Below are 57,671 nucleotides of genomic sequence, written 5' to 3' on the forward strand. Positions count from 1 at the left end.
CTGGTTGTTTTTTGTACTTTGAAGAACCCTTCTTCACTGGTTGTTTTTTGTACTTTGAAGAACCCTTCTTCACTGACTATTTTTTGTACTTTGAAGAACCCTTCTTCACTGCTTATTTTTTGTACTTTGGAGGGTCCCCCTCCAGTGATTATTTTTTGTACTTTGTAAAATCCCTTTACAGTGGCTATTTTTTGTGCTTTGTGCAACCCTTGCACAGTGCTTGCTTTTTGTACTTAATTCAACAACTGTGCTTTAAATTTCCGTATCATTGCCGCTCTCGCTTGACGTTGTTCAAGTGTTGGCACAGACGATAGCGTTTGCTCTCGCTCTGGCACAATCGCTTGTGGTTGTGATTGATTCACCACTGGCGTATGACATTGGCTTAAATGTTGTTCAAGTAAGTAGGGATTAAATTGCCCTAAATGGGCTTTTCTCACTAGGCTTAGCAAATATCCCTGTGGTTTCTTGATGGTTCCTTTTGCAAGGCGTTCACCCGCTTCAAACAAAATAGCTTGGCACAGTCCCAAATCAAGCCCTTCCATTGCTTTAGCTACAGTACGTTTCTCAAAAGGGGTTAAGTTGAGCGTCCAATCAATTTCCTCTGCCGTACCTGTACAGTATTTATTTATAAATACCGTACTGTACTTGTACGAGGTATTCGCTGAGTTCCCTAATGGAACTGAGCCTAAAATCAATGAGTTAACCTGTTTTTCTTGGCTAAGTTCCCTATTGGAACTTGGGGAATTTTGACTGAGTTCCCTAATGGAACTCGGTAAATTAATTGTTTTTTCACTGAGTTCCTCACTTGACTGACCAAGTTCCCTATTGGAACTCAGCAAATTCTGCTGCACAGTATCTAAATTTAAATGAGAAAAATCAGCCTCTTTTTCATTTCCAAGACGAGAACAATAATCTTGATAACGAGCTTGCATCCAATCAATATGCGAAACATAATGCCACTGGGTTTTATCTGACAGAATATTATCGACAATATGCGTTGCAACCCCTCTCACTACAACGTCTTTATGTTTTGTGGATGAATGGAGCAAATGCAAGTAATCTTCGTTAAGTTGAATCGCATCTAATATGGGAATAGGCTCATCGTGCAGTAAATAGACATTCCCTTTTACTTGCCCTAATTCATTACGCACGGTTTCACAAAGGGTCAACCACCTTGTCAGGCGTAGCAGTAATAAGGTTTGGCTGACGGTTTTACGCGATAGGCTCGCATTCAAGTAAGGCTTATCTGAAAGCAGTTTTCCCAATACCTCGTAAGACGGAAATAATCCCCCTTGAAACTCTCTCGCTTTATGCTTGATAAGCTGCCAAGCAAATTTGGCTCGCGGGGTTAAATAAGGATCATAAAGTAGCCGTGTTGGCACGGTTTCGTGCTGATTTCCAAAAAAGAGTAATCCCTGCTCTGTTTTGGGCGATGTGGTGATTTGCTCAAAAATTGTCATGTTTAATTCTCCAAAACCTGTAGTGAATTATTCCGATTGTTTTGGGTCTATATTTCGTTATAATGCTTCTGCATTTTATACAAGAAGAATGCCAAGGCGATTTTTCGCCAATCCCCAAACGTGCACTCACACATTTGGGGATTTTTTATTTTATTTTTTATTACGATACCAAGGCTCAACCGCACGCCAAATCGCCGTCAAATTAATTTGCGTTTCTTCCGCAAACAACATTAATAATTCCAGACCTTCCATTGATTCTAAACTCTGGATACTGCCTTTATGTTGACACCATAATTCCCATAACAGCGTCTTTTGCTCATCAGTGGCTGTCGCTTTTCGTCCAGGCTCTTCACGAATCCCCAATAAACTGCGTCTTGCTGAGACTTTCGTCGTACTCAAACCAAAGTAGGCATTCAACATCTGGATAGACGCACCAAGGAGCAAGGCTCTATCAATAATCATTCGTTCCTGCGAATTGACTTGTGCCATTTTGACCATTTTCCAAAAGGCACTGTGATCGATACTAATCGCTGCAATCGGCACTTTAGATTGAGCAATATCGTACATTTCATCAATGCTTAACTGTTGGATTTCACTGAGTTCTGCCGTTGAAAAGCCAAGGTGATGGCAGGTATTCACGTTACCTTCGCGGATATTATTGACAATGTGGTCTAAAATCACTTTATTTAAATTATCAAGCATAACGCCTCCATTAAGCTGAAGCCCGCAAATAGCGAACAAGACGAATGAGTCGAAATAATTTCACCAAGGTGACATCATCAATTTTAGGTTCTCGATCTGCCGAGCCTAACAATAATGCCGTATCAAGAAAACAGGCTTCCGAATAGGCTAGATTCTGTGTTTGCAACATACTGAGCAACTCATAAATGGTACGTTGGGTATCATCTTTTAAGGAATCTTCGACGTCTTTCATCTGAAAGCTGTAATCGACGGGCTCGTTTACAACGTGTTCAACGAGTTCATCAAGCCCAAACTGCTCGGCAATATCTAAAGCAAGCGAATAGGCTTCAGCCTTATGTTGGCGACTTGGGTACACCTGCCAAATATCCGCAACAGGTTGACGACCAACACAAGCAAATTCCAACCCATTTGCAATGGCTTGTTGCTCACGTTGAGCCTGAATGCTCATTCCTGGCGTAATGCCGTAATTTTGGGCAAATTGCTGGGCGAGATCTTGGGTTAGTTCAGAACGAGAAACCTCATCAACTGTTTCAGTATTCACCATGTCATTGACTGCTTCCGTTTCTAAACTATCGTGGCTGACATCTTCTACAAAAGTGCGGTCATTTTTTTCTGCGTTTTCGGTACGTTCATCAAAGATTGGTGTAATGGCACTTGTACTTTCTGATTCGGTCATCTCAACAGGTTGAACAGGTTCAGAAAGGGATTTTTCCAATTGTTGTTGCTGAAATCTCGCTACATCTTCTTCACTATGCTGAATTTGGGCATCAATTTCTTGCTGCTTTTTCGCCAATTTTTGGAATTTACGCTCATCGAGATCCACTTCCATATAGAGCATTTCATAGCTGACTTTACCCTCAAGGGCATCGGTCATCTCGTTAATTAAGGCATCTTGAAAGGTTTTCACATTGAACGGGTGATCATCATTACAACGAGAAAGGCTATTTTGCCAAATCGCTTCAAATGTGATTTCTGTATCAAATTGATATTGCTGCCAAACTTCAAGGGCGTTATTGCGAATGGCTAAGAGTTTATCAATCGGGCTATTGCCTAATCCATTAAATAGCACATCGGGAATGTATGGATAAAGGTAATCAATACATCTAGCCATTTTTAAAATAGTTGTATAGTGGATAATATATCCATCTTTTTCTAATTCATTAGATAATTCTCTAGAAGATAACTCTTCCCCTAACTTCTTCTCGTAATACTCCTTTGCTTGCTGAATTCCTAACGCTTTCTCTATAAAGGTTAAATCTGCACGGGTATCATTTTCAATTAAATGACCGATCAGCAAATCGAGTTCGGCTTCCACACTGTCCGCTGTCTCCCCTTTCCAAGGTTTATATAGGCATTCAATCGCCCAAAAACGCTGATCTTGGGTTTCACTAAATAGCTCTTTTAAGGCTTGAATCCGCGTATTCCCCCCGTCTGCGATGATATAAAACGGCTCACCTGGACGTTGGGTAATATTAGGCTTATGATCGAGTCCGCGACGTCGAATAGATTCTTTGATCATCTCAAAGTTAGGATTACGGGTTTTGCGTGGATTATGCTCATAAGGGCGTAATTTATCCAAAGTTACTGTAATGTACTGAGAGGTTGTAGGGTAATGCGTCGCAGCCGCCCCTACATAAGAAGGCGAGGTATTCACCATTGGTGCGACATTTAAATTCCGTGCCACAGCATCTGATAATTTTTTGTTTTTAATATTCATTGCGATATCCACCTAAATTCATTTCATTTTCAAATAAACTAAACTCACCATAAAAACGGCATTTCACGCTCCCTAATGGTCCATTACGTTGTTTTCCGATAATGATTTCAGCTAGCCCCCGATCGACACTTTCTGGGTGATAGACTTCATCACGATAGATAAATAGGATCACATCAGCATCTTGCTCTAACGAGCCAGATTCGCGTAAATCTGCATTGACAGGGCGTTTATTGGTGCGTTGTTCTAAACTACGATTGAGTTGTGAAAGGGCATAAACAGGACGCCCTAATTCTTTGGCTAAGGCTTTCAATGCCCCTGAAATTTGAGTGATTTCAAGGTGTCGGTTTTCTACTCTGCCTGTACCTCGCATTAATTGGAGATAATCAATGAAAACCGCTGCAGGCAAGCCATATTGTCGGCTATATTGACGTACTTTACTGCGTAATCGAGGGATCGTTAATGCCCCCTCATCATCAATAATTAATCGCTTGTCCCAGTTTTGTTTAATATCGCCCGCAGAATCCGTAATTTTGCTCCAATCTTCTTCCTCAAGCTCTGTTGCTCGACGAATTTTTTGCAAACTCACTCGTGATTTCATTGCCATAAAACGTTGTAATAACTGGTCAGCTGGCATTTCCTGACTGAAATAAAACACGGGCTGATCCGTCAGCTTATCCAGAATACTTGCAGTGGCCGTGAGAGAAAGTGCCGTTTTTCCCATCGCAGGGCGAGCAGCGATGATAATCAGTTCCCCCGCTTGCCCGCCAGTGGTCAATTCATCAATTTGTTGAATACCTAATGGTGTACCTGTTAACAGGATCCGCACTTAAGGTAGATTGCTCCATCTTATCGAACATTTGCGAAAAAATGTCCGCTAATTGCACCGCACTTTTATCTGTTTGATTTAACGAAATTTTCGTATATCGCTGTTCAATCTGCTCGGCAAGTGCTGCCAAATTTTCCGCATTCTTAGGCTCCTTCATTTCACTTAAAATAAACTGCCCCAAGGCTAAAAATTGGCGTTGCCGACTATATTGTTTGACCAGCTCTGCATAAGCTACAATGTTGGCAACTGATGGCGTGTTATTGGCTATTTCAGCTAAATAGGCAATCCCCCCGACATCTTCCAGCCTGCCTTTTTCTTTGCAAGCTTCCGATACTGTGAGTATATCAATGGCTTTATTTTGGTTAACCAGTGACGCAATAGTTTCAAAAATATAGCGATGCTCGACAATATAGAAATCTTCAGGGGTGAGAATGATCGCCACATCATCAAAGCAATCCGCATTAATCAATAACCCGCCAATGACGGAATATTCTGCCTCAAGCGAATAAAGCTCAGCGGGGGATTTTTTCGTTTTACGCATTATGTCCTCCTAAACCTTGCTCAAATTGATGGGCAAATTGAGGCAACAAATGCATACACAGTGCCTGAATTACGGCATACTCTGCTTTGCTATGTCGATAGACGGGCAATGAATAGGTTGCCGCCTCACGGTAAGCGACTTTGTCAGGAATATGAAAATCAAGGAGGGTTTTATCAGCACTTAAGTTTTGCTCAAAAAGCTGTTTTAGCTGACTAAGCACAAATTTCACATCATTGGTATGATCGACACAGTTAGGCACCGCTTTGAGCGGCGGGAGCGAAAACCCAAATGCCTCAAAGGTCTGCAATTCTTGGTACATACCTATCGTGCCGCGAAGAAATTCTTTTGCGGATAAAATATGTGGCAAGATAGGACAAAATAATAAATCGGCAGCAAGTACAGACATATCTACCGTAATATCTCGCGTTCCGCGTGTATCCACAACAATCACATCATAGCCTTTGAGCTTTTTCAGCAGAAAGCTAAACCGTATTGCACCATCAGGGGCATTGCGTAGCATCTGGCTAACATTATTTGTGGGATCGTTGGATTGAATTAAATCTAAATTTGGCAGGGTTGTTTTTGAAATAATATGGGCGGGATCGACATCTTGATAGGTCAAAAACTCATGGATACCACCTGGTGCGACATAATCTAAAGCAAAATACGCACTAAGTGTCGGTTGCGTATCGGTATCAATTAATAAGGTCTTTAACCCGTGATCTGCACAAAATGCACCAATATTCGCCGCATTTGTACTTTTTGCTGAACCGCCTTTGGTTGAGGCTATGGTAATGATGAATGGTTTTTTGGTAAAAAATTGATTAGTGTTCATAATCATACTCACTTATACAAGAAAAATGGATAAGAAAGTATTGACTGAAATTAATTACATAGAAGAGAGTATCTAGAATTGATCAAATCTTACTTTAAACTCTACTTAAGAGTTGATTTCAAATGGTGCCCGAGGGCGGACTTGAACCGCCACGACTCGAAAGTCGAGGGATTTTAAATCCCTTGTGTCTACCGATTTCACCACTCGGGCGTTGGAGCGGGAAACGAGGCTCGAACTCGCGACCCCGACCTTGGCAAGGTCGTGCTCTACCAACTGAGCTATTCCCGCATTTAGCTAACTTTCTGTTTCGCTAAACAACGAGGTGCATTTTACGGATTTCAATTTATTAGTCAAATAGAAATTTGCTTGATTTAGTTTAATCGACTAAAAAAAGATCAATCCTTATCTATCCGTTTATTGTTCAAGCAATATAAGAAGATTTAAAGTACAAGATGAAAAATTTAGGGATAAAAAACTATCTTCCCTATTTCGCCTTGAAATGGCTATCTCAATAACGCAATAATATTGATCATTATAAAAATACTCTTGGCTATCATTCTTCGATGACTGAGTTATTATAAAAAATAAGTAAAAAAATACCGCACTTTATTATTTGATGAAGTGCGGTATAAAATAGTGAAATTTTTTTAACTGTCTAATAAATTATCTTTTGCTGCTTTTAAATATTGTAGCATTGACCAGACGGTTAAAATTGCTGCAATATATAAAAATACGATTCCTGCGATTTCCATTAATACATTATAGCGCCATAATAATCCGCCTAAAGCAAGCATTTGGGAAGCGGTTTTTATTTTACCGAGCCAAGATACCGCCACTTTACTGCGGCTACCGATTTCAGCCATCCATTCGCGTAGGGCAGAAACGATAATTTCCCTTGAGATCATCACAATCGCTGGTAAGGTTACCCAAAAACTATGTTGATACTCCACGACTAACACCAATGCGGCCGCAACCATAACTTTATCAGCCACGGGATCTAAAAACGCCCCAAAAGGTGTGCTTTGATTCCATTTTCTGGCTAAATATCCATCAAACCAATCTGTAATCGCGGCGACAAAAAAAATGGCTGTTGTCAAGAAAGGCGCCCAAGAGAATGGTAAATAAAATGCCATAATAAAAAATGGAATTAAAATGACGCGGAATAAGGTTAGAATTGTAGGGAAATTTAATTTCATAGGGCGTAACAGTCACAGAAAATAGATAATCGTCAATTATTTTAAAGCATATTTTTCTAATTAGAAAATACTATTTAAAAAAATATCCCTCTAAAAAGAGGGATATGATGTAATGAATTAAAGTGCTTCAATCGCCTGATATTGCGCTTGAACTTTTGCAATGGCCTCTTGATAGCCTTGCATTTTTTCACGTTCTTTCGCAATGACTTGCTCTGGCGCTTTTGCCACAAAGGCTTCATTGCTCAATTTGTTTTCAATACGAGCAATTTCACCGTTGAGTTTTTCTAGCTCTTTAGTTAAGCGTGCTAACTCGGTAGCTTTGTCAATAAAGCCTGCCATTGGAATAAGAAGCTCTGTGTTGCCAACCAATTTGGTTACCGAGAATGGCGCTTCTCCCCCATCCTTTAACAGTTCAACGCTGTCCAATTTTGCTATACTTGCTAATAATGCACTGTTATTGGCAAGAATTTGTTGCTGTTCTGGCGTTAAATGACGTAATAATGCGTCTAAGCCTTTACTTGGCGCAATATTGCATTCCGCACGGATATTACGCACTGCGACGATGATCTCTTTCAACCAACTCATTTGTAGCTCTGCTTGCTCATCAATTTGGCTTGCTTCATACTGTGGATAAGGTTGTAGCATAATGGTGTCACCACTCACGCCCGCAAAACCTTTCACTTTTTGCCAAATCTCTTCAGTAATAAATGGAATAATTGGATGAGCTAAGCGTAGCAATTTTTCTAATACATTTACTAGTGTACGACTTGCCGCGCGTTTTTGTGCCACATTACCCTGTGCAAATATTGGTTTTGTGAGTTCTAAATACCAATCACAGAACTGATCCCAAGTAAACTCATAAATGGCATTCGCTGCTAAATCAAAACGATATTGTGCAAATGCAGAACGCACGGTTTCTACTGTGCGGTTAAACTGCGAATTGATCCAGCGATCCGCAAGACCATACTCCAGCTCTCCCTCAGATAAATCTAATTTATCATTGGTCAGCACGAAACGGCTTGCATTCCACAGTTTATTACAGAAATTACGATATCCCTCTAAGCGTTTCATATCCCAGTTAATATCACGCCCATTACTTGCAAGGGCGGTCAAGGTAAAACGCAATGCATCTGTACCGTGCGCTGCGATGCCATTAGCGAACTCTTTACGGGTCGCTTTCGCAATTTTTTCCGCTAATTGCGGTTGCATCATATTGCCCGTACGTTTCTTGAGTAAATCTTCAAGGCTAATACCGTCAATCATATCGATCGGGTCAAGGACATTCCCTTTTGATTTTGACATTTTTTGCCCTTGTTCATCACGAATCAATCCTGTTACATAGACTGTTTTGAATGGAACTTGCGGTTTACCATTTTCATCTTTGATGAAGTGCATCGTAAACATAATCATACGTGCAACCCAGAAGAAAATGATATCAAACCCCGTGATCAAGACATCTGTTGGGTGGAACATTTTCAGTTCTTTGGTCTGCTGTGGCCAACCGAGGGTAGAGAATGTCCATAAAGCCGAAGAGAACCACGTATCTAGCACATCTTCATCTTGTTTGAGTACAATATCAGAATTTAGCTGATATTTTGACCGCACTTCTGCTTCACTGCGAGCCACATAAATATTACCTTGTTCATCATACCAAGCAGGAATACGATGTCCCCACCAAAGTTGGCGAGAAATACACCAATCCTGAATATCACGCATCCACGAGAAATAGAGATTTTCATATTGCTTCGGTACGAATTGGATTTCGCCCTCTTCTACCGCTTTGATTGCCACTTCCGCCAATGGTTTTACGCTCACATACCATTGATCGGTGAGCATCGGTTCAATTGGTACGCCACCACGATCGCCATAAGGCACTTTTAGATCGTGTGGTTTAATTTCTTCCAATAAGCCTAAGGCATCAAAGTCCGCCACAATTTGCTTACGCGCTGCAAAACGTTCCATTCCACGATATTTTTCTGGAATGTCTGCCACATAATTTACGAGAGGTTTATTATCTATGCCAATAATTTCCGCCTCATCACGAATATCCGCATTTAACGTCATCACATTTACCATTGGTAACTGATGGCGTTTACCTACTTCATAGTCATTAAAATCGTGAGCTGGGGTGATTTTTACCACACCTGTTCCAAATTCACGATCCACATAATCATCAGCAATAATTGGAATTTCACGATCTGCTAAAGGCAAGATCACGGTTTTGCCAATAAGAGATTGATAGCGTTCATCTTCAGGGTGAACTGCCACCGCGGTATCGCCCAACATTGTTTCAGGACGTGTGGTAGCAACTACGAGATAATCTTTGCCATCAGCCGTTTTTTCGCCATTAGCTAATGGGTAGCGGAAATGCCAAAGCGAGCCTTTGCTTTCTTTATTTTCCACTTCAAGATCCGAAATTGCGGTGTGCAATTTTGGATCCCAGTTCACAAGGCGTTTGCCACGATAGATCAACCCTTCCTCGTGCAAGCGTACAAACACTTCTTTCACCGCATCAGAAAGCCCATCGTCCATCGTGAAACGCTCACGATCCCAGTCGATTGAATTCCCCAAACGACGCATTTGCTGGCTGATTGTGCCTCCGGAATAGGCTTTCCAATCCCAGATTTTTTCAATAAAGGCTTCACGACCGTAATCGTGGCGAGTTTTGCCTTCTTCTGCCGCGATTTTACGTTCCACCACCATTTGCGTGGCAATCCCTGCGTGGTCTGTCCCCGCTTGCCAAAGGGTGTTATCCCCTTCCATACGATGAAAACGAATCAGCGTATCCATTAAAGTTTGCTGGAAAGCGTGTCCCATATGCAATGATCCCGTTACATTCGGCGGTGGAATCGCAATGCAATAACTCGGTGCATTCGGGTTTTCATTCGGCTTAAAATAGCCCGCTTCTTCCCAGTGTTTATAAAGTGCTTGTTCTACGGCAGAGGGATTAAAACGATCTGCCATTTCAAATTTTTGTGTCATTGTTTTTTCTCTATTTGTAACTAAACTAAATTAAAATCTAACCGTAATAATTCTGCTAATAAATTTTCACACCAATCAGGTAATACTTGTTCAAACTGCGTAATTATTTTCGCTTTAGAAAGATGAAAAATAAGCATTGGCATTTCCGCCGAATTATCATAAATAAATATTTCATCGCACAGCGGTAAGGCTAAAATTAAATTTTGCCGACTAATTTCGTAGCGTTTACGAATTGTGGCTTCATCAATAAAATGGCCGCCTTTTCGTACTCTAGCCTGCACCCTTTTCACATTAATATCAGGATCATTGACACCGATATAATTTAGCCTTACATAAAAGCCTTTTGATTTAGCTTGCTGCATACGGTGCAAAATAGACTTTCCTGCAAGAGTCGATTCCATTGAAAATGAAACCTGATTTTTTACCGCATACTTAAATAATTCAACGGCTTTTCTTCCTGCTTCAATATCGGCCAATCGTGGATTTTGTGGATTGAGTTCCATTGCAATATGATCGGAATCAATCACCACTTGCACCTGATCTTGATTAAAAGAACGCAAAGTACTTTTACCTGCCCCATTCGTACCACAATAAAAAATGGCTAAATTATTTCGCATATTTAATCACTTCTTCTCGTCCATCAGGATAATGATCGACAATATCACCATTAGGACGCTGGAAGGTGAGAATTTCACGCTTTTTCTTATCTTCCATCCAAGGTTTGAAGCGAATAGCTAATTGCCGTTGCTGTTCGATAATTTCTTCTTTTGTCATTGGTTTCATTATTTATTCTTCTCCAACTTCATATCCAAATGCGGTATGCCGTCTTCTAAATATTCTGCTGAAGTGGGCTGAAAACCCAAAGTGCGGTAGAAATTTTGCAAATAAGTTTGCGCTTGGATTAGCACAGGTTCTGTTTCCCAATGTTGTTGGCAATAAGCCAATGCGTGTTGCACCAATTCTTTGGCTAAGCCTTTGCCCCGTGCGTGCTGCGCCACTAGCACTCTGCCAATATGAATGCCGTCATCTTGTGGAATAATGCGGCAATAAGCACAGATTTTGCCGTTAAATTCTTGCCAAAAATGCACCGCACTTTGATCCCAATGATCCACTTCTTGATAAGCACATTGTTGCTCCACCACAAATACGGCGGTGCGAACTTGGTAAATCGCAAATAATTCTTGTGTGCTGAGTTCAGCAAAGGTTTTTGCATTCCACCTCATCAGGCTTGCTCCGTGCTGAGCTGCCAACCTAATTGACGGTATTGTTTATAACGCTCCCGTGCGATGGCTTTTTGCGTTTCGTCAGCGGGAACAAAATCAATAATCTGATTAAAACTCGCAATAAAATCGGGAATTTGGGCTTGCAAGTTTATTAATAGATCACGGCGTTGTGCGTTGCGTTTTTCCGCCCAGCTAATTTCAATGGGGGGGGCATATTGAGTGATTTCGCCCGATAAATTATGTGGCACAAACTCTTCTGGCTCTCTCGCCCATAGGGCTTCATCAAGGCGAAAAGCCTGTTCTTCACTTTCGCAGCTAATTAACACTTTTTTACCTAATCGCCAAGCCTGCGCAGCCAAATCACAAGCCAAGGTTTCCATTGCAGACAATGGGGATTTTGCTTGTGTTTTGTCTAAAATGTAAAACTGTGCGTGCTTTGCCATAAAAATGCGTCTTTTACCCGTATGAAATCAGATTTTTAAACGCCTAATTTTAACGAAAAATCCGATAAATAGAAAACATTAATTTTTCCGCTGCCAAAAAATTCAAAAAAATCTTACCGCACTTTATGATCTACATCACAAAACCCAACTTTGCCAACTTTCCCCAGATTCCATTCATACTTCTAAAGTGGTAAACTCAAAACGTTTTCTTATTATTAATTCAATCATTTGAGGTAACTAGAATGGAATTTCGTATTGAAAAAGACACGATGGGCGAAGTGAAAGTGCCAGCAGATAAATACTGGGCGGCACAAACAGAACGTTCCCGCAATAACTTCAAAATTGGGCCATCGGCATCAATGCCACAGGAAATTATTGAGGCGTTTGGTTATTTGAAAAAAGCTGCTGCTTACGCAAATAATGAGCTAGGCGTTTTGCCCGTTGAAAAACGTGATTTAATCGCCCAAGCTTGCGATGAAATTTTAGCCCATAAACTTGACGATCAATTCCCATTAGTCATTTGGCAAACCGGTTCAGGTACGCAATCCAATATGAATTTAAATGAAGTGATTGCAAACCGTGCGCACGTTATCAATGGTGGAAAATTAGGTGAAAAATCAATTATTCATCCAAATGATGATGTCAATAAATCACAATCATCGAATGATACTTATCCAACCGCAATGCACATTGCTGCCTATAAAAAAGTGGTGGAAGTCACTATTCCTTGCATTGAACGTTTACAAAAAACCTTTGCTGCAAAAGCAGAAGCCTTTAAAGATGTGGTGAAAATTGGGCGTACTCACTTAATGGATGCAACACCACTGACATTAGGACAAGAATTTTCTGCCTATGCTGCGCAATTAGATTTTGGCTTGCGTGCGTTGAGAAATACCTTACCTCATCTTGCCCAGCTTGCTTTAGGCGGTACGGCGGTAGGTACTGGCTTAAACACACCGAAAGGCTATGATGTGAAAGTAGCGGAATATATTGCGAAATTTACCGGCTTACCATTTATCACCGCGGAAAACAAATTTGAAGCCCTTGCCACCCACGATGCCATTGTTGAAACACACGGTGCGTTAAAGCAACTTGCAATGTCTTTATTCAAAATTGCAAACGACATTCGATTATTGGCTTCAGGTCCGCGTTCTGGTATTGGTGAAATCTTAATTCCAGAAAATGAACCCGGTTCTTCTATTATGCCCGGTAAAGTAAATCCAACGCAGTGTGAAGCCTTGACAATGGTATGCGCACAAGTGTTAGGTAACGATACCACCATTTCTTTTGCAGGTTCACAAGGGCATTTCCAACTTAATGTGTTTAAACCTGTAATGGCGTACAACTTCTTGCAATCTGCCCAGTTATTGGCTGATGCTTGTGTTTCTTTTGATGAACACTGTGCAAGTGGCATTGAACCCAATTACCCACGCATTAAACAGCAACTTGAAAATTCATTAATGTTGGTAACGGCATTAAATACCCATATTGGTTATGAAAATGCGGCTAAAATCGCCAAAACGGCGCATAAAAATGGTACGACATTAAGAGAAGAAGCCATAAATCTAGGCTTAGTCACGCCTGAACAATTTGATGAATGGGTACGCCCTGAAGATATGGTTGGCAGCTTGAAATAATGCCAATTTAACCTTCATCTTATTTGAAATGTTGGTAAGGAATATTCTTTACCAACATTTCTTTTCTCTTTTATAGCGAAAGCGCTCAAATAAGCCAATTAGCTAAATTTCCTTCTTGATGAAAACAGTCCTTGACAAAACCCTTTTGTACTAGTTTAATAGTGCATTATTATTTTATGCAAAAAAGGAATTCCAATGACAATGCCTTTTCTCCACGTATTTTCACAAAATGTGGCTTATCACAGCGATCCAACCGCTGTTTTTGCGACATTATGCCAAGATAAAACCAATACACTCTTACTTGAATCCGCCGAAATCAGCAGTAAAAATAGCTTAAAAAGTCTTTTATTAATTAATTCTGCGTTAAAAATTAGCTGTTTAGGTCAATGCGTAACCTTTAACGCATTAAATGAAAATGGTGTGGCATTATTACCTTTGCTACAAGAAAAATTACAACATATGGCACAACGCCTTTTACAGCAAGACAATCAACTCATCGCAGAATTTGCGCCACTCAATCCTGATCTTGATGAAGACAGTAAATTACAAGCGCCCACAATTTTTGATGGTTTACGTTGCTTAACCGCGCTTTACAAAACAAGCGAAACACCCATTTTTCTTGGTGGCCTATTTGCTTATGATTTAGTGGCAAATTTTATTCCAATGGAAAATATTGTACTACACAATGATGGCTTAAGCTGTCCTGACTACGTTTTCTATTTAGCAGAAAATTTATTGATTCTCGATCATCAACGCCAACAAGCTCAACTCCAAACCTTCTGTTTTAATCAAAATGCGCTTTCTGCCACAGAACAAAGTGCGGTACAAATTACGCAAAAATTACAGAAAATTGAACCGCACTTACCTCTCCTATCGGCTTCAACGGAAGTTAGCGTGAACATTGAAGATGAACCCTTTAAAGAGATTATTCGCCGTTTAAAACACCACATCAACATTGGTGATGTATTTCAAATTGTGCCTTCACGCCGTTTTTCTTTAGCTTGTCCGAACAGTCTTGCTACTTACCGCCAATTGAAAGTGAATAATCCAAGCCCTTATATGTTTTATATGCAAGATGACGATTTCACGCTATTTGGTGCGTCCCCTGAAAGTGCATTAAAATACAGCCAAGATTCTCGCCAATTAGAAATTTACCCTATTGCAGGATCACGCCCAAGAGGATTTGATGCTCAAGGGAATATCGATCCCGAACTGGATGCGCGTTTAGAATTAGAATTACGTTTAGATAAAAAAGAGTTAGCAGAACATTTAATGCTAGTGGATTTAGCACGGAATGATATCGCACGGGTTTGTCAAAGTGGTACACGTCAAGTGAAAGATTTAATGCAAGTGGATCGTTATTCACACATTATGCATTTGGTCTCTCGCGTGGTGGGTAAACTTCGCCCTGAATTAGATGCCTTGCACGCTTATCAAGCCTGTATGAATATGGGAACACTCACAGGCGCACCGAAAATCAAAGCAATGCAATTAATCTATCAAGTGGAACAACAAAAACGCCATAGCTATGGCGGTGCGGTGGGCTATCTCTCATCAGATGGAAATTTCGATACCTGTATTGTGATCCGCTCTGCTTTCGTGCAAAACGACATTGCTTATATCCAAGCTGGCTGCGGTGAAGTGCTAGATTCTGATCCCCAAATGGAAGCAGATGAAACTCGCCACAAAGCCAGAGCGGTAATTAATGCCATTATGCAAACCAACCAACTTGCACAATAAGGAAACTCTATGGCAAATATTATATTTTTAGATAATTTTGATTCCTTTACTTATAACCTTGTGGATCAATTTAGAACGCTTGGACACCAAGTGCAAATTTATCGTAATGACTGCAATATTGCGCTGGTAGAAAAAATGGCACTAAAGCCAAATAGTATCCTTGCTCTTTCTCCCGGGCCGGGTAACCCGCAAGAAGCGGGCATTTTACTGCCACTTATTAAACGTCTTAAAGGCAACGTGCCAATGATTGGCATTTGTTTAGGTCATCAAGCGTTAATCGAAGCATTTGGCGGTGATGTGGTTCATTCTGGCGAAGTGCTGCACGGCAAAGTTTCCAATATTCAACACGATGGACAAGCAATGTTTGCGGGGTTAAATAACCCAATGCCAGTGGCACGCTATCATTCCCTAATGGGAGAAAATTTGCCCGATGAATTTATTGTAAACGCTGAGTATAACGGCATTGTTATGGCAATCCGTCACAAAACGCTACCCATTTGCGGTTTCCAATTCCACCCAGAAAGCATTCTTACCGTGCAAGGAGGAAAATTGCTAGAAAACGCAATAAATTGGTTGCTTAATCGTCATTAAGGATAACACGATGATTATTGTTTATGGATTAAAAGATCGCCTAAATTCACGCAAGGCACAGCTTGCAGAAATTATTTATGCTTGCTTGAATCTTGAAATGGATATTCCAACGGGTAAACATTTTATTTATTTCCAAGGGACAGAAGCAGAAAATTTGTATCTACCTAGCGGACGTAGTCAAGATTTCACCGCCATTGAAATTAATCTTATGCAAGGCAGGACTGAATTTACTAAAAAACGATTAATTAAAATGCTTTTTTGTGAATTAGAAAATAAACTCAACCTTTCTCCCATAGATGTTGAGATCACCATAAAAGAGCAGCCAGCTCACTGCTGGGGATTTCGTGGAATGACAGGTGATGAGGCAAAAGATCTCAGTTACAGCATTTATCGTTAGCCAAACTTTGTATTTTAGTTATTATGAAATATTAAACAAAGTACCTTCGGGTTCCCTTCAGTCTTGTCCGAATGGAAGCTAAATTTTTAGGCGAAAAAAATTGTAATTTTGTGTAGTGAAACGGAACAAAATCTCTTTTTTCGCCGCCCGAAAAATTTAGTTGGAATGAGGAAAAACAAGACTGCAGGGTGTGCTTTCTTTTGCCTACTTTGCTTTGCACAAGCAAAGACAAAAAGTGAAACTTTTTGAACGTTGCTTCAGCAACGACCTAATAAGGTGAGATAGTTCGTATTACGAACTATCGAATAAAAGTAGGTCGCCTTTAGGGCGAAAAACCCAAAATAGATATACACGATTAAAATTTAAAAATAAAATTAACAGAATTGAAAGGAATACCCTATGCAAACCGAACAACTTCTTAACCAACTTTTTGATAAACAATCTTTATCCCAAGCGCAAGCAGAACAGCTATTTAATGCCATTTTGCAAGGCGAATTAAATAACGAACAGCTAGCAGCCGCACTCATTGCGCTAAAATTGCGTGGAGAAAGTGCAGAAGAAATCAGCGGTGCGGTCAATGCCGTCCTCGCTAATGCCAACCATTTCCCAACGCCTGATTATGTGTTTGCCGATATTGTTGGTACTGGTGGCGATGGCGCAAACACCATTAATATCTCCACAGCGTCTGCCATTGTGGGGGCAGCTTGTGGTTTGAAAGTGGCCAAGCACGGCAATCGTAGCGTATCCAGTAAAACTGGAGCAAGTGATGTTCTCAGTGCATTAGGGGTCAATATTAATATTAGTGCGGAACAAGCACGCCAAGCCCTTGATGAAATTGGCATTTGCTTTTTGTTCGCACAACAATATCACCCAGGGTTCAAACACGCGGTGCCTGTTCGCCAAGCATTAAAAACACGCACTATTTTCAATATTTTAGGCCCATTATGTAACCCTGCTCGCCCAAAACATCAATTATTAGGTGTATATTCCCCCGAATTGATTGCACCTTATGCAGAAACGGCTGTACGTTTAGGGCATAAACACAGCATTGTGGTACACGGTGCGGGTTTAGATGAAGTCGCCATCCACGGCAAAACAGAAGTGGCAGAAATTCGTGATGGAAAAATTGAACGTTATAGCCTAAGCCCTTACGATTTTGGTTTTGAGCCGCAACCATTAGAAAGTCTGCGTGGCGGTGAGCCAGAAGAAAATGCAAAATTTTTGACCGCACTTTTACAAGGCAAAGGCAAAGCAGAACACGCCCAAGCAGTGGCAATGAATACCGCCTTATTAATGAAATTATTCGGCTATGAAGATTTGAAACAAAATGCTGAAAAAGTGCTTGCTGTGCTTGCCTCAGGAAAAGCGTTTGAAACCTTAATCGCATTGCGTGCAGTAGAATAATCAAGAGAAAACACAATGATCATTAACAACCAAACTCCAACGATTTTACAAAAAATTGTGCAAGATAAAGCGCAATGGGTGGAGGCAAAATCGCACGCCTTCCCTTTGCAAGCGTTTGAAAAAAAACTTGAAAAATCTGACCGCTCTTTTTATCAAGCATTAGCACAAGGTACGCATCAACGTCCGGCTTATATTTTAGAATGCAAAAAGGCCTCACCTTCTAAGGGCTTAATTCGTGCAGACTTTAACCTTGATGAAATTGCTCAAGTATATAAGCATTATGCCGCAGCCATTTCCGTGCTTACGGATGAAAAATATTTTCAAGGGGATTTTGCTTATATTCAGCAAGTTCGTCAGCAGGTTACCCAACCTGTGCTGTGCAAAGATTTTATGATTAGCCCATATCAAGTTTATCTTGCGCGCTATCACCAAGCTGACGCGATTTTACTGATGCTTTCCGTGTTAGATGATGAAACCTATGCACAACTGGCAGAATTAGCCCACGAATTAGGTATGGGGGTGCTAACAGAAACCTCTAATCAGCAAGAATTAGAACGTGCTATTGCATTAGGGGCGAAAGTTATCGGAATAAACAACCGTGATTTACACGATCTTTCTGTCGATCTTGACCGCACGCCGCCTCTTGCACGCCAGATCCCAGCGGATCGCATCATCATTAGCGAATCAGGCATTTATTCTCATCAACAAGTTCAACAATTAAAACCTTATGTTAATGGCTTTTTAATTGGCAGCAGCCTAATGGGAAGTGATGATTTGAACAATGCGGTAAGGGCGGTGATATTTGGTGAAAATAAAGTCTGTGGTCTAACACGCCCTCAAGATGTTCAAGCCGTGTATCAACAAGGTGGCTTATATGGTGGATTGATTTTTGCTGAAACCTCAAAACGAAAACTATCTTTACGTCAAGCGCAAGAGCTTGTGACGCAAGCCCCATTGCGCTTTGTCGGTGTATTCCAAAATCAACAAATTGATTTTATTGTAAAAATTGCTTCTCAGCTAACACTTTTTGCCGTCCAGTTACACGGTAGTGAAAAGGCAGAATTTATTGCACAATTACGTCAGCAATTGCCTACTGAATGCCAAATTTGGCAAGCCATTTCTATTCCAGTAGAAAAACAAAGTGCGGTACAAATTGAACCCATTTCACATATTGATCGCTATGTCCTCGATAGCCAACTTGCCAAGCAACAAGGTGGTACAGGACAATCCTTTGATTGGTCGCTTATTCCTACTGAAATAAAAAATAAAGCAATGCTCGCAGGGGGCATTAATCAGGAAAATGTCTCACTTGCCCTATCACAACATTGCTTAGGTTTAGATATTAATTCAGGCGCTGAAAGCAGTGCGGGTGTGAAAGACGCCCATAAGCTCGCGCAATTATTTCAACAAATTTTAGATTATTAAGCATAAGGAAAAATTATGTCAGAAACCCAGCTTAACCCGTATTTTGGTGAATTTGGCGGAATGTATGTGCCAGAAATTTTAGTCCCTGTGCTAAAACAACTGGAACACGCCTTTGTAACGGCGCAAGCCGATCCTGAATTTCAAGCGGAATTTCAAGATTTACTGAAAAACTATGCCGGTCGTCCTACCGCATTGACCCTGTGTCGTAATCTCACCAAAGGTACGAAAACGAAACTTTACCTAAAACGGGAAGATTTATTGCACGGTGGTGCGCACAAAACTAACCAAGTTTTAGGGCAAATTTTACTTGCTAAACGAATGGGAAAAACACGCATCATTGCTGAAACAGGTGCTGGTCAGCACGGGGTTGCCACGGCCCTTGCTTGTGCAATGCTGGATATGCCTTGCCGTATTTATATGGGGGCAAAAGATGTGGAGCGTCAATCACCAAATGTGTTTCGTATGCGTTTGATGGGGGCGGAAGTTATCCCCGTCGAAAAAGGCTCTTGCTCGTTAAAAGATGCCTGTTGTGAAGCGATGCGCGATTGGTCTGCTAACTATGAAACCACACATTATTTACTTGGTACCGCAGCAGGGCCTCACCCTTTCCCAACTATCGTGCGTGAATTTCAAAAAATGATCGGCGAAGAAACCAAACGCCAAATTTTAGAAAAAGAAGGGCGTTTACCCGATGTGATTATCGCTGCCGTAGGCGGGGGGTCTAACGCCATTGGAATGTTTGCTGATTTCATTGATCAACCACAAGTGCGTTTGATCGGCATTGAACCTGCCGGTAAAGGCATTACCACTGGGCAACACGGCGCGCCACTTCGCCACGGTAAAGTGGGGATTTATTTCGGAATGAAATCGCCAATTATGCAAACCGATGATGGACAAATCGAAGAATCTTACAGTATTTCTGCGGGCTTAGACTTCCCTTCTGTGGGGCCACAACACGCCCATTTACACGCTATCGGACGTGCAGAATATGAAAGTATTACGGACGATGAAGCCCTAGATGCCTTCCAAGCGCTCGCCAAACACGAAGGTATTATCCCAGCGTTGGAAAGCTCGCACGCGTTGGCTTATGCGTTAAAATTAATCCAACAAAATCCAAACAAAGAACAATTAATCGTCGTAAATTTATCAGGGCGTGGGGATAAAGATATTTTCACGGTGGATAAAATCTTAACTGAAAAGGGGAAAATGTAATGAGCCGTTTTGAAACCTTATTCACCCAACTTAATACTAAAAATGAAGGCGCATTCGTGCCGTTTGTCACGCTATGCGATCCCGATTTAGCACGCTCTTTTGAGATTATTTGTACCCTTGTGGATAACGGTGCAGATGCGTTAGAACTGGGTTTTCCTTTTTCTGATCCCTTATTAGACGGCCCCGTCATTCAAGCGGCTAACAATCGTGCCTTAAATGCAGGTTGTAGTACGGCAGAAAGTTTTGAGCTGCTGGCAAAAGTGCGGACGAAATATCCTGAAATTCCGATCAGTTTATTATTATGTGCGAATTTAATTTATGCACAGGGCTTAGATCATTTCTATCAACGTTGTGCCGAAGTGGGCGTGGATGCCGTGCTTGTGGCAGATATTCCTTTACTTGCAGCTGAACCTTATATCCGTGCTGCAAAAAAACACGGCATACAACCTGTGTTTATCTGCCCACCAAATGCGGATGAAGCAACCATTAAAGGCGTAGCACAACATAGCGAAGGCTACACCTATTTAGTTTCTCGCGCTGGTGTAACCAGTGCAGAAAACCAAAGCCACGCAGCAAATTTAGATACCCTTGTAGAACAACTTAAAGCCCACCAAGCGCCGCCAATTCTACAAGGTTTTGGTATTGCTCAGCCTCAACAGGTAAAAGAAGCCTTACAGCTCGGTGCAGCCGGAGCTATTTCAGGCTCTGCAACAGTCAAAATTATCGAACGTAATCTAGATAATCATCAAAAATGCTTGAGCGAATTGGCTCAGTTTGTGAAAGCGATGAAAGACGCCACGTTGTAAGCTAAATTTCAATTCAAAACATAAAAGTGCGGTGAAATTTTTGTTAATTTTTCACCGCTCTTTCCCCAGCAACTCATACCTGTTGTTTATCTCGTATAGTTTAATTTACCCTTGTCTTATTATTCGTTATACTGTGCATCCATTAATTTTGGAGTATTTCAATGAAAAAAATCGAGCAACTTTTCGCCAATAATTATAGCTGGGCAACACGAATGAAAGAGGAAAATTCCGATTATTTTCGTGAGCTTGCTGATCATCAAAAGCCAAGTTATTTGTGGATTGGTTGTTCTGATAGTCGTGTGCCGGCGGAAAAGCTCACCAACCTTGGACCCGGTGAGCTGTTTGTCCATCGTAATGTGGCAAACCAAGTGATCCATACCGATTTAAACTGCCTTTCAGTGGTGCAATATGCAGTGGATGTATTGGATATTGAACATATTATCATTTGTGGGCATACCAACTGCGGTGGAATTAAAGCGGCGATGTCAGAACAGGATTTAGGCTTGATAAATAATTGGTTATTACATATTCGTGATATTTGGTTTAAACATAGCCATTTATTGGGTAAACTGCCGCCAGAAAAACGTGCGGATATGCTAACTAAACTCAACGTTGCAGAGCAAGTTTACAACCTTGGGCGTTCTTCTATTGTGCAATCGGCGTGGAAACGGGGGAAAAAACTTTCCCTACACGGCTGGGTTTATGATGTGAATGACGGCTATTTGATTGATCAAGGCGTAATGGCAACGAGCCGCGAAACGCTGGAAATTTCTTATTTAAGTGCGATTTCTCGTCTTTTAAAACAAAATGAAGATGAACAAGAAAACGCTGAAACACCGACTGAACAAATAGAAAAATAAGCAAAAAATGCCCCGCACTTTCTATGCGGCATTATTTTTTAACCAACATCATCAAGGATTTTATAATGCAAAAAAGTGCTTTGTACCCTGTTATTTATGTGTTAGGTAATGGGCAACTTGGACGAATGTTACGCTATGCTGGCGCACCTTTAGATATTCAGGTTGTGCCATTGCCTTTCAATGCCCCCGTGTTTGAACTGGAAGAAGGTTGCTTAATTACCGCAGAAATTGAACGATGGGAAAACACACCTCTGACAGAAACCTTAGCCAATCATCCGCAGTTTATTAATCGTTCCGTTTTTGGCTTACTCGCCGACCGCCTTTCGCAAAAATCGCTTCTTGATGAACTCAATCTTCCCACTTCCCCTTGGACACTCATTCATTCTGCCTCCCAATGGCAAGATATTTGGCAGCAAATTGGCGATAAAGTTGTGGTGAAACGCCGTACTGGGGGATATGACGGACGTGGTCAATGGATCATCACCGAAGAAAATCAGGCGCAAATCACTCAAGATTTATATGGCGAAGTCATTGCAGAAAAATTTATTCCCTTTGATGGTGAAATATCTCTAGTGGGGGCAAGATTTAAAGATGGCACAACCCGTTTTTATCCTGTTACACACAATCTGCAACAAAACGGTATTTTACGTTATAGCGTCGCAGATAGCGCTCAGCCACAACAGGCTGTATTACAAAATCAAGCAGAAGCGATGTTAGCAAAAATAATGCACAAGCTAGATTATATCGGCGTGATGGCAATGGAATGTTTTGTCATTGGCGATAAATTACTCATTAATGAACTTGCGCCTCGAGTGCATAACAGTGGGCATTGGACGCAACTAGGTTGTGCAATCAGCCAATTTGAACTTCATTTACGGGCATTACTCAATCTGCCAACACCAGAACTGACTAGCACAATGCCCGCAGTGATGATTAATTTAATTGGCACAACGCATAATCCGCAATGGCTCAATATGCCATTTAGTCAATTGCATTGGTATGGTAAAGAAGTGCGTGAAGGGCGTAAGCTAGGGCATATCAATTTGGCTCATCCAGATCATCAAGAACTAGTGCATTTACTGGATAAATTTTCGCAAGTACTGCCACAAGAATATCAATCTGGTTTAGCTTGGGCAAAAGACAAATTGAAATTATCTAAATAATCATCGCATTTTTTGAAAAAATATTGACTTTCTTAGACAGAAAGCCAACTTAGTACTAATAAATACTTGCGAACAGGGGGAATTCTCAAGTATAACGTTACACAGGATTTCTTCTCTTAGAGAAATAACATTATTAACCACAAATTCAACACAACATTAGAAGGATAATCACGATGTTTGAACATATTAATGCTGCTCCAGCCGATCCTATTTTAGGTTTAGGTGAAGCCTTTAAAGCCGATGATCGTACTCACAAAATCAACTTAGGGATTGGTGTCTATAAAGATGCTAAAGGCAACACACCCATTATGAAAGCGGTGAAATCAGCCGAACAACGTTTGTTTGAGGCAGAAACCACCAAAAATTATCTTTCGATTGATGGGGTTGCTGATTTTAATGCGCGTACGCAAGGCGTTTTGTTCGGCGAACATTCAGAAATTGTAAAACAAGGACGTGCTAAAACTGTGCAAAGCCTTGGTGGAACTGGAGCATTGCGTATTGCCGCAGAATTTATTAAACGTCAAACAAAAGCTCAAAATGTTTGGATTAGCACGCCTACTTGGCCAAACCATAATGCGATTTTTAATGCTGTAGGTATTACAATTCGTGAATATCGTTACTATGATGCAGAACGCAAAGCCCTTGACTGGGAGAATTTAATCGCTGATTTAAGCAATGCAAGTGAAGGCGATGTGGTGTTATTACACGGCTGCTGCCATAACCCGACAGGTATCGACCCAACCCCAGAACAATGGCAACAACTGGCTGAAATGTCTGCTAAAAATGGCTGGTTACCACTATTTGACTTCGCTTATCAAGGACTAGCAAATGGTTTAGAAGAAGATGCCTTTGGTTTACGCACTTTCGCAGCTAACCACAAAGAATTATTAATTGCGAGTTCTTATTCTAAAAACTTCGGCTTATATAATGAGCGTGTTGGTGCGTTTACCTTAGTTGCCGAAACCGCGGAAATCGCCACAACAGCATTAACTCAAGTGAAATCCATTATCCGCACACTCTACTCTAACCCTGCCTCCCACGGCGCGTCCAGTGTGGCGATCGTACTCGCCGATCCAGCACTAAGAGAAGAATGGACAACCGAGCTAGGGGAAATGCGTCATCGTATTAAAGAAATGCGTCACCAATTCGTCGCATTATTAAAAGAATACGGCGCACAGCAAGACTTCAGCTTTATTGAACAACAAAACGGTATGTTCTCATTTAGTGGTTTAACACCAGAGCAAGTCGATCGCTTAAAAGAAGAATTTGCTATTTATGCTGTACGTTCAGGGCGAATCAATGTTGCAGGTATCACCGAAGATAACATTCGTTACCTTTGTGAAAGTATTGTAAAAGTGCTTTAATCAAAATTTGAAAAAATAATACCGCACTTTAAAAGTGCGGTATTTTTTTAATTAGCGTTGTTGCAGTTTAAAATAATACGGTGTTACCTCCTCCTTATGATAGAAAGGTCAGTTCACTGTTTTATTTTTAATGTAAACGGACGTGTTCTTTTCATTAAATGAGTATAGATTAAAATACCCTCATCAAATGACAGATTAATATCATCTTATTTTTTACTTTATAGGAAGCAAAAATGACAATCACAATTCTTGACGGTGGAATGAGCCGTGAATTAATGCGTTTAAACGCACCCTTTCGCCAACCAGAATGGTCGGCACTTTCACTTTATGAAAAACCGCAAGCCATTGAACAGGTTCATCAGAACTTTATTGTCCATGGCGCTGAAGTGATTACCACGAATAGTTATGCGGTTGTGCCTTTTCACATTGGTGAACAACGTTTTGTTGCTGATGGCAAAATGCTTGCTGATCTTGCTGGTCGTCTGGCTAAAAATGCGGTGAAAAATAGCGGAAAAGCCATTAAAATTGCGGGTTCTCTACCTCCCTTATTTGGCTCTTATCGACCTGATTTATTTCAAGCTGAGCGTGTTAAAGATATTGCTCTACCGCTAATTAATGGACTTGCCCCTTACGTTGATCTTTGGTTATGCGAAACCCAAAGTGCCATTATTGAGCCTGTCTCAATCAAACCGTTACTACCCGATGATCGTCCTCTGTGGGTTTCCTTTACCTTGCAAGATGAAAATCCACATCTTCCAGCGAGCCTACGTTCAGGGGAATCAGTACAAAGTGCGGTAGAAAAAATGATTGAATTAGGCGTGAATGCCATTTTATTTAACTGCTGCCAGCCAGAAGTGATTGAACAAGCCTTACAAGTAACCCAACAGGTACTACAAAAACATCAGGCTGAACACATTGCCACAGGGGCTTATGCCAACGCCTTTGCCCCACAAACCAAAGAAGCAACCGCCAATGAAGGATTAGACGAAGTACGTAAAGATCTTGATCCTCAAGCCTATTTAGTTTGGGCGAAAAAATGGCAACGTGCTGGCGCAAGTATTATTGGCGGTTGCTGTGGTATTGGCTTAGAGCATATTCAAGCACTTTCAGATTATTTCAAAAAATAGGGAAATACAGGATGTCAAATAAAAAAATTGGTTTAATTTCTCTTACCGCCCTCGTGCTGAGTTCGATGATTGGCTCAGGAATTTTCAGCTTACCGCAAAATATGGCTGCTGTTGCGGGATCAGAAGCCTTACTGATTGGCTGGCTGATTACTGGCATTGGGATTATTTTTCTTGGATTATCTTTCTTTTTTATTTCACGCCTTAAACCTGAGTTAGACGGTGGGATTTATACCTACGCACGCGAAGGTTTTGGTGAATTAATGGGATTTTTATCCGCTTGGGGTTACTGGCTCTGTGCAACTATTGGGATTGTGGGCTACTTAGTTGTGGCTTTTGAAGGTATTGGTACCTTTACAGATAGCGAAAATGTCGTTATTTTTGGGCAAGGTAATACCCTCGCCTCTTTTATCGGTTCTTCACTGGTGGTGTGGCTTGTTCATCTTTTGATTGCAAGAGGGGTCAAAGAAGCCGCTTCTGTTAATTTAATCGCCACCCTCGTTAAAGTCTTTCCGCTTATTTTATTTATTGCGCTCGCCTTTTGCTTTTTCTCTCCAGAAACCTTTAATAGCGATATAAAAGGAATCGCATTAAATAATACAGTGAGTGATCAGGTGAAAAATACTATGCTCATCACTTTGTGGGTTTTTACTGGGGTTGAAGGGGCAGCCGTACTCTCCGCTCACGCAAAAAAACGCAGCGATGTGGGCATTGCAACCGTATTAGGCATCATTATTGCGTTATTACTCTATATTGCAATTACGGTGCTTTCTTTAGGTCTTTTACCAAGAGAAACTATTGCCCAAATGGCAAATCCTTCTATGGCTGGGCTATTAGAATTAATGATCGGCAAAAGTGGCAAAGTTCTCATTACCGTCTGCTTAATTATTTCTGTACTCGCTTCTTACATTAGCTGGACGATGTATTCGGCAGAAGTCCCTTATCGTGGTGCTAAAAATGGGGCATTTCCACAAATTCTGAATAAACTCAATGACAATGATGTGCCAATTAACTCCTTATGGTTTACCGGCTTTGTGGTACAGCTATGCCTTATTTTGGTTTTACTCACAGGCAAGACCTATGAAGCATTACTACTGATTTCAACTTCAATGATCTTAGTGCCTTACTTACTGATTGGCGCTTACTTGCTAAAATTAGCCTTTCAGCAACATTGTGCTTGGTATATTAAACTCACGGGATTTATTGCCACACTTTATGGGCTATGGATTTTATATGCCGCAGGACTTGATTATCTGCTGATTTCCGTGGCGTTATATGTACCCGGTATTGCGCTATTCCTATATTCTCGCCACCAATCGCAAGGCAAATTCAATTTAAATCACGCTGAAAAAGCCCTGATTGTCCTTTTTGCATTACTCTTTATTTGGGCAATTAACGTACTGATAAATTTTGAATTCTAAGTTATCTAAAAAGCAGATCACATCGATCTGCTTTTTCTCACTACGGTAAAAAATAGGAAAAAATAAAGTGCGGTGTCATTTTACAATGTTTTCACCACCAAAAAGCAAACGATTGCTTAAAATAAAATATACAGTATAATTCGCCCTATTTTTTATCGACTAGGAAAGCCTTATGAACAACAATCTACTCTATTCCGTTGAAGACAAACCACCTTTTGGGTTAAGTCTATTATTAGCCGCTCAACATTTACTTGCCGCATTAGGTGGTATTATCGCTGTGCCATTGGTGATTGGTAATGTACTCAAGCTACCTACCGCGGATACCATCACCTTAGTCAATGCCGCTTTACTTATCTCTGGTGTGGTTACCATTATCCAATGCCGTGGCTTAGGTCCAATTGGCATTCGTTTACCAAGCGTAATGGGAACAAGTTTCACCTTTGTTGCTGCCGCACTTGCCATTGGCTTTAGTGAAGATGGCGTTGCAGGGATTTTAGGCGCTTCCCTCGTGGGATCGCTGGTGATGATCATCGGCAGTTTCTTTATGCCCTATATCCGTAAATTATTTCCACCAGTGGTAACCGGAACGGTAGTGATGATGATTGGTCTTAGCCTGATTCCTGTTGCCGTAGATTGGTTTGCTGGTGGACAACGCACTGATCCCAACTATGCCACACCAGAAAATCTGCTAATGGCGAGCTTTGTGTTGGTCATTGTGGTCATTTTAGTTCAATGGGGCAAAGGCATTTTTTCCGCTGCCGCCATTGTTATTGGAATGATGACAGGCTATGCAGTAGCACTTGCACTAGGTTGGGTGAATTTTGATGGGGTTAAACACGCACAAATTTTTGCCGTACCGCAACCGTTACATTTTGGTTTAGCCTTCCCACTCTCCGGCATTATTGGTATGTCTATCGCCTATTTGGTAACCATTGTGGAATCAAGTGGTAACTTCTTAGCTTTAGGTAACGCCACTAAAACGGAAATCACGGGTAAACATTTACGCGGTGGCGTGTTATGTGATGGCTTAGGTTCTGCTCTTGCTGCGATAATGTCCACCACGCCGTTTTCCTCTTTCTCACAAAATATTGGTGTGATTTCTCTCACTGGCGTAGCAAGCCGTTATGTGGTCGCCATAACAGGAGCATTATTAGTGCTAGCAGGATTATTCCCTGTATTCGGTGCGTTAATTGTTTCTATTCCACTTCCAGTGCTTGGTGGCGCGGGTTTGATGATGTTTGCAATGATTATTGCAGCGGGAATTCAAATGTTAGATCGCATTGAACGCAGCAAACGCAACGGATTAATCATCGCGATTTCTATTGGTTGCGGCTTAGCCGTTACTACTCGTCCAGAATTGCTCGAAAAACTCCCGCACTTTTTTAAAGAAGTCCTTGGCTCTGGCATTACCGTGGGATCATTATTAGCCTTGATTTTAAACTTGGTGCTACCACAAGATAAAAATTCAAAAGAAAATGGCTAAGCAGCGATTCTATTAGCGGATCGCTATTGGGATAATGTGGCTAAAACTAGACCATATTATCCACAAAGTAAGGCAAATTATACGAAGAATGGGGAGAATATTTTCAAGCCATTTCACTGAGTTTTGCTAGATTTTGGGATTTTCAGACCATTAAGCCATTGGCAATAATCAACATTGCCCTCGCACATTAATGCTTAGGGCAATATTTTTATCAATGATTAAGCTTTTTTACTTGGCAAGAGTAGCGCTTTTAAATGCGCTAATACGTCTTTTTGAATATGTTTTAAACGTGGACGTTCCTCCTGTTTAAAAGCAAGCGGGCGACAAAATTCCATCGCTTTAATACCAAGCCTTGCGGTAAGCAGCCCAACCCCAACACCTTGTGCGATACGGGCGGAAAATTTTGCCGTCACATCTTGCGAAAGCCAGTCCATTCCAATCTCTTTGACCACTTCCGTTGCCCCCGCAAAAGCCATATTCAACAAGACCATTCGCAATAAACGCAAACGGCTAAAATACCCCAGTTCAATATGATAAAGTTTAGCTAATTGGTTGATTAAACGAATATTTCGCCACGCAACAAAAAACATATCCACCACCGCTAAAGGACTCACTGCAACAACTACCGCCGCTTCAATGGCATTTTTACTAATCAGTTTTTGTGCTTGTTTATCAATCGGTTTTAATACGGTTTGACTGAACAGATCGGCACGTTCGCTGGCAGAATGCCCTTCATTAGATTGCTTTTGCCATTGGATAACTTCTGGTGATTGTGGTGAAATATCCATCGCTTTGATAATGTCTTGACAGAGCTGCTGCACTTTTTCGCTTTCTTGTACAGAAAAATCTTGCTGAAAATCCTCCGCACTTTTGTTTAATAAAAATTGGCTTTTCTCTTGCAATGCCATTCGTTTTTTTAAGTGTACGAGCTTACGCCATTCGTTCACCATTGCACCAATTCCCAACACCACCAAAAAGCAACTTGCCAGCGCAAAAGAAAAATAAATCCATTGGTGATGTTGCCACGTATCAATCAACCACTGTATCGACTGTGCAATCAGCGCGCCAGTAAAAAAGATCGCTGAACCTGCCAGCCATTTTTTCCACCAACGGGGTTTAGGTTGGAGCGCTTGCTCAAATTTTGGTGCGAGATCGCCCGATTCATCTTCTACATCCGTTTCTATGATTAAATTTTCTTGTGAAAAGGTTTGTTTCGGTGCAAAAGCTTGTTGTTCTCGATCTTCAAGTGCGGTGTGAAAAATTTGTTTTTCCATTGTTATCTTTCTCTCTTGCGATCAATCCAGTTTATCCGCTAACAAAAATTGCAATACAGCGTCCATTCTTAAATGAGGAATTGCACTGCTCGGTTCAAGGGGCTGCGGTTCAAATTGATCAAATTCAAATCCTTGTGTTTGCCAAAATTGTGCGTTTGGCAAACGGCTTGGCACTTCCCCGGGATAAAGAGTGATTTTTTGCTGATCTTTTTGCCGAATGCCTTGTATCGCGGCGTAAAATTTTCCATTTTGCTTCACCTTAACTTGTTGTGTCGCACGAATCGCAGCAATCGCATCGTATGTGGTTTTAATGCCTTCATACGCCACATAACGCCCCCCTTCTTGTACTAACTGACGTAGTAGGCTAATTAAATTATGGTGTTGCTCTCTGGTGATGTGATCCGCTTTGGTCGCAAGAAACATCAATTTATCAATTTTTGGTGAAAACAAGCGGTTGAACAAGGTGCGTTTGCCATAATGAAAACTCTTAAACAGGGCTTGTAAACCCTCTTGCATATCTAAAAAAGCGCGTTGGCTATGATTAAGCGGAGTAAGGCAATCTGCCAAGATCACTTGGCGATCAAAGGTAGAAAAATAATCACGATAAAAACCTTTAACGATATGTTGGCAATAATAATCGTAACGATCTGTCAAAACAGCAAAATAGCTGTCGTTATCCGCTTTTTTTAGGGCTTGCCATTGCGCCTTATTAAGATGAACCAAAGGGAAAAATTGCACCGCAGGCGCACCTTCCAATTCCCCCGCTAAGACAAAACGCCCCGGCTGAATAAAATGCAACCCCTGTGCTTTACAAGCTAATAAGTATTCTGTGTAATCCTTTGCCAGTTGTGCCAAAACGGCGGCATCGGCTTTGGCGAATAAGTCGATTTTTGCTACGTTTTCTTGCCATTTTTGCGCTAATTCAAGGCGTTGTCCTTGCATAAGTTCGCGCTGTTGCTCGCTCCATTGTTGGAAATCTAATTCAAGCAACGGCAAATCTAATAGCCATTCCCCCGGATAATCAAAAATATCAAGATAAAGTGTGCCGGTTTCTTTTAAATGACGCCACAAGCCACGCTGTTGATAACGAATTGCCAAGCGTGTTTCGCTCACTCCGCGGGTAGAATCAGGCCAGCGTGCGGGGGTGTCTGTCAAACATTTCAAGTTTTTTTCATATTCAAAACGAGGAATGTGCATCGTACGTTGTTCAATGGGCTTTACCGCTAAAATCCGTTTCTCTCGTGCCGCATCAAATAAGGACAAACGGGGGTTATCCAGCGTATTAATATGTAAAAGTTGGTTCACAAGACTGGTAATAAATGCCGTTTTTCCGCTACGGCTTAGCCCAGTTACGGCTAAACGCAAAGTGCGGTCAAATCCACGGTCAATAAGGTTATCCAGCTCTTTTTGAATATAATCAAACATTTTATTTCTAAATTTCGCTAATATACTTTAAAATTTCGCCATAATTTATCACAAATATGCCTGTTATGTTTATAAGAAAAATCGTTGTTTCTGCTATTTTGCTGAGTGCCAGCCTAATCAGCTTGCCGAGTTACTCAGCGCCTAAAGTGCCAAAAAGCCTTACGCAAAATGGCCTCATTTATTGCACCCAAGCAAACGGTTTATCCTTTAATCCGCAAACCAGTGATGCGGGAACCAGTATGAACGTGGTTACCGAGCAAATTTATAATAAATTATTTGAAATCAAAAATAACAGTGCCACGGTTGAACCAGTACTGGCACAAAGTTATAGCCTGTCTGCTGATGGCAAAACCATTACCATTAATTTACGCAAAGGGATTAAGTTTCATCAAACGGATTGGTTTACTCCAACACGCAATTTCAATGCAGAAGATGTGGTGTTTTCACTTAATCGTGTGCTAGGGCATAATACGGATTTACCTACCTTAGAAACCTTAGTGGATTACAAAAATCCGCAATATCGAATTTTTCACGAACAAGCACGCAAAGTACGTTTTCCCTATTTTGAAAGCATTAAATTACGCGAAAAAATTGAGTCTGTGGTCGCCACCTCGCCTTATCAAGTGCAAATCCACCTCTTTCAGCCTGATGCGTCGATTCTTTCCCATCTTGCCAGTCAATATGCCATTATTTTCTCGCAAGAATACGCCTTACAACTCAACGCTGACGATAACCTTTCTCAGCTAGACACCTTGCCTGTCGGAACTGGCCCTTATAAAGTGCAAAATTTCGTGCGTAATCAATATGTTCGTTTAGTGAGAAATGAAGATTATTGGCGTAAAAAAGGGGAAATTGAACATATTATTATCGACCTTTCAACAGACAAAACAGGGCGTTTGATTAAATTCTTAAATGGCGAATGTCAGATTACCTCTAGCCCTGATGTGAGCCAACTGGGAATTTTGAAACAATTTAATGAGCGATATTATTTAAAATCCACCGAAGGAATGAATTTGTCGTATTTGGCATTTAATTTTCTTAAACCGGCAATGAAAGATTTAGATCTACGCCGTGCAATCTCGCAAGGCATTGATCGAGAACGTATTATTCATCGTATATATCATAATACAGCAAGTGTCGCGAATAATATTATTCCAAATATTTCTTGGGCAGCAACGGTAAATACCCCTGACTTTGCCTATGATTACAACCCCAACGCGGCGAAAGCCTTTTTACAAGATAAGCAGCTCAAATTAACAATGTGGGTGCTAAATGAAGAACAAGTTTATAACCCTTCACCAATCAAAATGGCTGAATTAATAAAATGGGATTTAGCACAGGTAGGGGTGGAATTAGTGATTCGCCCTGTTACGCGAACTTATTTAATTGAGCAGCTCCGAAATGGCTCAGAAGATTATGATTTAATTCTCACTGGCTGGCTCGCGGGGAATTTAGATCCTGATAGCTTTATGCGCCCTATTTTAAGTTGTGGTACAGTCAATGACATTACCAATTTATCCAACTGGTGCTATGCCCCTTTTGAAGATGCGATGAACCGTGCTTTAAACACTACGCAGTTACGTTCACGCGCTAATTATTATAATATCGCGCAAGAAATTATTTTATCCGAGTTACCCATTATTCCTGTGGCTAATGTCAAACGAATGTTAATTGCAAATTCCCGCGTGAAAGGCTTGGAGTTAGCCCCCTTTGGTAGCATTAACTTCACAACGCTATCCTATCAGCAAGGAGAAGGAAAATGATCCTATCTTTTTTTCGGCATCTTATCCTGTTGGTGATCACCTTAGTCATTCTGTCTATGATTAGCTATGCCGTGTTAATGCGTGATCCCCTAAATGAAGTCTTGGCAACACCACATTTTTATTCAGGCTATTTTTTCTATGTGCAAAATTTGCTCAATGGGGATTTGGGGATTAGCTACAATGGCGGTGATTCCTTAAGTGATTTAGTTCTCACGGTACTCCCCCCAACCCTTGAACTTTGCTTTACCGCCATTTTACTGGCGTTGCTCTTTGGTATTCCTTTAGGACTTATCGGGGCGGTTTACCGTAAAAAATTATTAGGAAAAATCATCCGCACTTTATCTGTGATAGGACTTTCTTTACCCGTATTTTGGCTTGCGCCCCTACTGCTTTATGCTGCCGCCATTTATGGTTGGGAAATTGCGGCAATTGGGCAATATAATTTACTCTATGAAATTCAGCCTATCACGGGCTTTCCTATTATTGATGTATGGTTTATTGACGCCCCTTATCGCATTAAGGTGATCCAAAATGTGCTACAACACCTGATTTTGCCTACATTGGTGCTAATGATTTGGCCTACAATGGAGATTATCCGCATCGTGCAAGAACGAGCTGCCTATTTGTTTGAACAACCTTATATCAAAATTTCAATGACAAGAGGCTGGTCTATGTACAAAATTTTATATACCCATATTTTACGCAACACCTTGCCGCTGCTTGTGCCACAAATGACACGCTTATTCACGCTCGTTATCGCACAATGTATGTTAGTTGAAGGCACATTTGGTTGGTCTGGCATTGGGCGTTGGTTGATTAATGCCGTTGCCCAACAAGATTACAACAGTATTTCTGCAGGCATTATCGTGATTGGGTTATGTATTATCGTAGTAAATTTATTGGTAGAAACACTCACCTTCGTGTTAGATCCGTTAAATAAGAAAGGTTGGTATGCAAGATAAAGATCTGGCGGAATTTCGCCATACAGAAACATTAACCACCATTTGGAAATTATTCCGTCAAGATAAAGTGGCACTTGCCAGTTTTTATCTTTTTTTGCTGTTTATTTTGACCGCACTTTTTAGCACGTTCATTGCCCCTTATCCCGCTGAAACGCAGTTTATCGGTTTTGAACTAATGCCCCCCTCTTGGGTAAATGGCGGAAAAATTGCCTATTTTTTTGGTACAGATGATATTGGGCGTGATGTTCTAAGTCGCTTAATCACAGGAACAACTTACACCTTAGGTTCAGCCTTAATCGTAGTGGTTTTTACCGCAATATTAGGTGGAATTCTGGGCGTTTGGGCGGGAATGTCGCAAGGGATTAAATCTCGTGTACTCGGGCATTTTCTAGATGCTTTCCTTTCCACCCCAATTTTGCTGATTGCCATCATTATAGCGACCTTAATGCAGCCCAGCCTGATTAACGCAATGCTTGCCATTACATTGGCATTATTACCGCACTTTATTCACGAAATTTACCAAGCTATTCAAAAAGAGCTGAAAAAGGAATACATTTTAATGCTTCGTCTTGAAGGCGCATCAAATTGGCTTTTACTCAAAGAAGCCATTTTTCCTAATATTTCGGTGAAATATATCCAAGAAATTACCCGCGCGTTTACCATCGCAATTTTAGATATTAGTGCATTAAGTTTTATTTCCCTTGGGGCGCAAAGCCCAATGCCTGAGTGGGGCGTAATGATTAAAGATTCTCTAGAGCTAATTTATCTCGCGCCTTGGACTGTCATCTTACCGGGACTTGCGATTATGGCGGTCATTCTCGTTGCCTTATTACTCGGCAATGGCATTAACAAAGCGATTGAAAAATATTATGAATAAGGATTCCAATGGCACTACTTGATATTCGTAATCTTTGCATAGAAATAAAAACGCCAAATGGTCGAGTAAAAATTGTCGATAACGTCAATCTCACCTTAAATGAAGGGGAAATTTGCGGTTTAGTCGGGGAATCGGGTTCAGGCAAAAGCCTCATTGCAAAAGTCATTTGTAACACCATTAAAGATTCGTGGATTGTTAGCGCTGATCGCTTTCGTTTTAATGAGGTAGAATTGCTTAAACTTAGCCCACATAAAAGACGGAAATTAGTCGGCAAAGAAATCTCAATGATCTTCCAAGAACCGCTTACAAATTTAGATCCTAGCACCAAAATTGGCAAACAGCTTATTCAAAATATCCCTTCGTGGACATTCAAAGGGCGATGGTGGCAATGGTTTGGCTGGAAAAAACGCCGTGCCATTGAACTATTACACCGTGTAGGCATTAAAGATCATAAAGATATAATGAACAGCTATCCCGACGAAATCACCGAAGGGGAAGGGCAAAAAGTGATGATTGCTGCCGCGGTTGCCAATCAACCCCGCTTATTAATTGCCGATGAACCGACAAATTCCTTGGAATCTATCACTAAGGTGCAAATTTTCCGCCTGTTATTGAGTATGAACCAAAACCAAGGTACCTCTATCTTACTGGCAAGCAATGATATAAATAGCATCAGTGAATGGTGTGATAGTTTCAGCGTACTTTATTGCGGACAAAACGCAGAATCAGGACCAAAAGAAAGCGTGCTGAACACGCCACATCACCCTTACACCAATGCCTTACTGCATTCCATTCCTGATTTTAAACAGCCTTTGCCATTCAAAAGCCGTCTAGGCACATTGCGTGGTACCGTTCCACTGTTGGATCAACTGCCTATTGGCTGTCGTCTAGGACCGCGTTGCCCGTTTGCCCAAAAGAAATGTATCAATAAGCCACCAACAAGACGAATTAAACATCACGAATTTGCTTGCCATTTTCCACTTAATTTACGCGAAAATCAGCGAAAAGAAAAAGAAGAAATGGCAACCCCACTTATCATTAATACGGATGAAAATAACACAGAATAGGAAAATCGAATGAGTGCCTTATTAAAAATTGAACATTTATCCAAATCCTTTGATGATAATGTCGGTATTTTCTCATCTAGCCAATTCGTTGCTGTGGAAAATGTCAGTTTCCAATTAGAACGCAAAAAAACCTTAGCGATTATTGGTAAAAATGGCTCAGGCAAATCAACCTTGGTAAAAATGATCGTAGGAATTCTCGCGCCAAGCGCAGGGGAAATTTTATTTAATAATACGCCACTTCAATTTGGCGATTATCGCTCTCGTTCGCAACATATTCGTATGGTTTTCCAAGATCCCAATAGTGCCTTCAACCCCAAACTCAACGTTGGGCAGATTTTAGATACCCCACTGCGTCTTGCTACACATTTAAGTGAAACCGAACGTGATGAAAAAATCTTTTCGACGCTCAAACTGGTAGGGCTTTACCCTGATCACGCCAACATTAAAATCAACACAATGTCAATGAGCCAGAAACAGCGTGTCGCTCTTGCCCGTGCCTTGATCCTTGAACCTGAAATCATCATCACCGATGATGCCCTTGGCTCACTTGACGCCACCGTAAAAACACAACTGATGAATTTAATGCTCGAAATCCAAGAAAAACTCGGTATTGCTTATATTTACGTGGGACAACACTTAGGAATTATTAAGCATATTTCTGATGATGTATTGGTGATGGATGAAGGCAAAATGATTGAATATGGCACCACTCACGATGTCTTCACCGCCCCACAAAATGAGATTACCAAACGCCTTGTAGAAAGCCATTTTGGACAATTGCTGACCGATGAATCTTGGGCATTCAGATAACTGTCATAAAATAAAGTGCGGTGTTTTTTTACAAAATTTTTATAATAAAGCCCCTTACACTCGCCTAATTTTATAGCATTTACGAGCATAAAAAATAGGCTGGATAGCATATCCAGCCTGTTTAAGGTAATACTAAAACATTACGCAGGATAAACCGGCAAACGCTTACAAATAGCTAGCACTTTTTCTTTTGTTGCAGCAATCACTTCTGCTTCATTTTCTTTACCCACAGCATCAAGCACATCGCACATCCAACCAGCTAACTCTTTCACTTCCGCTTCTTTGAAACCACGACGAGTCACAGAAGGGGTTCCGACACGGATACCCGAGGTGATAAATGGTTTTTGTGGATCATTTGGCACGGCATTTTTATTTACTGTAATATTTGCCTTGCCTAATGCCGCATCTGCCGCTTTCCCTGTTAAACCGTGACTGACTAAATCAACTAAGAATAAATGGTTTTCCGTGCCATTAGAAACCACGTTATAACCACGTTGTTTAAACACGTCCACCATTGCTTTCGCGTTTTTCACCACTTGTTGCTGATAAGCTTTAAACTCAGGCTCAAGCGCTTCTTTAAAACATACCGCTTTCGCTGCAATCACGTGAACCAATGGACCACCTTGACCTGCTGGGAATACGGCACTGTTTAATTTTTTATAAAGCTCTTCATCGCCACCTTTTGCTAAAATCAAGCCACCACGTGGACCACCTAAAGTTTTGTGCGTTGTGGTTGTCACAACGTGAGCGTGCGGTAATGGATTTGGATAAACCCCTGCCGCAATCAAGCCGGCGACGTGCGCCATATCTACGAATAAATAGGCGCCAACTTCATCAGCAATTTCACGCATTTTCGCCCAATCGACCACTTGAGAATAGGCAGAAAAACCACCTACGATCATTTTTGGCTTAACGCGTAATGCTTGTTCACGCAATGCGTCATAATCAATTACGCCTTCATCGGTGATGCCATATTGTTCTGCGTGATAAATTTTGCCTGAAAAGCTCACTGATGCACCGTGAGTTAAATGGCCACCGTGTGCCAAGCTCATACCTAAAATGGTATCCCCCGGGTTTAGCAATGCCATATAAACTGCCGCATTAGCTTGCGAACCAGAATGTGGCTGCACATTTGCATAATCTGCACCAAATAATTCTTTCGCACGGTCAATGGCAAGTTGCTCAACAATATCAGCATACTCACAACCACCATAATAGCGTTTACCCGGGTAACCTTCTGCATATTTATTGGTGAATTGAGAACCCTGTGCTTCCATCACACGTGGGCTAGCATAGTTTTCTGATGCAATTAATTCAATATGTTCTTCTTGACGACGATTTTCATCTTGAATCGCCTGCCATAATACGGGATCGTAATCAGCGATGTTCATACTTCTTTTTAACATTGTGTTTGTCCTCTTCGTTTAAAAATATGGGGGATAGTTTACCCTGTTCTGTGATACTTTTTAATGAAAATTTAATTGTTAATTTCTCATCATCTTGATGAATTTTTTTCATTTATAAGGCTTATGGCACCGCTAAAATGCGACAGTTACATAAATCATCGCTTTCAAATTCGGTCATTTCTCCTGCAGATTTATTCGGAATTGGGAATAATCTGACGGTAAGGGGCTTATTTAAACGAAATGCCATTGTGCCAGTATCACTCATTAATCCTGCGATTTGTTCAATGGTTGCCTCACCTGAAATTGGCACAGTATCTAAACCAATGCCACATACAGCACTATAAGTGAGTAAAGCACGAATATCAAATTGAGATGTTTTGGTGCCTTCCGCTAAACCCAAATCTTCAGTTACTGCTAACATCAAACCAGAAAAACCGACTAAATCGACATTTTTCACTGATTTGAACACACGAGTGAGTAATTCGGAAACTTCTACTGTACCCGCTGCACCGAAATAAGGTACGCCGAGTAATTCATAAACCTTTGTCATTGAATGGCAGTTTTTAGATGGGGCTGCTGAGCTATCAAAACCAGCTAATCTGAAATTACCTGATAATGCAGATTTTATCGCGTTTTGTATTTCATCAATGTGATATTGCAATGCTTGGGACATTGCCACACTGGCTTGATGAAAGAACCGCTGGCGATTTTCATTAATAGGCAAATTTTCTAGCACATCAACCAATAAATCTGGCGTTTCTAAACCGATTACCACCGCATTATCTAGCTCACTGCGATGATAACCTGCTGGGAAATAAGGAATAAACGGTTTACAGTTAAAATTCACGGTGAAATTAAAATTACCTTCACCACGAGGGGTTAATTCTGCAATTTTTTGCACCGCACTTGCACAATTTAACAACAACGCATAATCTAGAAAACCATTTTCATCACGTTCCACATTTACGCAAGCATTACATAAATCCCCATAGTTTGCGATTAATTCTGGCAATAACGCGATCTCTTGTGCCGTTTTTGCTTCCCCAATTGCAAAACGAATACGCAACCCGCTCTCATTCAATTTACTCAGCAAGGTTTTAAGCAAGGCTAAATCACGTTTTGCCGTGTCAATGCTACTCAAATCCAAATATTCACCAAAAGGATTAGTGATAATACGGATAGACTGAATTTCATAACCTTTTTGCTGAATAGCGGGAATAAGCAAATCAAATTCCGATTTCGCCATTTGTAGCTGCTGTTGCCATTGTGTTTTATCTTTAGTTAGAGATAAAAATAGACTTATGGCTCTCACGCGACAACGTGATTTATCTTGATACATATTGCTCCTTTTTATGATTAATCCTCTATTATGATTTCTCGCGCGCAATAGCTCTCCAGCCAACATCACGGCGGAAGAAACGACCGTTCCACTGAATTTGTTCTGCGAGTTTTAATGCTTTCTGTTGAGCATCAAGCACGCTGTCACCCAATGCGGTGGCGCAGAGAACGCGGCCACCATTGGTGACTAACTTGCCATTTTCTTCGTTCACACCAGCAAGAAAAACTTTTTCATCACGTTGCTCAGATGTTGGTAAGCCTTGGATTTCATCACCTTTACGATAATCCGCAGGATAGCCTTCTGCGGCAAGCACAATCCCTAGTGCGGCTTGTTTTTTCCATTGTGATTGAACTTGATCCAATTTCCCTTCACAGGCTTTTAGGCAAAGCGCTACCAGATCAGAATCCATCCGCATCATAATCGGTTGTGTTTCAGGATCGCCAAAACGGCAGTTAAATTCAATGACTTTTGGCTGACCATTTTTATCGATCATCAGGCCAGCATATAAAAAACCTTTATAAACATTCCCTTCAGCCGCCATTCCTTGCACGGTTGGATAAATAATTTGCTGCATCACTCGTTGGTGAATTTCAGGGGTAACAACCGGAGCAGGCGAATAAGCGCCCATTCCGCCCGTATTTAAGCCTTTATCCCCTTCCCCCACGCGCTTGTGATCTTGGCTAGTTGCCATTGGTTCGACATTTTTACCGTCCACCATCACGATGAAACTGGCTTCTTCACCTTCTAAAAACTCTTCAATCACGACGCGAGAACCTGCATCACCAAAAGCATTGCCTGAAAGCATATCCTTAATGGCTTCTTCCGCTTCCGCTAATGTCATTGCCACAATCACGCCTTTTCCCGCCGCCAAGCCATCTGCTTTAATCACTATCGGCGCACCTTTTTGTCGAACATAAGCAAGGGCTTGCTCAACATCGGTAAAGTTTTGATATTCTGCCGTTGGAATTTGATGACGAGCTAAGAAATCTTTAGTGAATGCTTTTGATCCCTCCAACTGTGCTGCCGCTTGGCTTGGGCCGAAAATCGTTAAACCTGCTTGTTCAAAAGCATCAACTACCCCTGCCACCAAAGGGGCTTCCGGACCAACAATGGTTAAGCCAACTTGATTTTCTTGTGCGAATTTGACTAATGCTGGAATATCCGTCGCAGAAATTGCCACATTTTCCACCGCACTTCTGCCCACGCCACTTTCCCGTGCAGTGCCAGCATTTCCCGGTGCAACAAACACTTTACTGGCTAAAGGGGATTGTGCAGCTTTCCACGCAAGGGCGTGTTCACGCCCACCGTTTCCGATAATTAAAATATTCATTTCTTTTCTACCCCACTTTGAATTAATGACGGAAATGACGCATTCCTGTTAGCACCATCACCATATTATGTTCATCTGCGGCATCAATCACTTCTTGATCACGCATAGAACCACCGGGGTGAATCACGCACTCAATGCCAACTTTAGCAGCAGCATCAATGCCATCACGGAATGGAAAGAAAGCATCGGATGCCATTACGCAACCTTTTACTTCTAACCCCTCGTCCTGTGCTTTAATACCGGCAATCTTAGCAGAATAAACTCGGCTCATTTGTCCGGCACCAATACCGATAGTTTGATTATCTTTCGCATAGACAATGGCGTTAGATTTAACAAATTTCGCCACTTTCCAGCAAAATAGCAAATCTTGTAGTTCTTTTTCCGTTGGCTTACGTTTGCTCACGACTTGCAAATCGGCAAGATCTACCATACCTAAATCGCTGTCTTGTACTAATAAACCGCCATTAACACGTTTGAAATCTAAGCGTTGCGGTGCTTCGCTATGCCATTCGCCACATTCTAACACACGCACATTTTTCTTGACTTTTAGCACCGCTTTTGCCTCTTCTTGAATCACTGGCGCGATAATCACTTCGACAAATTGACGATCAACAATCGCCTGTGCGGTTGTGGCATCTAATGGACGGTTAAAAGCAATAATGCCACCGAAAGCCGAGGTTGGATCTGTTTGATAGGCTCGGTTATAGGCATCTAAAATATCAGCGCCTAACGCTACGCCACAAGGATTTGCGTGTTTCACAATCACGCAAGCGGGTTCATTAAAACTTTTCACGCATTCCAAGGCAGCATCGGTATCCGCAATATTGTTATAAGAGAGGGCTTTACCTTGTAGTTGTTTTGCCGTGGACACACTTGCGTCTTTTTGTTCTTTTTCCACATAAAATGCAGCATTTTGATGACCATTTTCACCATAACGCATCGTTTGTTTGCGGATAAAATTCAAATTTAAGGTGCGTGGGAATTGTCCGCACAAGGCATTTTGTTCTTCTTCCTCAGCGGAAAAGTAAGGTTTCACCAATTTACCAAAATAATTGGCAATCATCGCATCATATTGTGCGGTATGTTCAAAAGCTTTAATCGCTAAATCAAAACGTGTTGCTAAAGTTAAACTATTTTGATTTTGATCCATTTCAGCCAAAATAGCAGAAAAATCTTGATTATTTACCACAATCGCAACATCTTTATGATTTTTCGCTGCAGATCGCACCATTGTTGGCCCACCAATATCAATATTTTCTACGGCATCTTCAAGGGTACAATCCGCTTTTGCCACAGTTTGCGCAAAAGGATAAAGGTTCACCACCACCATATCAATCGGCTCAATGTGGTGCTTAACCATCACTTCATCATCCACGCCGCGACGTCCTAAAATACCACCATGCACTTTTGGGTGTAAGGTTTTCACTCGTCCGTCCATCATTTCTGGAAAACCGGTGTAATCAGAGACTTCGATAACGGGCAATCCCTTTTCCATTAACAATTTCGCAGTACCACCTGTGGAAAGCAATTTCACTCCGCGTTGCACTAAGCCTTGAGCAAATTCCACAATACCTGTTTTGTCTGAAACACTAAGTAAAGCCTGACGAATAGGGCGATTTGGTTGCATTGAGATTTCCTTTAATTTAATGAAATGAAAAAACCTCCGCATTATAACGCAATCGTTTGCTTTTATATAGCACGAAATCAAATTTCTTAACAAAAAACCAACAATGCATAATACCTAGATCCCAAAGTGCGGTGCGTTTTTTGATTATTTTTCTGAAACAATAAAAAACCCGCTTAATGCGGGTTTAATTCAATAACGCTGAAAGAAAAAGACAAATTAACTTTTCTTACCGGCTCTGTTGTCTAATGCAAAAGCGCCTGCACCTAAGAAAACAAAGTTTAAGAAAACTAAAGAATATAATGCTGCAAGCTCACCTTTATTAACAATCGGCAATAACACGTTATCTAAAGAAGCGTGAATTTGAAAATACGCGACTGCCATCATACCAGAAAGAATGAATGCTACGGGACGGGTAAATAACCCTAAAATTAATAATGCGCCTCCCACGATTTCTAATACACCGCCAATGCCCATCATTGAGAAAAGTTCCACTGCACCATTTCCACCCGTCATTGAAACGGGGTATTCAAAGAATTTTGACGTGCCGTGTAATAAAAACATATAGCCTGCAATAATGCGTAATAATCCGAGTGCATAAGGGCTAATTTTATTTAATGAATTCATGATGTTTCCTTTAAAAAATAATCTTACTCCAACAGGAGTGAAAGAGCGCGTATCATAACGGAATTGCATTGCCTACACAATTCATAATAATGAAAATCACTTTTTCTTATTCGTTAAAAATAACACAATGATTTGCTGGTAATCCAATCAACGCATTCTTTAAACCAGCCCCACCATTTCAAAAAACTGACGATATGCAGCAACCTTTTTCTCAAAGGCAAGTGGATAAGCCCTTGAAGTTGAAGGTAGGCGATATAAATTGAGTGCAAAATCAGGATAGGGATAAGGAATAAAGCTGTTAGTTTTCGGGGCGTTGACTTTTTCTGGCAATAAGGAAAGCAGAATCTCTGTGGCTTTGCCTCCAGTTGTAAAAATCCAGTGGCATTGTGGGACTTGAGGCAATACTTCAGCCAGATTGACTGTTTCTACCACCTTCAGAAATTTGTCCGATGCGTTATCTTGTTCACGAATTGCTTTACGCACAGTTGGGCATAATGCAATGCCTTTATCCCATAAAAAATGTTTAATTCGTTCAGCATCAAAGCGTTTTTCATTCGGTACTTGGAAATAATCGGCTCGGCCAAAAAATACTGCGCCATACACTCGCCACATATCATTTTGGAAATTGGGATAATGAAATTCCATACAACGCTTTTCCGCTTTGGGTGGAAAACTTCCCATCATCATAACGGTGGCATGTGGTGGCAATATCGCAGCAAACGGGTGTGTTTCAATCTGTTGGCTCATTGTTCGTCCTTATTTCGCAACCTTTAATTGTTGATATAAGTAATTTTGATAACCACGAAGCAATGCCTGATCTTGGCAATCTTGCAATTTACCCTGACTTAATTTACGCATTGCAATATTCGCTTGCATAAATTCATCGGCTGGCAATCCTGCTATTTCTAAAATCAAACCGCCCGCCTGTGCCAAATCAAGGAAATTCTGTTGTTGTTTAAACGTATTTTGCATATTACTCCGCACAACAAGCTGAGTAATATAGTTGGGGTTCGGGTAATCAAAGTGATAAGCAGGTTGCGCCCCACTAATGGAAATTTGATGATCGCCAAAATAGGCTAATACATAAGGCTTCTGACGATTTTGCATATAGCGGTTGAAATCTTCGATGACATCATTGAGCTTTACAATTCTCTGAATATAATCATTCAATTCACCCGTACCTTTCGGAGTGAACCCTTGATTTTGCAATTCAAACAGATTCCCCACATCGTGATAAGGACCGTGTTCACGCATTGTAAGCACATAAACAAATAAAGGTTGGCTGACTTTTTCAAGCGCAGGAATACCTTGTTTTTGCAAAATTTTCTGCACATACTGGCTCATTTCATCACTACCAATCGTCCATAAATTCTTACTTAACGGCGCAGGATAACCAAGTTCTTGCGGTTGTAACATCAAATCAAAACCAAAGTGATCATAAGCGGGTTTGGCATTGTAATTCCCTTTGGTGAAAGGCGATAATGCAACGCAATAATATCCCTGCGCTTTTAAATTCTGCACAAAACTGTATTGTAAATGGGGGACAACAGAATAAAACACGGCATTCGCCATCGCACCGAAATCCGTTGAGGGCAAACCAGATAGGAAAGCAAACTCCGATTTCCACGTTGCTCCGCCTAAAGTATGCACACGCAAATGACTGTTAAATTTGGTATCCGCTTGATTTTCATACATTGTTATTGGCGGAATATTCGCTTTCTCTAACACAAAACTGTGAGGATTTAGGGTAGATTCCTGAAGCCATACAACAATATCTGGCTTTTCTGCTTCGACCGTTAGCGGATAATCTTCAACCTGTTGTTTTTGTTTAAGAAAATAATCTGCATCGCCATCAAAAACAGGTGGTTTGAAAAAGACACCTCGGCAAGACATCGGTAAATTTAAAAACACATCTCGTCCGTCATCAGGTAAGGAATCAAGCCACTGTTTGATAGCTGATTTATTTTTACTGTAATGACAGATAGCAAAAATGATGAAAAAAAGCACCGCACTTGCAAAAATTCGCCATTCAACACTTACCACTGTGGCTGAAGACCAGCCCATTACGGCATAAACCATTAACCCGATCAAGCCAGCAATCGCAAAGATTGCTGAGCGATAATGCAACAAGGTTTCCCAATTTCGCCAATCGAAAACTAAAAAGAAATCAGACACTAACAAAGGCTGTTTATAAAAATGAATCTTTAAGCGATGAAAAAGCATTAGCACCACGAACAACACGGCAGCAAAATTCAGCCCACGCTGCCATTGCCCTGTAATACTAAACATCAAGCTAAAAAATAACGCAAACTGTGCAATGGCAAAGAAATAAGTCCAACGGTAATGAGAATTGACAATAAAAATTACCGAAGCAAGAGTGAAAAGAGAGAGTAAGAGGTATTCCATCATAAGTACGCCAAAAAATGCATTTAAAAGTTAAAGTGCGGTTGATTTTTTATCTATTTTATAAAGAAAGAGGATTATAACAAAGATCTTCTATATTCAATAATATTGATTGTTAGGCTAATTGCTTAGAGGTGGTATCAGCGATCAGGATATTGTCTTTCTTTTCCTCATATGACTTAACGCTTACCAATTGATTCTCGTACGACTAATTTAGGCCCAAGTAACAACGATTGATAAGGTTTTTCTGGGGTTTTTATCCGTTTTAATAAGGTTTCTACCGCAAGCTTACCTAATTCAGCCTTAGGTTGATGAATCGTGCTTAATGGCGGTGAGAGATATTGCGCCAACATAATATCATCATAGCCAATTACTGAAAGATCTTGTGGTATATTTAACCCTTGCTGCCACGCAACTTGATAAACACCAACAGCAATGGTATCACTACAAGCAAACACGGCACTCGGACGTTTTTTTGCTTGTAGCAACTTTTTCATTCCAATTACGCCCCCCTCAAAATCAAAATGGCTTTCAATAATCCATTCAGGATTAAGGGGCAATTGTGCTTCTTGTAATGCTTTTTTATACCCTTGCAAACGATTTTGGGCTAATGATTTTTGCAAATTTCCGGTAATAATGGCAATCTCTCGATGCCCCTGTTGAATGAGATATTGCGTGGCAAGATAAGCACCAAGTTCTGAATTTTCATAAATTTTATCGGCATTAAGTGCGGTTGGCCACCAGTCCATTACAACCACGGGTAATGAAATATTCAACTGTTTCAGATCCGCATATTGGCTATCCGAATACATTAATAACAATCCATCTACTTGTTTCTGAATGAGCGTTTGAATATTTTGTTCTAAACGATTTTCGGCGCCATCAATGCTAGAAATAATGAGATTGTACTGATGTTGATTACAATACTGCTCAACCCCACTCACAACTTCAGCAAAAAAGGGGTTATTCGTCGCACTGACTAACATACCTAAGGTATTCGTCTGTTTAACCTTTAAACTTCTTGCTAAGGCTGAAGGACGATAATTGAGTGATTCCACGACATTCATCACTCTTGCTCGCATCGCCTCACTCACATATCCCGTATTATTAATCACATGGGAAACCGTTGAGGTTGATACCTGCGCAATCCGTGCAATATCTTTCATCGTTGCCATAAATTATTCTCACTTCAGCCAATAACTACCCGCTATTCTATTTCCTTTCGGCTAAAAAATCATCTGTCTCTTGTCGCGTAGGAATTGAGGTTTGCGCGCCTAAACGGGTTACGCTAATCGCCGCCGCTGCTTGGGCAAAACGAATAGCCTCATTGAGTGTTTTCCCCTCTAATAACGCTGTGATTAATGCCCCATTGAACGTGTCGCCTGCTGCCGTCGTATCTTTTGCTTGAACGCTAAAACCTTGAATTATTTCCTGTTGCTGTTGATGACTGACAAAAACGCCCCTTGCCCCTAAGGTAATCAATACAATTTCAACCCCTTTTTGATGAAAAATTTGCGCCGCTTTGACCGCACTTTGATAATCCACCACTTTAATCCCCGTCAAAATTTCCGCTTCCGTTTCATTTGGGGTAATCATCGTGAGTTGAGAGAGTAACTCATCAGAAAGAGGTTGTGCTGGCGCGGGATTAAGAATAACTTGTTTTCCTTGTGTTTTGGCTAATTTGGCCGCATAACATATCCCCTCTAAGGGCGTTTCTAATTGCATAAGCAATGCATCGCTTTGTTGAATAATATGCGTAAAGGATTGCACACGTTGTGCGGTTAAGTGCGCATTCGCACCAGCAGAAATGACAATGCTATTTTCACCACTTTCTGCTACTTGGATCATTGCAATGCCTGTTGATTCCCCATCAATGCTCGAAATGGCTTCGGTATTCATTCCTTGCTGAATAAAAGCCTGCTTTATTTGCCGACCAACATCATCATTCCCGATACAAGCAATAAAATTCACCTTAGCCCCAAGCCTTGTGGCGGCTACCGCCTGATTTGCCCCCTTTCCGCCATAAACCAGCTGATAATGATGCCCTAATAATGTTTCCCCCGGTTGTGGGAAATGCTCAACTTGGATCAAATGATCCACATTCACACTACCAAGCACCGTTAATGTTTTATTATGCATAACCATTCCTCAATCAAAATCAATAAAAAAACCACCGCACTTTGCTTTTATCGTCGTTTAGTTTAAACAGAATACAACGTCGTATCACCGATAGTATGGTTTATTACGGTGTTTGCTCATTGCCTATTTTAAACATAAACGACGATTAATAAGATTAAATTTAGCGAAAAGAAATTATCAAGGCAGTATGTTCTGCCTTGGATTTTCTTTATTACTGACTGATTACTTTTAATGGAACGGGAATCTGTGTTTCAACCGTTTCTCCTTTAATCACTTTATCCGCTGTTTGTACACCTAATGCCCCGATTAAGTCAGGCTGTTGTGCGATAGTTGCGGCTAATTTTCCACTTTTTACTGCTTTAATGCCATCATCTGTGCCATCAAATCCAACAATGAGTAGAGGCTTATTCGCGGCTTGAGTTGCACGAATTGCCCCTAACGCCATTTCATCATTTTGGGCAAAGACAGCTTGGACATTGGGTTGAGCGGTTAATAAATTTTCCATCACATTCAAGCCTTTAGTGCGATCAAAATCTGCTGGTTGGCTTGCTAATAAAGCAAAGTGATGTGCCTCAACGGCTTGCTTAAATCCTTCCCCACGTTCGCGTGCTGCCGAAGTGCCGGCAATACCTTCTAATTGGATAACCTTCGCATTATCACCTAATTTTTGGGCAATAAAATCCCCCGCCATTTTTCCGCCTGCAATATTATCAGAGGCAATATGACTTACCACTTTCCCTTGTGCTGCTCCACGGTCTAAAGTAATGACAGGAATATTTTTTTGATTTGCCATACGTACCGCACTCGCAACAGCAGTAGAATCAGTTGGGTTAATCAGTAATACTTTTGCACCACGAACTGTAACGTCTTCAACATTCGCTAATTCTTTGGCTGGATCATTTTGTGAATCAAGTACAACCAAATTATAGCCTAGTTTATCCGCCTCTTTTTGCGCGCCCTCTTTTAAGGTAACAAAGAACGGATTATCCAGCGTAGAAATGGCTAATGCGATCGTTTCTTTTGCCATAGCACTTTGACTCACCACTGAGCCAAGAAGCATTGCGGAAGCGAGTAAAGTCAATTTTTTCATATACATCTCCTTAAGTTGGATGGATTAAGATTACCCATTTTTTCGACTGAAAAAATGATCGGTGAGTACAGCTGCAAGAATAACAATAGATTTCGCAATCATTTGGTAATACGAGGATATATCAAGTAGATTCAACGCATTATTTAAAAAACCAATAATCAATGCACCAATTAATGTGCCTAAAATACGCCCTTTTCCTCCCATTAAACTTGTTCCGCCCACCACGACTGCAGCGATTGCATCAAGTTCATAAGAAACACCCGCGGTTGGTTGTGCCGAAGAAAGCCTTGAGGTAACAATTAATCCTGCCACGGTTGCAAGAAAACCACTTACCGCATAAACAAAAATTTTGACTTTATCCACGTTTATACCCGATAAGCGGGTTGCAGCTTCATTACCACCAAGCGCATAAATATATCGCCCCATAGGGGTATGTTTTAAGATATACCACGCCACAAGAAAAATAGTTGCCATTAACCAAATAGGGAAAGGGATACCAAATAAATAGCCTGTGCCAAGAAAAGAAAAATGATCGGCGACATCAGAAAAACCTAAACTAATCGGTCGCCCATCGGTATAAACCATTGTAACGCCACGTAATAATGTCATTGTTACAAGGGTAGCAATAAAAGCTTGCACTTTGCCTTTTGCAATAATCACGCCACTGATTCCCCCAAGTACCGTACCGCATAATAAAACCAGCGGAATAACAATAAACATAGATAAATCTAGATTGACTAAAGAAGCCGCAATTGCACCTGTTAATGCGAGTACTGAGCCAACAGAAAGATCGATCCCAGCGGTTAAAATAACAAACGTCATTCCTACCGCAATAATCGCATTGACTGAGGTTTGGCGTAAAATATTGAGTAAATTATCCATTGTGAAAAAATGAGGATTAATACTAGAAACAATGGCAATTAAGACAAGTAAAGCTAAAATCGAACGTTGTTCAATAAGAAAATTTTTTAATTTTGTTGCTGTCATAATTTGTCCTTCTAATGCTGTTGAGTAATTGCGGCAGTTAATAATTTTTCTTGGCTAACATCTCGGCGTAAAAACTCACCGCGAATTTCACCATTATTCATTACCAATATACGATCACTCATTCCGATAATTTCTGGCATATCTGATGAGACTAAAATAATGCTCATACCTTCTTCTTTAAACTTATTAATAAGCTGATAAATTTCTTTTTTCGCCCCCACATCAATGCCTCTAGTAGGTTCATCAAGAATCAAAATATCAGGACGTGTCATTAAGCCTTTTGCAATCGCAACCTTTTGTTGATTCCCTCCAGAAAGCAAGCCTATTGTTTGATCCATTGAAGGGGTTTTTACATTAAACATCAGGATAAAATCATTTACCGTCATTTTTTCTGCTTGGTGATCAATCGCACATTTTGGTGAAAGTTGATCCAGTGCAGTTAAGGTCATATTCTCCTTAATCGACATACTGAGGACTAACCCATCACCTTTGCGATCTTCAGAAATATAAACGATACCGTTTTTCAACCCATCTTGCGGTGTTTCAATAGATACAGGTCGATTTCGTACGAAAATTTCACCGCTCTGTTTAACTAATGCGCCATAAATCAGTTTCATTAATTCGGTTCGTCCTGCGCCCATTAATCCTGAAATACCAAGAATTTCCCCACGATTGAGATGAAAAGAAACCTTATTTACGCCCTGACCGGTTAAATTTTCAACCTTTAATACAGGTTCTCCAATAGGAATATCAATATGTGGGTACTGTTCTTCTAATTTTCTTCCCACCATTAATTCAATGAGCTGTGCTTCATTTATCTCAGAAATTGTACTTTCCGCAATAAATTCACCATCACGTAAAATCGTCACATCATCACAAATCGTAAAAATATCTTGCATTCGGTGGGAAATAAATACGATCCCGCAACCTTCTGTTTTCAGCTCTCTAATTACGTCAAACAAAGCTTTCGTTTCGGCGTCAGTCAAGGCATCGGTAGGCTCATCCATAATAATCACTTTCGCTTTAAAACTCAGTGCCTTCGCGATCTCAATCATTTGCAATTCACCAAGCGATAATTGTTCAACAGGGGTCGAAGGATGATGTTTAATTTTTAAACGTTGCAATAATTTTTTCGATTCTTCAATCATTTTCGTCCAGTCAATCCCACCCAATTTATGGGTAAACTCTCGCCCTAAGAAAATATTTTCTGCAATCGTTAAATTAGGGATAATATTGAGTTCTTGATGAATAATACTGATACCAGCTAACTGAGAAAATTTGGGATTTTTATACCGCACTTTTTCGCCATTAAAATAAATATCCCCACTATCTTGCTGATAAATTCCGGTAAGAATTTTCATCAGCGTCGATTTTCCTGCGCCATTTTCCCCCATTAATGCCATAACTCGCCCGGCGTAAACAGATAAATTTGCATTATGTAACGCACGCACACCCGGAAAAGACTTACAAATGTTGTTTAATTTTAAAATGGGTTCCATGGTTTCCCCCTAAAACGGTACACCTGATACAAGGATAATATTGGCATAAGGCGAACATTCCCCTGAACGGACAATGGCTTTACTTTCTTGACTCAATGCCTTAAATTCCTCGTGACAGACGTAATCTACAACGATGTCATTATGTTGTTGCTGAGCTAACTGCGCGATGCGTTGTAATAAGGTTTGATGAAGTTGTGCATTATGCTGCTCAATCTCTCTCGCTAAAATCACTCTCTCCACAAAGCACTCTGTTGTTACAGCCTCAAAAACAGATAAAAAACTTGGCACGCCCTCTGATAAAGCTAAATCGACACAATCCATCGATGAAGGAATAGGCAATCCAGCATCACAAATTGTCAAAAAATCTGTATGCCCAAGACGGGCAATTTGATATGAAAGTGGCGCATTAAGAATACCTGTTTTTTTCATATTTCCCTCTCAAAAAAATATCGAAACGTTTCGATAAGACTAAACAATTCTTATAAGTTTTAAAATGACTATTTTTAAACTTTGTGAAGTTGATCAAAAAATAAAAGAATTTTCGTTTTAATCTCTATAAAAAAGGGTAATGTAAGAAAGAAAAGGAGATAATTATGCGTAAAAAAATTATTTTAGACTGTGATCCCGGCCATGATGATGCCATTGCCATATTGCTCGCCCATGGTAATCCCAATATCGAATTGCTCGCCATTACGACCGTTGTTGGCAACCAAACCCTTGAAAAAGTCTCGCATAATGCGTTAGCTGTTGCTGAAATTGCAAAAATTAAAAATATTCCCATTGCCAAAGGGGCTGAACGCCCGTTGGTTAGAGAAATTGAAACGGCCCCCACTATCCACGGTGATTCAGGGTTAGATGGCCCCATTTTACCAACACCAACGCAAACCTTTCATCCTTCACACGCTGTTCAGTTAATCATTGACTTAATTATGTCTTACCCACCTAATACGATCACCTTAGTACCAACGGGTGGGCTAACCAATATTGCCCTTGCCGCAAGATTAGAACCTAAAATTATCAATCGAGTAAAAGAAGTCGTATTGATGGGAGGCGGTTATCACACGGGGAATTGGAGTGCGGTGGCTGAATTTAATATAAAAATAGATCCTGAAGCTGCCCATATTGTATTTAGTGCCGGTTGGAAAGTAACAATGGTAGGTTTAGATCTGACTCACCAAGCTTTAGCCACGCCGGACATGATACAGCGTATTGCAGAAATAGGAACAAAACCAGCTCAATTTGTCGTCGAATTGCTAGAATTCTTTGGCAAAATGTATAAAAAATCTCAAGGTTTTGATGCGCCACCAGTGCACGATCCTTGTGCTGTTGCTTATGTCATCGATCCCTCTTTAATAAAAACGCAACAAGTTCCTATTCATATTGAATTAACTGGTACTCATACGCTAGGAATGACCGTTGCAGATTTTCGTTATCCTCCAAAACCTTGCAACACCCAAGTTGCAACAACCCTTAACAGAGAAAAATTTTGGCAGTTAGTCATTGAAGCAATTAAAAATTTAGGTGATGATTAATAAAGTGAAATAGAATAACGTAGGTTGTTCTATTTTAAAATTAAGGAATGAGATCAGGTAGCCTATTCCTAGCCTGTTTGTAGAGCGCATTCTCTACTTCAAACTTAAACATTTCTATAACTGTAAAAAAAACCGCACTTTCTTTCAAAAGTGCGGTACTTTCTTTCAGCAAAATTTATCTTATAATGCTTTTAATATGTCATCCACGCGCTCTTTTGCATCACCGAAGAGCATTTGAGTGTTTTCTTTGAAGAATAATGGGTTTTGTACGCCGGCGTAGCCTACTGCCATTGAGCGTTTGAATACCACCACATTAGCGGCTTTCCACACTTCTAGCACTGGCATTCCTGCGATTGGGCTGTTTGGATCATCCATTGCCGCAGGGTTTACGGTGTCATTTGCGCCGATAACTAAGACGACATCGGTATCAGCAAAATCATCGTTGATTTCGTCCATTTCTAATACCACGTCATAAGGCACTTTGGCTTCAGCGAGTAACACGTTCATATGACCCGGTAAACGCCCTGCTACTGGGTGAATACCAAAACGCACATTCACGCCACGATCACGTAATTTTTGTGTAATTTCAGCCACGGGATACTGCGCTTGTGCCACCGCCATTCCATAGCCCGGTGTGATGATCACAGAGCTTGCATTTTTCAGCATTTCCGCCACTTCTTCCGCACTTGTTTCACGGTGTTCGCCTTGTTCTTGATCACCACTTGCAACCACATCATTACCAAAACCGCCAGCGATAACGCTGATAAATGAACGGTTCATTGCTTTACACATAATGTAAGAAAGAATCGCCCCTGAAGAGCCTACTAATGCCCCAGTTACGATCAAGAGATCATTATTAAGCATAAAGCCTGCTGCCGCCGCTGCCCAACCTGAATAAGAGTTCAGCATTGATACCACCACTGGCATATCTGCACCACCAATTGATGCCACTAAATGCCAACCAAAGGCAAGAGCAATGATAGTCATTAATAGCACTGGGAAGATATTTTCTGGCGAGCTTAAAAATGCGATCATTAATAACGCCGAAACCACTAACGCCGCTAAATTTAATTTATGGCGATGCGGTAACATTAAGGCTTTAGAATTAATAATACCGCGTAGTTTACCGAATGCGACCACAGACCCCGTGAAAGTTACTGCCCCGATGAAGATGCCTAAGAACACTTCAACATTATGGATAGTTGCTAAAGTCGCTTGTTCCGCATCAAATGCTGCTTTTGCATTTTCTAATGCCGCTTCACTGATAAATGCTGTACCTTCTGGTGCAACAAATTCAGGGGTAACGTGTAAGCCAAAGCTGTTAAAGCCGACCAACACAGCAGCAAGACCAACAAAGCTATGTAAGATTGCCACAAGCTCTGGCATTTCGGTCATTTCCACTTTTAATGCACGTTGGATACCTATCACCGCGCCAATTGCCATTGCAATTAAAATCCAAATTTGTCCTGACGTTTGTGGCCCGAAAATGGTTGCGATAAGGGCAATAGTCATCCCCACGATACCATACCAACAACCTGCTTTAGCAGTTTCGTGTTTAGAAAGCCCTGCTAAGCTCATAATGAAAAGTAATGCCGCTACAATATATGCAGCCTGTACTAAACCTTCTGACATTGCTTTTTCTCCTTAACCTTTTCTAAACATTGCAAGCATACGTTGGGTCACTTTAAAGCCACCAAAGATATTGATACTTGCGACTAAAATTGCAATAAATGCGAGTAGGCTGATAAAGAAACTGCCTTGGGCAATTTGCAATAACGCTCCCACAATGATAATGCCTGAAATGGCGTTAGTTACTGCCATTAATGGGGTATGTAAGGCGTGGCTTACATTCCAAACCACATAGTATCCCACCACACAAGCAAGTACGAACACGGTGAAATGTGATAAGAATGCCGCAGGCATTACTGAACCTAGCCATAAGAACAGCACGCCAATTGCTCCCATAATACCGTATTTGATACGCGGATCTTGTGGTTTTTGTTCTTTCTTCTCAACTACAACCTCAGCTTTTTGTTGTGGTTGGGCAGAAACTTGAATTGGGGGCGCAGGCCAAGTGATTTCACCATCGCGAATGACTGTTACACCACGTAACACAACATCATCAAAATCAATATTGATTGTACCGTCTTTCTCTTTACATAATAACTTCAGCAAATTCACTAAGTTTGTGCCATAAAGCTGAGAAGATTGCGTTGGCAAACGTGCTGGGAAATCCGTATAACCAATGATTTTCACTTGATTATCTGTCACGAAAATTTCACCCGGTTTGGTGTATTCACAGTTTCCTCCCGTTAATGCAGCTAAATCCACAATAACAGAACCCGGTTTCATTGAATCCACCATTTCTTTGGTAATTAAACGTGGTGCAGGTTTACCCGGAATAGCAGCGGTCGTGATGATAATATCCACTTCTTTGGCTTGTGCGGCATAAAGTTCCATCGCTCGGCAATTAAACTCTTCCGACATCACTTTTGCATAACCATCACCTGAGCCACCTTCTTCTTCAAAATCAATTTCTAAGAAGTCTGCACCCATTGATTGCACTTGCTCTTTTACTTCAGGGCGAGAATCAAAAGCACGTACAATCGCACCAAGGCTATTTGCTGTACCAATCGCAGCCAAACCTGCCACACCAGCCCCAATCACTAACACTTTCGCTGGCGGTACTTTACCTGCCGCAGTGATTTGCCCAGTAAAAAAACTACCGAATGCATTTGCCGCTTCCACCACAGCACGATAACCAGAAATATTGGCCATTGATGAAAGTGCGTCTAAAGACTGCGCACGTGAAATACGTGGCACAGCATCCATCGCTAAGACATTAATTTTTTTCGCAGATAATTTTTCCATTAATGCTTCATTTTGCGCAGGCCAAATAAAGCTAATTAAGGTTGCCCCTTCTTTAATTAAGGCAATTTCCTCATCACTAGGAGGGTTTACTTTCATAATTACATCAGCATTCCACACTTCTTGTGTTGTGCCAATTTTTGCGCCAGCTTGCACAAATGCTTGATCTTCAAAACTTGCTTTAAATCCTGCATCGTGTTCAACAATCACCTCAAAACCCAGCTTTAAAATTTGCTGTATTGTTTTTGGCGTTGCTGCTACACGTGTTTCATTATCAAGCCGTTCTCTAGGTACACCAATTAACATAATGTTTCCTTCAAATTGGTTGATGATACAATCTGGAAATCACTTCCCAGCCCATAAATGACAAAAGTCGAATCGTCCTAACTGTATCATTTATTACAAAAGAGGTACAAAAAGATTTTACAAATTTCATTGAAAAAATTTACCTATGAATAAATAGATTAAAAATTATCTAAAAATTTAGCTGATGAAATAATGATAAAAAAATCAATAAAAAGCACCGCACTTTTCTTTTTACCCACAACACAAAATGATACACTGCCGTTTTTAGTTATATAGGAATAAATAATGCAGTTACCCGCTCTTCAATCTGCCACCCTACTCCGCCGTTATAAACGCTTTCTTGCTGATGTCGAACTTGCCAATGGTAAAATACTCACGATTCACTGCGCAAATACGGGGGCGATGACAGGTTGTGGTGAAAAAGGGGATACCATTTGGTATTCAACCTCTGACAGTAAAACCCGAAAATACCCTCATTCGTGGGAACTTACCCAACTTCAAAATGGGCAAATGGTATGTATTAACACACACCGTTCCAATCAACTCACCTTTGAAGCACTACAAAATAAGCAAATCAAAGAATTAGCGGTATATAGCGAAATTCTGCCTGAAATGAAATATGGTGAAGAAAATAGCCGAATTGATTTCCTGCTTAAAGAGAAAGGCTTACCGGATTGCTATGTGGAAGTAAAATCCGTTACCTTAGTAAAAGGCAATCTGGGAATGTTTCCTGATGCGGTAACCACCAGAGGACAAAAACATTTGCGAGAGCTAATGGCAATGAAAAAACTTGGCCATAGAGCGGTCATTTTTTTCGCTGGATTACACAACGGTTTTGATTGTTTCAAAGTCGCGGAATATATTGATCCTGAATACGCGAAGCTACTTCGTCAAGCCATAAAAGAAGGGGTTGAGGTGTATGCCTATGCGGGAGAATTCGAATTTTCTCATCACATTCCTACCGCACTTTCGCTTACACATTTAGTGCCTTATATTGAATAAATAATTTATTGAGAATTATTTGCATTTATGTATTGACTTTATATTTGAGAACAATTATCATTTAATTCATTCAAACAATAATAGATAATCACTCCAACATTTTAGTGCCTCTCCCCCCACAGAAAGAGGCACTTTTTTTATATTTAATTTAAGTGTCTGCCGTTAATAGCTATGCTATTGTCGCCGCATCTAAAATTAATTGCGTTACTGCTTCAGCTTGTGACATTAACGACGCATGACTTGCATCAAGACTGATAATTTTACGTGGTGAAATACGTTCTGCCATCATTTTTTGATTATCAGGGTGAATCATTCTATCTTGTGTAGAAATTTGATAAAAACTTGGCTTTATTTTCCACGCTACTTGGCTCACCGTATCAGCAAAGGTGGAAGCTAGTGGTGCTTTTTGTGTAATTGACAGTGGGTAAGCTTCATCTTCACTCACATCTTGGCAAAAACTTTGATGGTAGCGGTTTCGTTCTATCCATAGATAACCATCACTATCTCCGACAATCGCAGAAAAAGCCTCTGGTGGGTGCTGTTGGCTAATGCCTCCCGCACTTTCACCTACATCAGGGGCGAATGCAGCAATATAAACTAGGGCTTTTACATTTGGTAAATCCCCCATTTCAGTAATTACTTTCCCACCATAAGAATGCCCTACTAATACTACGGGTTTCTGAATTTGCTTTACCATTTTACGAGTACGTTCTGCATCATCAGCTAAAGAAGTCAGCGGATTTTCTACCGCATAAACGTCTGTATACCCCTGTTTTTTCAGTTCCTTAA

At 40.8% G+C, this 57,671-nt stretch carries 50 protein-coding genes, 2 tRNA genes and 1 pseudogene (2 of these 53 running past the window's edge); 21 read left to right on the top strand and 32 right to left on the bottom strand.

Annotated features, from left to right (window positions below):
• The 14 genes and pseudogenes from L5B83_RS00335 to L5B83_RS00400 all read right to left on the bottom strand — a co-directional run.
• A protein-coding gene (locus L5B83_RS00335; RefSeq protein WP_265777192.1) for a hypothetical protein crosses the window boundary here: on the bottom strand, window positions 1-215 show its 5' portion. It extends 169 nt beyond the left edge of the window; only the first 215 of its 384 coding nucleotides appear in the window; the start codon lies at window positions 213-215; its stop codon lies beyond the left edge, outside the window.
• 18 nt (window positions 216-233) lie between these two features.
• Complete coding sequence (locus L5B83_RS00340; RefSeq protein ID WP_265777193.1) at window positions 234-1,460, bottom strand: STY4528 family pathogenicity island replication protein; 1,227 nt, start codon at window positions 1,458-1,460, stop codon at window positions 234-236.
• A gap of 150 nt (window positions 1,461-1,610) precedes the next feature.
• The gene (locus L5B83_RS00345) at window positions 1,611-2,162 is read right to left on the bottom strand and encodes a DUF2857 domain-containing protein (protein WP_250363266.1); all 552 of its coding nucleotides are present in this window, start codon (window positions 2,160-2,162) and stop codon (window positions 1,611-1,613) included.
• A 10-nt stretch (window positions 2,163-2,172) separates the two neighbouring features.
• Window positions 2,173-3,879, bottom strand: coding sequence for a ParB family protein (locus tag L5B83_RS00350; RefSeq protein ID WP_265777194.1), 1,707 nt, complete (start codon window positions 3,877-3,879; stop codon window positions 2,173-2,175).
• Window positions 3,869-5,246, bottom strand: a pseudogene (dnaB, locus tag L5B83_RS00355) (replicative DNA helicase). The gene L5B83_RS00350 and the pseudogene dnaB overlap by 11 nt, the downstream one beginning before the upstream one ends.
• Window positions 5,239-6,081 (bottom strand): ParA family protein, encoded by an 843-nt coding sequence (locus L5B83_RS00360; protein ID WP_250349884.1) that lies wholly within the window; start codon window positions 6,079-6,081, stop codon window positions 5,239-5,241. Before L5B83_RS00360 ends, dnaB begins: the two are co-directional and overlap by 8 nt.
• 123 nt (window positions 6,082-6,204) lie before the next feature.
• A tRNA-Leu gene (locus tag L5B83_RS00365) sits at window positions 6,205-6,291 on the bottom strand.
• A 2-nt stretch (window positions 6,292-6,293) separates the two neighbouring features.
• Window positions 6,294-6,369: transfer RNA gene (locus L5B83_RS00370), tRNA-Gly, on the bottom strand.
• 359 nt (window positions 6,370-6,728) lie between these two features.
• Window positions 6,729-7,277: a CDP-diacylglycerol--glycerol-3-phosphate 3-phosphatidyltransferase gene (gene pgsA / locus L5B83_RS00375; protein ID WP_265777195.1), complete on the bottom strand. Its 549-nt coding sequence runs from the start codon at window positions 7,275-7,277 to the stop codon at window positions 6,729-6,731.
• A gap of 117 nt (window positions 7,278-7,394) precedes the next feature.
• Complete coding sequence (locus L5B83_RS00380; protein ID WP_265777196.1) at window positions 7,395-10,259, bottom strand: valine--tRNA ligase; 2,865 nt, start codon at window positions 10,257-10,259, stop codon at window positions 7,395-7,397.
• A gap of 20 nt (window positions 10,260-10,279) precedes the next feature.
• Complete coding sequence (locus L5B83_RS00385) at window positions 10,280-10,876, bottom strand: zeta toxin family protein (protein WP_250363314.1); 597 nt, start codon at window positions 10,874-10,876, stop codon at window positions 10,280-10,282.
• Window positions 10,866-11,042 (bottom strand): hypothetical protein, encoded by a 177-nt coding sequence (locus L5B83_RS00390; RefSeq protein WP_165779949.1) that lies wholly within the window; start codon window positions 11,040-11,042, stop codon window positions 10,866-10,868. Before L5B83_RS00390 ends, L5B83_RS00385 begins: the two co-directional genes overlap by 11 nt.
• On the bottom strand, window positions 11,042-11,482 hold the full coding sequence (locus L5B83_RS00395; protein WP_250363316.1) for a GNAT family N-acetyltransferase: 441 nt from the start codon (window positions 11,480-11,482) through the stop codon (window positions 11,042-11,044). The genes L5B83_RS00390 and L5B83_RS00395 overlap by 1 nt, the downstream gene beginning before the upstream one ends.
• Window positions 11,482-11,925: a DNA polymerase III subunit chi gene (locus L5B83_RS00400; RefSeq protein ID WP_250363317.1), complete on the bottom strand. Its 444-nt coding sequence runs from the start codon at window positions 11,923-11,925 to the stop codon at window positions 11,482-11,484. The genes L5B83_RS00395 and L5B83_RS00400 overlap by 1 nt, the downstream gene beginning before the upstream one ends.
• A gap of 242 nt (window positions 11,926-12,167) precedes the next feature.
• Between L5B83_RS00400 and fumC the strand changes: the two genes are divergently transcribed.
• The 14 genes from fumC (at window position 12,168) to L5B83_RS00470 (ending at window position 28,552) form a co-directional block, all read left to right on the top strand.
• Window positions 12,168-13,562, top strand: a complete 1,395-nt coding sequence (gene fumC / locus L5B83_RS00405; protein ID WP_265777197.1) for a class II fumarate hydratase — start codon at window positions 12,168-12,170, stop codon at window positions 13,560-13,562.
• Window positions 13,563-13,757: 195 nt separating this feature from the next.
• Entirely contained in the window at window positions 13,758-15,302 is a 1,545-nt protein-coding gene (gene trpE / locus L5B83_RS00410; RefSeq protein ID WP_265777198.1) for an anthranilate synthase component I, read from the top strand.
• 9 nt (window positions 15,303-15,311) lie between these two features.
• A complete protein-coding gene (locus tag L5B83_RS00415; RefSeq protein WP_250349830.1) occupies window positions 15,312-15,893 on the top strand; it encodes an aminodeoxychorismate/anthranilate synthase component II in 582 nt (193 codons plus the stop codon).
• A gap of 10 nt (window positions 15,894-15,903) precedes the next feature.
• Window positions 15,904-16,290, top strand: coding sequence for a tautomerase family protein (locus L5B83_RS00420; protein ID WP_250349829.1), 387 nt, complete (start codon window positions 15,904-15,906; stop codon window positions 16,288-16,290).
• Window positions 16,291-16,689: 399 nt separating this feature from the next.
• A complete protein-coding gene (gene trpD, locus L5B83_RS00425; RefSeq protein WP_250349828.1) occupies window positions 16,690-17,694 on the top strand; it encodes an anthranilate phosphoribosyltransferase in 1,005 nt (334 codons plus the stop codon).
• Window positions 17,695-17,709: 15 nt separating this feature from the next.
• A complete protein-coding gene (trpCF, locus tag L5B83_RS00430; RefSeq protein WP_265777200.1) occupies window positions 17,710-19,119 on the top strand; it encodes a bifunctional indole-3-glycerol-phosphate synthase TrpC/phosphoribosylanthranilate isomerase TrpF in 1,410 nt (469 codons plus the stop codon).
• A gap of 15 nt (window positions 19,120-19,134) precedes the next feature.
• Window positions 19,135-20,331 carry a tryptophan synthase subunit beta gene (gene trpB, locus L5B83_RS00435; protein ID WP_250363323.1) on the top strand — a complete coding sequence of 399 codons (1,197 nt, stop codon included), beginning with the start codon at window positions 19,135-19,137 and terminating at the stop codon, window positions 20,329-20,331.
• Window positions 20,331-21,137: a tryptophan synthase subunit alpha gene (gene trpA, locus L5B83_RS00440; RefSeq protein ID WP_265777201.1), complete on the top strand. Its 807-nt coding sequence runs from the start codon at window positions 20,331-20,333 to the stop codon at window positions 21,135-21,137. The genes trpB and trpA overlap by 1 nt, the downstream gene beginning before the upstream one ends.
• 161 nt (window positions 21,138-21,298) lie before the next feature.
• On the top strand, window positions 21,299-21,997 hold the full coding sequence (can, locus tag L5B83_RS00445) for a carbonate dehydratase (RefSeq protein WP_250349824.1): 699 nt from the start codon (window positions 21,299-21,301) through the stop codon (window positions 21,995-21,997).
• Window positions 21,998-22,062: 65 nt separating this feature from the next.
• Complete coding sequence (gene purK, locus L5B83_RS00450) at window positions 22,063-23,160, top strand: 5-(carboxyamino)imidazole ribonucleotide synthase (protein ID WP_265777202.1); 1,098 nt, start codon at window positions 22,063-22,065, stop codon at window positions 23,158-23,160.
• A gap of 173 nt (window positions 23,161-23,333) precedes the next feature.
• Window positions 23,334-24,524, top strand: coding sequence for an amino acid aminotransferase (locus L5B83_RS00455; RefSeq protein ID WP_265777203.1), 1,191 nt, complete (start codon window positions 23,334-23,336; stop codon window positions 24,522-24,524).
• A 233-nt stretch (window positions 24,525-24,757) separates the two neighbouring features.
• Entirely contained in the window at window positions 24,758-25,651 is an 894-nt protein-coding gene (locus L5B83_RS00460; RefSeq protein WP_265777204.1) for a homocysteine S-methyltransferase family protein, read from the top strand.
• A gap of 11 nt (window positions 25,652-25,662) precedes the next feature.
• Window positions 25,663-27,069 (top strand): basic amino acid/polyamine antiporter, encoded by a 1,407-nt coding sequence (locus L5B83_RS00465; protein WP_250350554.1) that lies wholly within the window; start codon window positions 25,663-25,665, stop codon window positions 27,067-27,069.
• Window positions 27,070-27,241: 172 nt separating this feature from the next.
• Window positions 27,242-28,552, top strand: a complete 1,311-nt coding sequence (locus L5B83_RS00470) for a nucleobase:cation symporter-2 family protein (protein WP_265777205.1) — start codon at window positions 27,242-27,244, stop codon at window positions 28,550-28,552.
• 218 nt (window positions 28,553-28,770) lie between these two features.
• Here the strand turns inward: L5B83_RS00470 and L5B83_RS00475 are convergent, their stop codons facing one another.
• A complete protein-coding gene (locus tag L5B83_RS00475; protein ID WP_265777206.1) occupies window positions 28,771-29,826 on the bottom strand; it encodes a TIGR01620 family protein in 1,056 nt (351 codons plus the stop codon).
• 21 nt (window positions 29,827-29,847) lie between these two features.
• A complete protein-coding gene (locus L5B83_RS00480) occupies window positions 29,848-31,251 on the bottom strand; it encodes a YcjX family protein (protein WP_265777207.1) in 1,404 nt (467 codons plus the stop codon).
• Window positions 31,252-31,316: 65 nt separating this feature from the next.
• Here L5B83_RS00480 and L5B83_RS00485 point away from each other — a divergent pair, with 65 nt between their 5' ends.
• Genes L5B83_RS00485 through L5B83_RS00505 form a run of 5 tightly spaced genes read left to right on the top strand, consistent with a single transcriptional unit; the run spans window position 31,317 to window position 36,730 of the window.
• Window positions 31,317-33,014, top strand: coding sequence for an ABC transporter substrate-binding protein (locus L5B83_RS00485; RefSeq protein WP_265777208.1), 1,698 nt, complete (start codon window positions 31,317-31,319; stop codon window positions 33,012-33,014).
• Window positions 33,011-33,976 (top strand): ABC transporter permease, encoded by a 966-nt coding sequence (locus tag L5B83_RS00490; protein WP_250350559.1) that lies wholly within the window; start codon window positions 33,011-33,013, stop codon window positions 33,974-33,976. Before L5B83_RS00485 ends, L5B83_RS00490 begins: the two co-directional genes overlap by 4 nt.
• Window positions 33,966-34,853 (top strand): ABC transporter permease subunit, encoded by an 888-nt coding sequence (locus L5B83_RS00495; RefSeq protein ID WP_250350560.1) that lies wholly within the window; start codon window positions 33,966-33,968, stop codon window positions 34,851-34,853. The genes L5B83_RS00490 and L5B83_RS00495 overlap by 11 nt, the downstream gene beginning before the upstream one ends.
• 8 nt (window positions 34,854-34,861) lie before the next feature.
• Complete coding sequence (locus tag L5B83_RS00500) at window positions 34,862-35,920, top strand: peptide ABC transporter ATP-binding protein (protein ID WP_250350561.1); 1,059 nt, start codon at window positions 34,862-34,864, stop codon at window positions 35,918-35,920.
• A 9-nt stretch (window positions 35,921-35,929) separates the two neighbouring features.
• Complete coding sequence (locus tag L5B83_RS00505; RefSeq protein WP_265777209.1) at window positions 35,930-36,730, top strand: peptide ABC transporter ATP-binding protein; 801 nt, start codon at window positions 35,930-35,932, stop codon at window positions 36,728-36,730.
• Between the two features lie 140 nt (window positions 36,731-36,870).
• Here L5B83_RS00505 and glyA read toward each other — a convergent pair whose 3' ends face one another.
• From glyA to rbsD, 13 genes are all read right to left on the bottom strand, one after another.
• On the bottom strand, window positions 36,871-38,136 hold the full coding sequence (gene glyA / locus L5B83_RS00510) for a serine hydroxymethyltransferase (protein WP_250350563.1): 1,266 nt from the start codon (window positions 38,134-38,136) through the stop codon (window positions 36,871-36,873).
• Window positions 38,137-38,257: 121 nt separating this feature from the next.
• Window positions 38,258-39,475, bottom strand: coding sequence for a DUF711 family protein (locus L5B83_RS00515; RefSeq protein WP_265777210.1), 1,218 nt, complete (start codon window positions 39,473-39,475; stop codon window positions 38,258-38,260).
• A 28-nt stretch (window positions 39,476-39,503) separates the two neighbouring features.
• Window positions 39,504-40,805: a phosphoribosylamine--glycine ligase gene (gene purD, locus L5B83_RS00520; protein ID WP_265777211.1), complete on the bottom strand. Its 1,302-nt coding sequence runs from the start codon at window positions 40,803-40,805 to the stop codon at window positions 39,504-39,506.
• 22 nt (window positions 40,806-40,827) lie between these two features.
• Window positions 40,828-42,432: a bifunctional phosphoribosylaminoimidazolecarboxamide formyltransferase/IMP cyclohydrolase gene (gene purH / locus L5B83_RS00525; protein WP_265777212.1), complete on the bottom strand. Its 1,605-nt coding sequence runs from the start codon at window positions 42,430-42,432 to the stop codon at window positions 40,828-40,830.
• A gap of 216 nt (window positions 42,433-42,648) precedes the next feature.
• On the bottom strand, window positions 42,649-43,056 hold the full coding sequence (locus tag L5B83_RS00530; protein WP_265777213.1) for a DoxX family protein: 408 nt from the start codon (window positions 43,054-43,056) through the stop codon (window positions 42,649-42,651).
• A 159-nt stretch (window positions 43,057-43,215) separates the two neighbouring features.
• Window positions 43,216-43,803: a DNA glycosylase gene (locus L5B83_RS00535; RefSeq protein WP_265777215.1), complete on the bottom strand. Its 588-nt coding sequence runs from the start codon at window positions 43,801-43,803 to the stop codon at window positions 43,216-43,218.
• 9 nt (window positions 43,804-43,812) lie between these two features.
• Window positions 43,813-45,465, bottom strand: coding sequence for an LTA synthase family protein (locus L5B83_RS00540; protein WP_265777216.1), 1,653 nt, complete (start codon window positions 45,463-45,465; stop codon window positions 43,813-43,815).
• Between the two features lie 173 nt (window positions 45,466-45,638).
• The gene (locus L5B83_RS00545; protein ID WP_265777217.1) at window positions 45,639-46,634 is read right to left on the bottom strand and encodes a substrate-binding domain-containing protein; all 996 of its coding nucleotides are present in this window, start codon (window positions 46,632-46,634) and stop codon (window positions 45,639-45,641) included.
• A gap of 37 nt (window positions 46,635-46,671) precedes the next feature.
• Window positions 46,672-47,598 carry a ribokinase gene (gene rbsK, locus L5B83_RS00550; RefSeq protein ID WP_265777218.1) on the bottom strand — a complete coding sequence of 309 codons (927 nt, stop codon included), beginning with the start codon at window positions 47,596-47,598 and terminating at the stop codon, window positions 46,672-46,674.
• Between the two features lie 211 nt (window positions 47,599-47,809).
• Entirely contained in the window at window positions 47,810-48,688 is an 879-nt protein-coding gene (rbsB, locus tag L5B83_RS00555; protein ID WP_265777219.1) for a ribose ABC transporter substrate-binding protein RbsB, read from the bottom strand.
• Window positions 48,689-48,718: 30 nt separating this feature from the next.
• Window positions 48,719-49,675, bottom strand: a complete 957-nt coding sequence (rbsC, locus tag L5B83_RS00560) for a ribose ABC transporter permease (RefSeq protein ID WP_250364347.1) — start codon at window positions 49,673-49,675, stop codon at window positions 48,719-48,721.
• A gap of 11 nt (window positions 49,676-49,686) precedes the next feature.
• Window positions 49,687-51,174: a ribose ABC transporter ATP-binding protein RbsA gene (gene rbsA, locus L5B83_RS00565; RefSeq protein WP_265777220.1), complete on the bottom strand. Its 1,488-nt coding sequence runs from the start codon at window positions 51,172-51,174 to the stop codon at window positions 49,687-49,689.
• 9 nt (window positions 51,175-51,183) lie between these two features.
• The gene (gene rbsD / locus L5B83_RS00570; RefSeq protein WP_265777221.1) at window positions 51,184-51,603 is read right to left on the bottom strand and encodes a D-ribose pyranase; all 420 of its coding nucleotides are present in this window, start codon (window positions 51,601-51,603) and stop codon (window positions 51,184-51,186) included.
• A 164-nt stretch (window positions 51,604-51,767) separates the two neighbouring features.
• Between rbsD and uriH the strand changes: the two genes are divergently transcribed.
• Window positions 51,768-52,706, top strand: coding sequence for a uridine-preferring nucleoside hydrolase UriH (uriH, locus tag L5B83_RS00575; RefSeq protein WP_265777222.1), 939 nt, complete (start codon window positions 51,768-51,770; stop codon window positions 52,704-52,706).
• A gap of 180 nt (window positions 52,707-52,886) precedes the next feature.
• Here uriH and pntB read toward each other — a convergent pair whose 3' ends face one another.
• Complete coding sequence (gene pntB, locus L5B83_RS00580) at window positions 52,887-54,338, bottom strand: Re/Si-specific NAD(P)(+) transhydrogenase subunit beta (protein ID WP_265755002.1); 1,452 nt, start codon at window positions 54,336-54,338, stop codon at window positions 52,887-52,889.
• Window positions 54,339-54,350: 12 nt separating this feature from the next.
• Complete coding sequence (gene pntA, locus L5B83_RS00585; RefSeq protein ID WP_265777223.1) at window positions 54,351-55,880, bottom strand: Re/Si-specific NAD(P)(+) transhydrogenase subunit alpha; 1,530 nt, start codon at window positions 55,878-55,880, stop codon at window positions 54,351-54,353.
• Between the two features lie 285 nt (window positions 55,881-56,165).
• On the opposite strand from pntA, the gene sfsA reads away from it, so the two are divergent.
• Window positions 56,166-56,882 (top strand): DNA/RNA nuclease SfsA, encoded by a 717-nt coding sequence (gene sfsA / locus L5B83_RS00590; RefSeq protein ID WP_265777224.1) that lies wholly within the window; start codon window positions 56,166-56,168, stop codon window positions 56,880-56,882.
• 169 nt (window positions 56,883-57,051) lie between these two features.
• On the opposite strand, the gene L5B83_RS00595 is transcribed toward sfsA, so the two are convergent.
• On the bottom strand, window positions 57,052-57,671 hold the 3' portion of the coding sequence (locus L5B83_RS00595; protein ID WP_265777225.1) for an alpha/beta hydrolase. Its footprint extends 67 nt past the window's final position; 620 of the gene's 687 nt are visible here — the last part of the coding sequence; the start codon falls outside the window, past its right edge; it ends in the stop codon at window positions 57,052-57,054.

Source organism: Avibacterium sp. 21-599, from assembly GCF_026226765.1.
Classification (GTDB): Bacteria; Pseudomonadota; Gammaproteobacteria; order Enterobacterales; family Pasteurellaceae; genus Avibacterium.

Coding starts and splice junctions, on each gene's coding strand:
- L5B83_RS00340 (WP_265777193.1), bottom strand. CDS start 1,460: ATGACAATTTTTGAGCAAATCACCACATCGCCCAAAACAGAGCAGGGA.
- L5B83_RS00345 (WP_250363266.1), bottom strand. CDS start 2,162: ATGCTTGATAATTTAAATAAAGTGATTTTAGACCACATTGTCAATAAT.
- L5B83_RS00350 (WP_265777194.1), bottom strand. CDS start 3,879: ATGAATATTAAAAACAAAAAATTATCAGATGCTGTGGCACGGAATTTA.
- L5B83_RS00360 (WP_250349884.1), bottom strand. CDS start 6,081: ATGAACACTAATCAATTTTTTACCAAAAAACCATTCATCATTACCATA.
- pgsA (WP_265777195.1), bottom strand. CDS start 7,277: ATGAAATTAAATTTCCCTACAATTCTAACCTTATTCCGCGTCATTTTA.
- L5B83_RS00380 (WP_265777196.1), bottom strand. CDS start 10,259: ATGACACAAAAATTTGAAATGGCAGATCGTTTTAATCCCTCTGCCGTA.
- L5B83_RS00385 (WP_250363314.1), bottom strand. CDS start 10,876: ATGCGAAATAATTTAGCCATTTTTTATTGTGGTACGAATGGGGCAGGT.
- L5B83_RS00390 (WP_165779949.1), bottom strand. CDS start 11,042: ATGAAACCAATGACAAAAGAAGAAATTATCGAACAGCAACGGCAATTA.
- L5B83_RS00395 (WP_250363316.1), bottom strand. CDS start 11,482: ATGAGGTGGAATGCAAAAACCTTTGCTGAACTCAGCACACAAGAATTA.
- L5B83_RS00400 (WP_250363317.1), bottom strand. CDS start 11,925: ATGGCAAAGCACGCACAGTTTTACATTTTAGACAAAACACAAGCAAAA.
- fumC (WP_265777197.1), top strand. CDS start 12,168: ATGGAATTTCGTATTGAAAAAGACACGATGGGCGAAGTGAAAGTGCCA.
- trpE (WP_265777198.1), top strand. CDS start 13,758: ATGACAATGCCTTTTCTCCACGTATTTTCACAAAATGTGGCTTATCAC.
- L5B83_RS00415 (WP_250349830.1), top strand. CDS start 15,312: ATGGCAAATATTATATTTTTAGATAATTTTGATTCCTTTACTTATAAC.
- L5B83_RS00420 (WP_250349829.1), top strand. CDS start 15,904: ATGATTATTGTTTATGGATTAAAAGATCGCCTAAATTCACGCAAGGCA.
- trpD (WP_250349828.1), top strand. CDS start 16,690: ATGCAAACCGAACAACTTCTTAACCAACTTTTTGATAAACAATCTTTA.
- trpCF (WP_265777200.1), top strand. CDS start 17,710: ATGATCATTAACAACCAAACTCCAACGATTTTACAAAAAATTGTGCAA.
- trpB (WP_250363323.1), top strand. CDS start 19,135: ATGTCAGAAACCCAGCTTAACCCGTATTTTGGTGAATTTGGCGGAATG.
- trpA (WP_265777201.1), top strand. CDS start 20,331: ATGAGCCGTTTTGAAACCTTATTCACCCAACTTAATACTAAAAATGAA.
- can (WP_250349824.1), top strand. CDS start 21,299: ATGAAAAAAATCGAGCAACTTTTCGCCAATAATTATAGCTGGGCAACA.
- purK (WP_265777202.1), top strand. CDS start 22,063: ATGCAAAAAAGTGCTTTGTACCCTGTTATTTATGTGTTAGGTAATGGG.
- L5B83_RS00455 (WP_265777203.1), top strand. CDS start 23,334: ATGTTTGAACATATTAATGCTGCTCCAGCCGATCCTATTTTAGGTTTA.
- L5B83_RS00460 (WP_265777204.1), top strand. CDS start 24,758: ATGACAATCACAATTCTTGACGGTGGAATGAGCCGTGAATTAATGCGT.
- L5B83_RS00465 (WP_250350554.1), top strand. CDS start 25,663: ATGTCAAATAAAAAAATTGGTTTAATTTCTCTTACCGCCCTCGTGCTG.
- L5B83_RS00470 (WP_265777205.1), top strand. CDS start 27,242: ATGAACAACAATCTACTCTATTCCGTTGAAGACAAACCACCTTTTGGG.
- L5B83_RS00475 (WP_265777206.1), bottom strand. CDS start 29,826: ATGGAAAAACAAATTTTTCACACCGCACTTGAAGATCGAGAACAACAA.
- L5B83_RS00480 (WP_265777207.1), bottom strand. CDS start 31,251: ATGTTTGATTATATTCAAAAAGAGCTGGATAACCTTATTGACCGTGGA.
- L5B83_RS00485 (WP_265777208.1), top strand. CDS start 31,317: ATGTTTATAAGAAAAATCGTTGTTTCTGCTATTTTGCTGAGTGCCAGC.
- L5B83_RS00490 (WP_250350559.1), top strand. CDS start 33,011: ATGATCCTATCTTTTTTTCGGCATCTTATCCTGTTGGTGATCACCTTA.
- L5B83_RS00495 (WP_250350560.1), top strand. CDS start 33,966: ATGCAAGATAAAGATCTGGCGGAATTTCGCCATACAGAAACATTAACC.
- L5B83_RS00500 (WP_250350561.1), top strand. CDS start 34,862: ATGGCACTACTTGATATTCGTAATCTTTGCATAGAAATAAAAACGCCA.
- L5B83_RS00505 (WP_265777209.1), top strand. CDS start 35,930: ATGAGTGCCTTATTAAAAATTGAACATTTATCCAAATCCTTTGATGAT.
- glyA (WP_250350563.1), bottom strand. CDS start 38,136: ATGTTAAAAAGAAGTATGAACATCGCTGATTACGATCCCGTATTATGG.
- L5B83_RS00515 (WP_265777210.1), bottom strand. CDS start 39,475: ATGTATCAAGATAAATCACGTTGTCGCGTGAGAGCCATAAGTCTATTT.
- purD (WP_265777211.1), bottom strand. CDS start 40,805: ATGAATATTTTAATTATCGGAAACGGTGGGCGTGAACACGCCCTTGCG.
- purH (WP_265777212.1), bottom strand. CDS start 42,432: ATGCAACCAAATCGCCCTATTCGTCAGGCTTTACTTAGTGTTTCAGAC.
- L5B83_RS00530 (WP_265777213.1), bottom strand. CDS start 43,056: ATGAATTCATTAAATAAAATTAGCCCTTATGCACTCGGATTATTACGC.
- L5B83_RS00535 (WP_265777215.1), bottom strand. CDS start 43,803: ATGAGCCAACAGATTGAAACACACCCGTTTGCTGCGATATTGCCACCA.
- L5B83_RS00540 (WP_265777216.1), bottom strand. CDS start 45,465: ATGATGGAATACCTCTTACTCTCTCTTTTCACTCTTGCTTCGGTAATT.
- L5B83_RS00545 (WP_265777217.1), bottom strand. CDS start 46,634: ATGGCAACGATGAAAGATATTGCACGGATTGCGCAGGTATCAACCTCA.
- rbsK (WP_265777218.1), bottom strand. CDS start 47,598: ATGCATAATAAAACATTAACGGTGCTTGGTAGTGTGAATGTGGATCAT.
- rbsB (WP_265777219.1), bottom strand. CDS start 48,688: ATGAAAAAATTGACTTTACTCGCTTCCGCAATGCTTCTTGGCTCAGTG.
- rbsC (WP_250364347.1), bottom strand. CDS start 49,675: ATGACAGCAACAAAATTAAAAAATTTTCTTATTGAACAACGTTCGATT.
- rbsA (WP_265777220.1), bottom strand. CDS start 51,174: ATGGAACCCATTTTAAAATTAAACAACATTTGTAAGTCTTTTCCGGGT.
- rbsD (WP_265777221.1), bottom strand. CDS start 51,603: ATGAAAAAAACAGGTATTCTTAATGCGCCACTTTCATATCAAATTGCC.
- uriH (WP_265777222.1), top strand. CDS start 51,768: ATGCGTAAAAAAATTATTTTAGACTGTGATCCCGGCCATGATGATGCC.
- pntB (WP_265755002.1), bottom strand. CDS start 54,338: ATGTCAGAAGGTTTAGTACAGGCTGCATATATTGTAGCGGCATTACTT.
- pntA (WP_265777223.1), bottom strand. CDS start 55,880: ATGTTAATTGGTGTACCTAGAGAACGGCTTGATAATGAAACACGTGTA.
- sfsA (WP_265777224.1), top strand. CDS start 56,166: ATGCAGTTACCCGCTCTTCAATCTGCCACCCTACTCCGCCGTTATAAA.